The following is a 57,671-nucleotide window of genomic DNA, read 5'->3' on the forward strand; positions in this document are numbered from 1 at the left end:
GATCAGGTAGAGCAAATTGATGTGATGCTTTTTTCTGCTAATAACTTATTGTCTATCGTAAATGATATCTTAAATTATAACCGAATCGAAGCAGGCATCATCACTTTCGAGCATATTGAAATGAATGTATCAAACATCATCCGAAATGTTATTTCGGGATTAAAAAGTTCGGCTGAAGATAAAGGGATTGGGTTAAAATTAAACCTGGATGATAATTTAAAGCACACCGTATTAGGTGATCCCACCCGTACTTCTCAGGTAATTTCCAATCTGGTTCATAATGCGATCAAATTTACACAAACCGGGTATGTAAGAGTAAGTATGGAGGTAGAAGTACAAACTGAAACCCATGTGACCTTAAAAATTATGGTAAAAGATACAGGAATAGGAATTTCGGAAGAAAAGCATAAACTAATCTTTGAAAGATTTACTCAGGCAGATTCATCCACATCGAGAGGATTTGGTGGTACCGGACTTGGTTTAGCTATTAGTAAAAGAATTTTGGAGTTACAAAACTCTTCCCTTGAACTGATTAGTGAAGTAGGAAAAGGGTCTACCTTTTATTTCGTTCAGACATTTGAAAAAAACAAGATTACTCCTGAAGAATTAAACAAAAGGGTATTACCGAAAGAGGAGGATAAGCCCCTTACAGGCATTTGCATTTTACTTGTGGAAGATAATCCAATGAATGTGCTGGTAGCTAAAGCCTATCTGGAGCGATGGGGTGCAACAATTGACATTGCCCTGAATGGACTAGAATCGTTGAAAAAGATAGATGTCGCCAAGCATAGGCTTATTTTAATGGACCTTCACATGCCTGTAATGGACGGATATGAAGCATCAACAAGAATGAGAGAAAATGGGGTGATTGTCCCAATTATTGCACTTACAGCAAACCTGCCGGATGAGATTAGGGAGCAAGTGAAAAATGCAGGTATTAATGACATTGTGTTAAAGCCTTTTTTGCCCGACGAGCTCTATAGCAAAGTGTTACACTATGTTTTCAAGGATTAATCGGGTTGATAATAACATAAAAGGGGGCTGTTTCTTGAAAGAAACAGCCCCCTTTTATGTTTAAAACAGGACTTTGTGTATCATCATAAGATACTTTAATCCTGTAGTATATATTGCTTAGTAAACTATACTTATTAAACTTCTTCGCTTGAAGAATCAGCAGTTACCGGTTTAAAAGTGGAAATGTGAGTGGTTTTAATCGTTAACAAAAATGATTTCCCTACACTTATCTTTACATTTTTTTCCAATAACATTGCTTTAATAGTTTCATCAGATTTTAGTGCTTCGAAAAGGTCACGTGCTACTGCTGATCCACTGATGTTATTAGTTACTTTACCATTTTCTAAAGCTATATTGAATGTATAACCTGATTTTCCACGATCACCTGCCGATTCGAAATCGGTAATGTTCAATTTAAAACTTTGTTCTCCAGTAAGACTTTTTTTCAGATGTAAACGAATAACTGGAATGTATTTTTTCCAAGTCGTTAAATATTTTCTTTCTTCCATGATTATGTTGTAAAGGTATTAATTTAATGATGAGAAATTCACAAATAGCTCATTTTGATTTATTAAAGAATTTCCGCTTGAAGAGTAAAGGTATTGATTTTTTAATGCACGCTCTTCATTTACTCTTTCCAGATGACCACATCGGCCGGTTTAATTGTTTTTTGTCCTAAAAATACTTTTGCATTATTAGGAATCGGAATTTCCTGATTTTGAGAAGAATAATTAAATCCATACCAGAAGCCATTGCTGTATTCGACCAATACTCCTTCTGGCAAATTGAATGTTGGTACGTTTGCCTGATTGAAGATTTTTGTAAAACTGTTTTCTCTAATTGCCCATTGTCTGTATCCGCACCTACATAGGTAATAGTACCTTTGCCCAATTTCCGGTGCAATACAGCTGCTTTACCTTTATAAAACGGATCGCTGTAAGTGGCCCAAACATCAGTTTGCCTGATAGGTTCAATCACGTCTCCCCAATTGCTTTATTCATAATTAGCCTGACCCATGTTTATTTTCCCCATTAAAGACACTGGAATCAAATCAAAATAAATTTCTTTAGCTCCGATTAAATCAAGGATAGGCTGTTGAAATAGGGCTTCCCACAGATGAGCCTCACGATCCTTCTGACCTGTACGACAAGTTAGAACCAGGTTACCTCCATTCTCTACATAGGGTTTCCATCTGGAAACCAGTTGATGATCTAAAAGCTGAAAGGCAGGGGCAATCAAAAAGGGATATGCAGCGAAATCCTTTTTCTCATCAATTCTTCAACGGGGGCACCTAAAGATTTAAGGGCTTTATAATACCAGTTTACCGGTTTTCATAATTCCATAGTGATACTGCTCTCCACCTGATAGAGGCTCACGGAAGCGGTAATTGCACACAAACTTATTTCCACCGGCCGTCACATGGTAAATCCACATGCGGACAGTTCCCGGCATGGTTTGAGGATTAAATATTCCCCAGTTTACTTGTCCTGGTTGTAATTCCATCACACCTGTCACCCCATTTATTGGTCTGAAAAAGTCATTAGAAAAACCGATGCTATTGCTGATCCCATACGAAAACTTTGCTCTCCATGCCCATATCATATCCTTCGGCCAAATACTTCGTATAGGTAAGGAAATCAAGATCTTTCATTCGAAGTGGATAAACGGGAGAGTAAGTTGGCATCAGATTAGTAGTTACCCATTGTGCTGGCGGAGGGTATAACTTTTTTTACTGCACAAATTAAAATGGAGCAGAATGGGGTTAAAATTGAAGACATATGTTTATCTGGGTTAACTATTTGCTAAAATACACTTGTATCAGCAATATATGGCTCTGATTTTATGTTTTTTAGCAAATAGTAAATCATCCAGCACTTATTTCATCCAATAGAATTTTACATTTTCATCATCTTTACCCCCTAAGTAAGAAGATACAGCAGCATCATACGCCTCTTTACTTGAGCTCACTACTTGAGTAAGTGGATAGGTCAACCGCTTGATATAAGTACCTAAAGGTAGAAGCGGATTTTGAGGCGACATGATGTAATATAATTTCGGATAGTCTGTTCTTCGAAATTCAGCCCAAGCCTCTGTTCCTTCAGGAAATACAGCAATCCACTTCTGGGTAATGATTTTCTCTAGCTTCTGTTCGAATGTGGCACTTTCATCCCACTTCACAGTCACATCCGATAAGCGAGCTGAATTATAATCCGGTCGTTTAGGGTCTACATAGGCCAGCTGCATGCTTGTACTATTTAAATAATTACCTTCCGATACACCATTCAGTTTCAAAGAAGCTCGAATCCCTGCTTCATATAATGCTTGTGGTGTTCCTCCCATATTCCAACCCCGTAATGCACCTTCTGCCCTTAGAAAATAACTTTCAGCACCATCGACCTGTTTCATTGGCGTAGTGGCTTGAACATTATACTTTGAATAGTTTTCATATACGGATTTAGTTGGACGTTCTACTCTAGGGCGAATACCCCGATAGCTTCCATTTAATACAGGATCGGTAGCTGGCAACACGTATTTAGGCAAACGCGGATCTCCAAAACCTTGCAGATAAGTAACTACTGCTGCAGAGATCCGGGTATTCAGACCATGCGTTGGTCATCGTATAGTGGCCGTTAGTGCCATCAGGACTGGCTACAGACCATGATCCTTCTACTTCAGTCAGCAGACCTCCACTTGTTTCGACCACTGCCTTTTCTGCTTCAGTTTTAGCTAATGCGGCATCAGCCGTTGCTGAAATACGAATAGCCAGACGTAAACGCAGCGTATTGGCCAGTTTAATCCAGTTGGTATATTCTCCTCCTAAAGTGGATACATCCCATTTCTTAAAGCGAGTCAGATCAGCATCTGGATTTTCAGCTTCTGCTGCTTTTAGTGAGGTGACTGCCTCATCTAGATCTTTAAAAAAGGCTGCATAAGCTTCCTGTGGGGAATCGAATTTAGGTTCAGCTGAACTTCCATAAGTGGTATATGGATAAGGACCGAAAGTGTCAACTAAACGACTTCCTGCAGCTACTTTTATAATTAAAGCAATGGCATACAAATCCGGATATTTGGTTGCAATCCCCCTTTTCTGCATCTGAAGCCAGTTGTTCATTACTCCGTTTGTGGATATAGTCCATGAACTGGCCCAAATTCCCCTGGTCGCATATGTAGTAGTATTGACATTTCCGATGAAATTACTCGGCGCTTCCAGGTAATTGGCATAAGATTCGGCCTGCAAGTTCTGCTCCGTCTGGTTAGATGTGGTAGGACTATTCACGCTGGTCATCATGGTAGAAAGTAAAAATCCTCCCTCATTAGCGTCCTGTATTAAATCATCCGCACTTAAATATTTTTTATCCTCATTCAGTCCATCCAACTTGTCTGTACAGGCTGAAGATACCAGCAATAAGCAACTTAATATAAGTAGTTTATACCTATTTGGAGTTATTGTTTTTTTCATCTTAGTTCAACTTTAGTTTGATTATAAACCTGCTCTTAAAGTAAGGCCCCATGATCGTGCAGATGGAATTTGAAAGGATTCAAAACCCTGGCTTTCAGTTGTTGTTCCAAGAGCAAGCTCCGGATCAAATGGAGCATCTCTCTTAAAGAAGAATAAATTTCTTCCAATTAAGGACAGGCTCAAATTTCGTACTGCCTTTGTGAATTGTGGAAATTTAAAACCTATGGCAAGCTCTCTCAACCTCACATTGGTAGAGCTGAAGAGATATTCATCAGCAGCTGCTCCATAGTCGGCATTGGCTGAAATATATTTGTAATAGGTTTGCGCATCAATTAGCTTTCCGTTCAACATTACCCCACCAGCGTCTCTCGCTTCACCGCTTCTTTTAGATAACCCTTTATAATCCAGCCATTGCTCTGTTGATGAAGCGACCAGTCCACCAAAACGACCGTCAATTAAGAAGGAAAAAGTGAAGTTTTTATAGGTAAACTGGTTATTGAAGTTTAGCAAAAAGTCTGGATTCGCATTACCAACATACTGATCATCCACACCTGATAATACCGGCAAACCGGTAGTTTCATTATAGGTCATATTACCATTATCATCCCGCACATAGGCTTTACCATAGAGATCATAGAAAGAACCGTATTTCCTGCCATTTAACAAGGTACTTCCAGGGCGGATAAGGAATAAATTAGTCAGACGGTTGGTGTTGTTTAATACAAACCGGTCGGTAGTCAACAAGCTGCTTAATTCTTTTATCCGGTTGGTATTTCTCGAAAAGTTTACGCTAGGCGTCCAGCCAACCTCACCAAATTTATTGTTATAACTTAAGGATGCCTCAATACCCCGGTTTTGTATGGTTCCCCCGTTAATCCAGAAGTAGGTAGCACCTAAAGCAGCAATTCAGCAGCAGTTATGGTTATGAATTACCATGATGATAAACTTACAGCTCCTGATGCCGCAGTAGAAATAGCAATAAAGGACCTTCCTGACCATCAAAGGTGATATTAAGTCACTATAGGATAGACGACGAAAACAGCAACTCCTATGAAACCTGGAAGAGAATGGGTTCTCCTAAACAACCATCAGCAGAACAGATTAAACAGCTCGAGAAAGCCGGTCAGCTTCAATTACTTACATCGCCGGAATGGATTAACCCTAAAGATGGTATGACCGCTATAAAAATGCGACTTCCAAGGCATGGTGTATCCTTATTGCAGTTTAATGGAATAACTAAAATTTTCTGATTTCTGTACGGGCATCAAAAGGCCATTCCTTATTTAGTTTGGCCTTAATAAAATAGACCAGGGCACCAATGGTTGTCGTAATTATTCCTCCTAAAACCATTACGAATCCGGTTGAAATGAGGATCCCGAACCACATCATAATAGCCAAATATACCGGCCAGGGAAAGAAAGGCATTTTATAAGGGAAGTTTGTACTGCCGCGTAGCTTTCTTAGCATCAGTAACCCTACTGCCTGAGCAATAAACTGAACCAATATGCGCATGGCAAGAATGGCGTTAATAACATCGCTTAACTTAAACAGTAAGCTAAAGACAAAAGCAATAGAACCGATGAATAACAAAGAAACGTAAGGAAACTTCCCGGTAGGGTGTAGTTTGGCGAACACTTTAAAGAAAGATCCGTCTGCAGCCGCAGCATAAGGAATCCGGCTATATCCAAGAGTTGCAGAAAACACAGATGAAAATGCGACCAGTAATACTAAACACGTAATCACCTGGGCTGCCGCAGGTCCCGCTAGCTGTTGCATAAATTCACTGATTACAAACTTGCTGTCCTTTGCTTGCGCCCAGGGAATCACACTAACCAAACTGACATTCATCATCAGATATAAAACGGCTATTCCGGCAATAGAAAGGAACATGCTTCGCGGGATATTTTTTGAGGGATTAATGATCTCGCCTCCCAAATGGCATATATTGTAATAGCCCAAATAACTGTATACGCTTTTAACACTCGCAAATCCGATCGCAGTAATAAAGGCATAGTTAATCGTTAAACCATCATTGACATGCTTTATGGGTTCCAGGAAATTTCCATGAGCAATTCCACCACCAATGATCCAAAATAAAGTTAGAATTACTGTCACCCAAAGGACTACACTTATTTTCCCAATGTCTTCAATCTTGCGATAAAGTAATACGATAATGAGTATAACTACACCTCCACTTACCATCTTGGATAGAATTGGCGTTAAAGGAATCAGATAAGATAGATAATAAGCAAACCCTATAGATGCGGAGGCGATAACCAAAGGAGCCTGAATCATGGTTTGCCATACAAATAAAAAGCTCATCAATTTACCTACACTATTCTTCCCATACGTTTCTTTTAGAAAGTTATAGGAACCTCCAGCTCTAGGGAATGCAGCCCCTAATTCACTCCAAACCATAGCGTCCACCATGGATAAAAAAGCACCAGCCAGCCATGCATAGAGGAAATACGGTCCGTTCATCATACTGATGACCATAGGTAAGGTTATAAAAGGCCCTATACCTACCATATCGATCATATTGATTGCCGTTGCCTGAACCAGACCAAGGCTTCTTTCTTGTTTGATAGCTGCTGTATTCACAAGGAGTATTGCATGGAACTAAGATAAGATTTTATAGCTGTTTTATGAGATTTAAAGGTCTTTTATCATCCAAATGGTGCATGCATGATGTCCTGAATTCCCTAATGCATTGGGCAGATGATAAAATCCGGATTTCAAATACAAACTAACTGCTTTACCCAAAGAAGGAAACGATTCCAGGTACAATTGGGTATAACCAAGCTCAACAGCAGCAATAAAACATTTTTCCAATAGAAGCTTACCGGTGCCCTTACCTCTTGAATCTTCTGATAAATACAGCTTTACCAGTTCTGCACAGCCATTAGGTAAGCCTTCCGTTGGAAAAACACCACATCCTCCAAGTAAAACGCCATCTTCTTCTACTATGTAATACAGGGAACCAACAGATGTAAATAACGTAAACAAATGGTCGGTAGTAGGATCAGAATAAACAGTACCAATCTTTGGAACATCATGTTCGGTTAATGAATCACGAATGATCTTTGCTAAACCTTTATCATCTGTTTCTTTAATTTGCCTAATTTTTATGGACATTCAAATTGATTTAAAAGCGCTAAGATAAAGGTTAGAAAGGCTTGAGGCAAATTGACAGGTCTATATAAAAATCAAATAAGCCGTTTCTTCAACGGAAAACAGCTTTATTTGATAAACAAGTACAATGGTAAAAAACCATCTATAACCCTATTTTAAATAGGATCTCGTACTACATGTTGTAATTTAACAGTAATAAGATGCGGGATTAACACCAACTCCTGACAGAGGATATAGTGCAAACCCGAGGTTTAGAGGAATGCTTGGGTAATTAATAGACATTGGTTTTAACCCGAGTCTTATTCTAAAATAGTTTGCCGCGAAACTCAACTATCTCTCGCAAACTATGGAGCTCATAAAAAAAATCATCTCCTGCCGAAGGAAAAGAAATAATGAATCGTATAATATAAAAACAACATGCTATGGTTTTTAGAATTTTAATTTTTGCATCAATAATTAGTTTGACGAATGCATGCAAAAAAGACGCTGCCACTTTAACTACCTCTACAGATACAGTCATAAATGTCGATGCAGCAAATTTCCTTACGTCAACTGGATCAGTAACAATAACAACTGAAAACCGCACTCTTTCCAATGGAACTACTGCTACATGCTATAAAATTGTAACAAAAATAACCCGGCAGACCATGCCATGGGTCCATGGTGCCCTACCAATATCTCCGATGATGCCAGCAAGGGTGGTATATGGCTGATTGGTGGCAATGTATATGATGTAGATGGCGCCTTTATAAAAAACCTGGCATTAATTAATAACGATGCAACCTGGCAAATGTACAATAGAAGCACAGGGGCTATCACCAAGACTTTGACCCAGGCGGATTGTGAAGCTGCCGCAAATCCTAATGTAGGTGAAGCTTACAAAAACTACTGTGTGGAATGTTTGCCATCTTATGTTTCTACTTTAACAAGTACCTATTATATCCCGGTTACACCCGTGAAGTTGAGTACTTCCTACACCTTTGCTACCGGCCCAGGCGGCCCAGGAAGTACAGGGGGCCCATCTACCAGGGGCATTGCTTTTGATGGCGTCGTATTTGACGCTCCGGCTCCTCTAAACGTAATATTAGCTGCTTATACTCTAGCCCCTTTTGATGATTATGGTGGTCATATAAATCCTCATGCTGGCTACCATTATCATGCCGCTACGGGCTTAACAAAAAAAATTACTCAAACTGATGGACATGCAGCAATGATCGGTTATGCAATGGATGGATTTGGTATCTACGAGAGATTAAGTGCAGCAGGTACAGAGGATTCAGACTTAGATGCAAACCGCGGACATTCTGATATAACAAGAGGTTACCATTATCATGTGGATAAAGCAGGCAATAATAATTTCATAAATGGTTTAGCTGGTGCTTACGCAAACTAAAATATTTTTCAAACATGAAGGCAGTATATCTTATAGTTTTTTTATTAGGGTTCAAGACAGTTTATGCGCACAATCCCGACTTATCTAGCTTAATGATTTATGAACAAAATGGTAAATCTATTTTGGTTATAAAAAGTTCTCTTACAGCCTTTGAAGGTGAGGTAGATTATACTTTCGGTAAAGCAGCTTACAAGACTCCGGAAGAATTTAATCAGTTGGTCATCAGACATTTTCAGAAGAATTGTTTTGTAATCGCTAATGGCGACACTATAAAATTTTCAAACATCCAGGTTCAGCTTGGACATGAAACTACTTTATTTGCAGAGCTAATTAATATGCCCAAGAAAATAACAACATTTTATGTTAGTTGTGCCTTGTTTAAAGATATGTCTGATAATAGGTGCGAATTAATTTTAACTGACATAGGAGGACAACCTCAAAAACAATATATTTTAAATAACAGCAACCGGCAGACGGTAATGCTAAAAACAGAAAATAAAAAATGGGTGGTAGTTGAAACTGACAGACCGTTCAACCTTAGTATAACTTATATAATAGGAGCAGCTATTTTGCTTATTGCTTCATTAATTGTTTTTATTGCAATAAAAGGAAAGCATTAATTGGCAGTTTTGAAACCTTTTCTTTTAGCATAGCTCAGCCTTTTACTTATTTCACTCTTTTTTATGATGGATTAAATAAACTGTTTTGGAATTTTTCATTGTTCGACACAGTCCCACACTATATTTAACGCGTTGCAAGGCGCACAAAACCCCGACACAAAACTAATCTTACAGAGCTAACAATGCCTCTGAACAAACAAGCAATACCGCGTAACGAATATCTATTGCCATTATTTGACACTTAAACAACATCTCCTTAATTAAATCATAGCCCATCCACCACTCAACTGAAGAAGCTCTATCAACATTAGTCAATCTCTTGAACAATATTTCTTGTCTAAGCAAACCCAAAAGAGTAGTTTTATAAGCAATTGTAAAAAAGCTACAGGCAGCAAGATACCCAAAACTGGAATTTTCATAATTTAAAAAATACATTCTAAGGTTATCTTCATTTTTTTATTAGCATAGGAACGAAAAATCAATGACAAATGAGGCTCATTTTGAAGCAATATACAATGAGCATAAAAATATTGTGTTCAACATGTGCCTGCACTATGTATTGAATGCAGAAGATGCGCAGGATATTACCCAGGAGGTGTTTGTAAAGGTTTACCAGAAATATCACCAGTATGATACAGCTTCTGCCTCCTTAAAAACCTGGATTTGTAGTATTGCTATCAACCAGTGCCTGGATTTTCTGAAAGCAAAAAAACAAAAAAAGATTTGGGTTTCTAAGCCCTTTGTTCCATAAGGAAAGCAATGAACCAATTGATGATGCCGTAGAAGTGGATCATCCAGGCATACAAACAGAAAACAAGGAAGCCATTGAGAACCTGTTGAAAATAATTTACCAACTACCCGAAAACCAAAAAACTGCTATTATTTTAAGCAAAATAGAAGACCGTCCCCAAAAAGAAGTGGCGGACATTATGAAGACAAGTGTGAAAGCTGTGGAATCGTTGTTACAAAGAGCAAAACAAACAATTCAGAAAAAATTAACAGAAAGCGAAGGATTGTAAATGATATCTCGTATAAACTAAATGAAGCACATGAACATGGATGATAAACTTGATTTGTTAAAGCAAATAAAAGAAGTGGATACCCCACCATTTTTATTAACCCGTATCCGGCAGCGGATTGAAACCCTTTACGATGTGGAAGCCCCGGTAAAATGGAAATGGACTTTTGCGGTTGCATCATTTGCTATTCTTGTATTGAATATTTCAATTTTTTTAAACCTGGTAAATACAACCGAAGAAAAAACTGCAGGTATAGAAACAGTGGTCAACAGTATGAACATTGCCAGTACAAATAATATTTACAATGAGTAAAATAAAGATATTATCTATTGCAGTAATTGGCCTCCTGCTCATTAATGCAGCAATTGTTGGCTTTCTTTTGTTGAAAAAGCCACCGCACCTACCTCAGGGAAGGCAGTCAATGGCTAATGAGGGTCCAAAGCAGATCATTACTGAAAGGCTGAACTTTAATGCGCAGCAAGCTGATGATTATGATAAATTAATCACTGCTCACCAGGTTTCAATGAGAGCGTTGGAAGATAGCATGGGCTTGTTAAAAAACAAGCTTTATCAAACACTGAACAATGCATCTTTTGCAGGTAAAGATTCGTTGATAAACGAATTAGGTACTTTGCAAAAGCAAATTGAACAAATAAACTACGATCATTTTGTCGCGTTAAAAAAATTATGCAAACCTGACCAGTTGGATAAATTCAACAAACTCACCAATGAACTGGCGCGCTTTTTCGCCACCGGTAAAAAAGATGCTCTCCCGCCGGCCAGGGATTAAAAGAAACCAGGAAAAATGACCCGAAGGCAAGTTTTTTGCTGCGCATTTGCCAGCTTTTGCTTCTTTATCATTTCTTCTCATACTTTTTTTGTTGTCACCGAAGGATTTATTCAATGTACTCGTATAAGAGTATTAAAAACTTAAAAAGAACTTTTATGAAGAATATAGTTGGCATTGCCGTTATCGGAGCGCTGGTTTTTGCTGTAGTCGCAGCGGGTTGCAAAAAAGGTTCTACTAATGATACCAGTGTAACAGGTACTGTGCCGACTGTATTTTCCAGTAATTACAAATCTGCAGTAACCTTATCTGCAACAAGTACAACAGTAACAATGAAATCAAGCGGCGTGCCCGACCATGTAACGCCTTATTGGGGTGTTGGTAATGCCCTGTATGAAGCACAAACTACAGGACAAACCGTAAACCCTGGAAATCTGCAATCACAAACTTTTGTAATGACCATTCCAACAAATCCTACTTCAGCAACTACAAAAGAGGAAACTTCATTAGGCCCGATTGGGATGGCGCTGAACGGTGTAGCTATTTACAACGACAGAGAGGGCGGAAACGTACCCGTAGATGCAGGAACACTTTTATCTTTTGACAGAGCAGGCGCACATAGTGGCCCCGGTGGATTATATCACTATCACTTTAATGGAGATTTTACTTCTGATGATGATGCCAAATTAATTGGCTGGTTAAGAGATGGATTTCCTATCTACGGAAGAAAATGCAGTTCTACTGGTGCTTATGCTACAGGTTTAGATGCTAATGGCGGACATACCACTTTAACACCCGAATATCCAAGTGGTATTTATCATTATCACTGTTCGAATGTAAATTATATGAATGCAGGCTTTTACGTTTTAAAAGCTGGAAGTTATTATGGCACGAAAGGAACATTTACTTTTTAGATAAGTATTTTCTTGAAACTATATTTTAAATAACAACAATGGCAAGCGGAATAAAACTGAATCTGAAAAACATGACTTTTTTAAATAGTAAAACGATTATTGTCCTGGGAATTTTCACTACTACGGCATTCAATTGTAAAAAGGATAATAATACTGCTACAGCTGCAAGCACTGGAACTGTGGACATAACCAGTGTAATACAAAGCAACTATACAGGCACCACTACTTTTTCGGTTAGTAGCGGCAACATTGTTATTAAAAGTGATGGTTTGCCAAACCATAAAACGCCATACTGGGGAGTTGGTAATGCGTTATATGAAGACTTTCCCACGGGCTATCATGCCAATGTTAATACTTCAATGAGTGCCCATAATTACTCTATGACGATCCCGAGTAAACCAGGCACTGTTACTGCACATGAAGAAACTACACTTGGCCCGATCGGGATGGCGCTCAATGGCGTACCAATCTATAATGACAGGGAAGGTGGTAATGTCGCATTGGATGCTTTAACCATCACAACTTTTGATTACTCAGGTGCTCACCCAGGGCCAGGGCAAGATTACCATTATCATACAACTGGAAGATATACTTCTCAGGATGATGCCAAACTGATTGGTTTTTTAAGAGATGGTTTTCCTATCTACGGTAGAAAAGATACCACGGGAGTTTATCCATCTTTAGATGCTTATGGCGGGCACACCGGCCCAACACAGGATTTCCCAAATGGCATTTATCATTACCATGCGTCAAATGTTAACTATCTAAATACGGGATATTATGTTTTAAAGGCCGGCAGCTACTATGGAACCAAAGGAACTTTCACACAGTAAAATTATTAAACAAAAAAACAATTAATTATGAAAAAGACAATCCTCAATGGTTTTATTGCAACGATGCTTATTGGTTCAATTGTTAGCTGTTCATCTGCGAAGAAAGCAACCGCTAACGGGCAAGCTAATGGTGGCCCTCCTACTACGGCTGCGTTATTTTTACAAATGGATAGCAATAAAGATGGTAAACTAGCCAAGTCGGAGGTGAAGGGCCCGCTGGCAAATGACTTTGCCAAAATAGATACAAATAGTGATGGATTCATTTCCAAGGAAGAACTGAATAAGGCTCCAAATCCAAGTGGGCAACGGCCACCGCAAGGGCAGGCAGGACAACAGGGGCCGCCGCCAAATGAAGGCAAATAAATATCAAATTATGTTTAAGAAACCAATATTGTTTCTAATCGTATTATTTTTTCTAATCAGTTGCCTGGACAACCGAAAAGAAGGGGGAACAACTTCCCTTTCTTTCATCGTGGATACCGTACTTATCCCCAGAGATACTATTTTGGCTAACGCAAAAAATCTAAATCTTAACAATGGTGTTTATTATTGGAATGAAAAACCGTTTTCGGGCTATATAGTGGATTCTTATGAAAACCACCAGGTAAAAATGATTGCCAGTTATTTGAATGGTATGCAGCAGGGCACCACCACTACCTATTACGAAAATGGAAAATTGCGGGATAGCAGAAGCTATAAAGAGAACAAAAGTTTTGGCAAGCATATTGGCTATTGGGAAAACGGAAACCAAAAATTTGAATTTTACTATTTGAATGATAAAAGAGAAGGGCCAAATAAGCAATGGTATTTAAGTGGCCAGCCATACGCTTTCCTTAGTTTTAAAGATGACAAAGAAGATGGCATGCAACAGGCATGGCGGCAAAACGGTAAGGCTTATATCAATTACGAAGCTAAAGATGGTTTCCGTTACGGTCTTCAAAAGTCTAATTTATGTTACACCCTGGAAGACGAAAAATTTAACTCAGCAAAGTGAAGTATATTATATCCCTAATTTGTTTAAGCGTTTTAATTTCCTGTAAGGAAAATCGAAGAAAACTGCCCTATTATGATACCGCAGACTTTACACCTAAATGGGAAATGAAAGATCCAAAAACATTTCATGCCATTAGAAAATTCAATTTAATTAATCAGGAAGGTATGGCTTTTACCGAAAAGAATCTTGATGGTAAAATCTGTGTGGCCGATTTTTTCTTTACCTCTTGTCCCGGCATCTGCCCAAAATTGGCCATAAGTATGTCTGCTTTGCAAAAGGAGTTTTTAGAAGATAAGGATGTATTATTGGTTTCTCATTCGGTAACGCCTGCTACAGACAGTGTGCCGGTTTTAAAACAATACGCGGAAGCGCATGGAGTTAATCCTAAAAAATGGAATCTGCTCACCGGCAATAAAGATGAGATATATGATCTGGGAAGAAAATTTTATTACGTAGAAGAAGACCTTGGCTTAAAAAGCGATGCCAGTATTTTTTTGCATACAGAAAATTTTGTGTTGATAGATAAACAAAGGCATATACGAGGAATTTATAACGGCCTTGATCCCAATAGTATGCTAGCTTTAAAGAATGATATTAAGGAATTGAAGAAAGAAGAATAAAAAAAATCACATCTAAAGAAAATTAATTGCATAAAATCCAGGATGCGAAAGGCATTTCAAAAGTACCCCAAAATAACTTCATCTTCAAATACTGTTGATCCATTTAAAGAATAGCTCAACCTGCCAACGGTGCATTATTGTAATAGCACCTATCTCAGTAGGCGGCACAGTCGGGACGATAGCAGATCCGAAAGTGATCTTTGTCTCAGCACTTAAATGCAACGCTGCTTCAGTGATCTTTGTACACAATCATCCTTCAGGTAATTTAAAGCCAAGTAATGCGGATACAGAGCTTACAAAGAAATTGAAAGCAGCAGGACAATTTTTAGACCTTCCAGTTATCGAGCATATTATATTAAATAAGGAGGACTATCTTAGCTTTGCTGATGAAAGAAGGATGTAATTCCAGTTAAAACGTGTCAGTTAAGGTGTCAATAACGCTTAAAAACACTATAATTACAGTTACAAATATTATTAATCATCGACACATATTAAGCCATCAAATAGCAGATATGAACGTAAAACAGCTCAGAAAGCACTTTAAACAAAAATAGCCTCTCATAAGAGAAGCTATTTTAAGTGCGCCCACCTGGGCTCGAACCAGGGACCAAAAGATTATGAGTCTTCTACTCTAACCAGCTGAGCTATAGGCGCAGCTAAACAATCTTTTCCGATTGCGAGTGCAAATGTACATTTTTGTATTGAAATTTTCAAACAGATATGCAAAACATAAAAAATATAATTTTCGATTATGGTAACGTCATCTTTCTCATTGACTTCCTTAAAACTCAAAACTCTTTTACAGAGCTTGGAATCCAAAATGTGGAGACTTTTTTTGCACATACCGGCCATAATCCAATCTTTGATCAGTTCGAACAAGGCGATATTGCCGCTCCAGAGTTCAGAGATGGGATAAGGAAAATAACCGGTCAGCCTGAACTTTCCGACGAACAGATCGACAAAGCTTGGACCAGCCTTCTTATCGGGGTTCCTCCTATAAACCACGAATTGCTGCTCAAAGCAAAAAGCCAGTACCGCATCTTCCTCTTAAGCAACATCAATGAAATTCATCTGGACTTTATAGAGAAATACTTAAAACGCGAATTTAATATTGATTCTAACGACCAGTTTTTCGAAAAGGTGTACTACTCCCACCTCGTAGGTATCCGAAAACCAAGACCCGAGATCTTTGAATTGGTGATAAAAGAAAATAACCTGAAAGTTGAAGAAACGCTTTTTATAGATGATAGTCCGCAACATCTAAAAACCGCTCAGGCACTCGGATTACAAACACACCTGATCACCAACGAGGAATCCCTTGAAAAATTCTTATATAGTTCCGGACTCTTAAAAAAATAAACAAAGCACAAGAGCCTGTGTTAAACGTCTATGGAAAACTATCAAAGCATGGTCGATGCACTCAACGACTTAAAAAAACGAGGTTTCACCCTGGACTTTAACCTTGCAAATGGAGTGCTTCATAACAGCGAACAAAACATCACGTTAAGTCCTGAAGATTTCAGTATTGCTGAATTTCATCGGTTTGAAGGACCATCCGATCCTGCAGATAATTCGATTGTTTATGGAATACAATCCGATAAATACAACGTAAAAGGCGTCTTTGTGAATGGCTATGGTGTGTATTCCGATGACCTGTCTGAAGAACTGCTTAAAAAACTAAACACACCAGGTTAATAAATCCGGAATGATCAGGCTTTACTACGTCTTGACTTCTCCTTCATAATTAAACTAAGCTCTCTGCCTGTCTGACCGGCTAATGAGGTATTCTCTTCTGCCCTGCGAAATAAGTAGGGCAGAACAGCTTTAACAGGTCCATAAGGGACATATTTAGCCACATTGTATGCGGAGTCTGCCAAATTGAAACTCAAGTGATCACTCATTCCTAAGAGCTGAGCAAAATAAACAGCAGGATCATTTCTTTCAATCCGGTAGGTATTCATTAAATCAATCAACGAACTGCAGCTTTCCTCATTATGAGTTCCTGCAATAATAGAGACCTGCGTAATATGTTCCATACAAAATCGGATGGCCTCATCGTAATCGAAGTCTGTAGCTTCCTTATCCTTATGGATAGGTGACTCATAGCCCATTTCAGCTGCCCTTTCGCGTTCTTTTTCCATATAGGCACCCCTTACAATTTTAGCACCCAGCTTAAATTCATCTGTTGCAGCCAGGTAAACTACGGCTTTTAAGGAAGCCAGTTTATCCGTACGATATAACTGATACGTATTATAAACAATTGTTTTATCCCGGTTATACATCCGCATCATATCCAGCGCAATGTCATCCACAGCAGTTTGAATCCACGATTCCTCTGCGTCAATCATGACGGGAACATCCAGATCATGCGCAAATTTACAGATCTGATTAAAACGCGCCTTTACTTTAAAGTACTCCGCATGTTCGGCAACACTCAGCGTCTCTTTGTTATTAACCTTTACATAAAGATCAAAACGACCTACACCCGTTGGCTTAAATACAGCAAGAGGAATTCTCAAGTCATTCTTTGATTTCCTAAGCACAGTCAAAATCTCTTCGGTGGTCTCTATAAAACTCCGCTCCTCCTGTTCTCCCTCCACCGAATAATCCAATATCGTCCCAACTCCCCCAATTGCCAGTTTATCAATTGCTTTTTCGCAACCGACAATAGTTTCTCCACCACAAAACTGAGCGTAGATCGTACTCTTTATTAACGGAACGATAGGCGCACCAATGCGAAGAAAAAAGTTGGTAGCACTAGCTCCTAATTTGGTTATAAGCTGACTATTGATAGCCTTAAACAACCAGTATGCCTTATTTAATTCGGTATTTGTTTTACCCTTAAATGCAATCTCCGTATTACTGAAATCAGGAATACTTTTATTTATCTTAAGTGAATTATCAGACTGATTAATCATGGGCTCAAAAATAATGCTAAATAACTAAACTGGAAAAATAATAATTTTAACTTTGTTCATGATAGAATTTGAACTTGAAGGTGAGTTTATACCCCTGATTCAATTACTTAAAGCAACCCATCTGGTAGTAACAGGTGGAGAGGCTCAAATAGTTGTATTTGAAGGAAAGGTAAAATATAATGGCGAGGTCGATTACAGAAAACGGCTCAAAGTGAAACGTGGCGATATAGTAGAATTTAACGGTAACAAGATCTTAGTGAAGTAATTATGACGCCAATACAAAGTAACGGATACGCTGTTTTCTTCGACAATGAACTAAAAGAACTCCAAATTTTTCTGGATAATTCAAATTATTCCAAGGTGTTTTTCCTGACCGACATGAATACTTCAGAACATTGTTTACCCTTGATCAACCAATTTTTACCACTGCTTGACAACTACGACATCATTGAAGTAGATCCCGGAGAGGAAAATAAAAACATAGATTATTGTATCGGCGTATGGCAAAACCTGCTCGATTTTGATGCGGATAGGAATAGCCTGCTCATCAATCTGGGCGGTGGAGTGATTACCGATATGGGTGGTTTCGCTGCTTCTACCTACAAACGCGGAATTGATTTTATCCAGGTTCCAACTACACTTCTTTCTCAGGTAGATGCCTCTGTTGGTGGAAAAACAGGGATCGATATGGGCAACATTAAAAACATCATTGGTACTTTTACACAACCCAAAGCTGTTTTTATTTCTGCTGAATTTCTAAATAGTCTGGATGAACGTCAAATTCAATCCGGTTTTGCTGAAATAGTAAAACATGGTTTAATTGCGGACAAGGCTTATTTCAGCCAGCTTAAGGAAATCAAACCTAAAAGCGTTACCTCAGAGATCATCTACCATTCTGTTGAAATTAAAAATAAGGTGGTACTTGAAGACCCTTTTGAAAAGGGAATTCGTAAAACATTGAATTTCGGACATACAATAGGTCATGCTGTGGAGACGTATTCTTTAAAGAATGACAAAAAGCCACTTCTTCATGGTGAAGCCCTTGCCCTGGGTATGATTTGCGAAGCTTATCTTTCCAATCAGCATAATGGCCTTTCGGAAGAGGAGCTTACCGAAATCATTCAATACATCAGTTCTATTTTCTCGCCGTATAAGATCAAATCCGGCTCTTATCCCGACATCATGAACTTCATGAAGAACGATAAAAAGAACAACAACGGCGAAATAGGATTTGCTTTGCTTACTGAAATAGGAAAGTGTGACTTCAACATCTACCTCGAAGAAAAACAAATTCTGGATAGTCTGAGTTTTTACACAGAGTTAAACAGTTAATTCGTTTAAACTGAGTATTGACTATTTGAATAATTGCACTACGATAAACCTTTAACTATTTCATTTTGTCTATAAATACTTTGAATTAATACCTCGAATTAAACTTTAATTATTTCATTTTGCCTATTGACACTTTGAATTAATACTGTATATTTGGCTTAACAAAAAGAAATGAGAAATATTAACACATATCTGTTCGGTTATTTTTACTATTATCAGTAAGAAACGGGACGAATATGTTATAAGTTTAAGAACTATATAAAGTCCCGGCCAAACAGCCGGGACTTTTTTTTTGATCATGAACAGAAAAAGAGTAGCAATACAAGGAATTAAAGCTTCATTTCACGAAGAAGCCGCATTTAAGTTTTTCGGAGAGAATATTGACACCATTGAGTGCAGTTCTTTTAAGAAAACTTGTGAAGTACTAAAAAACAAGGAAGCTGATTTCGTAGTTATGGCTATTGAAAATTCCATTGCAGGAAGTTTATTGCCTAATTACACCCTGCTTCGCGATTACCATTTATGTATTATCGGTGAGGTCTACCTTTCCATTCAACTCCACCTGATGGCTTTACCCGGTGTGAAATTTGAACAGATTAAAAATGTAGAATCGCACCCTATTGCCATCCGTCAGTGTATCGATTTTATTGACGAATACCCGCACCTCAACATTGTGGAGAGCTCAGATACAGCTGCATGTGCCAAACGGATCCGCGACGAACAACTTACAGATACAGTTGCCATTGCCAATCAACTCGCAGCAAAATTATATGGCTTAGAAATTCTGGAACGCCGTATCGAATCAAATAAGAAAAACTTTACCCGTTTCCTGATTCTCTCTGAGCATAATGGATGGGATATCCCTAATCCGAATAAGGCTTCGCTTTCTTTTGAAACGAATGATGAAGTAGGATCTCTGGCTAAAGTGCTTAATATCTTTGCAGAGCACAATGTAAACCTAAGCAAGATTCAGTCGATGCCCGTTTTAGGCAAACGCAATGAGTATAACTTTTACGTCGATATTGAATGGGAAGATACTGCCGCCTACAAAGAGGCGTTGAGTAAAATACTGCGATACACGATTAACTTCACCCTAATGGGCGAATACATCAAAAACGAAAACGTCAAATAAAAACATAAAGCAAACAAATAGTACGATGAAACTTAACTTAAACATAGAACCATTAGAAAATTGGTTACCTACAAAAAGCCAGCCTTTAGTTATTGCAGGTCCTTGTAGCGCAGAAACAGAAGAACAATTAATTGCTACGGCACACCTTCTGGCTAAAACAGGTAAAATCTCTGCTCTTCGTGCAGGAATCTGGAAACCACGTACTCGTCCCGGAGAATTTGAAGGTATCGGAAGTATTGGTCTCGAATGGCTAAACCGTGCTAAAAAGGAAACAGGTTTACCTATCACGGTTGAGGTTGCTAATGCAAAACACGTTGAAGAAGCTTTGGCTGCTGGTGTAGATATTCTTTGGATTGGCGCACGCTCTACTGCAAACCCTTTCACAGTTCAGGAAATTGCTGATGCTTTACGTGGTGTAGACATTCCGGTAATGATTAAAAACCCGGTTAACCCCGATCTTTCTTTGTGGATTGGTGCCCTCGAACGTATCAACCAAGCCGGTATCACCAAGTTGGCTGCTATTTCACGTGGTTTTTCATCTTACGAAAAATCTCCTTTCAGAAATGAACCAATGTGGGAACTTGCTATTCAGTTGAAGACACTTTGTCCTGAATTACCGATCATTTGCGACCCTAGTCATATCTGTGGAAACCGTGAGTTAATTCCTTACATCTCTCAAAAAGCACTGGATTTAGAAATGAATGGCCTGATGATTGAGTCACATATTGACCCTTCTGTAGCCTGGACTGATGCGAAACAACAATTAACACCTTCCGCATTATCTGATCTGATAGACAATCTTACTGTACGTCATCATGAGCCTAAAAGTCAGGTTGTATCCGATAAATTAGCTGAACTCCGTAAAGACATTGACAAAATCGATGATCTTCTTATTCAAAAGATAGCCGAAAGAATGGGTATCGTAGAGAAAATAGGTGAGTTCAAAAGAGATAACGACATCACTATTCTTCAGATTAACCGTTGGGATGAAATCATCAACAAACGCGCTGAATTTGCGAAAGCTCTAAAACTAGATATTGAATTTACTACTAAATTACTTGAATTGATCCATGCTGAATCTATTAAGAGACAAACTAAGATCATGAATGTAAAAACAGTTGAAGAACACTAATGGCTGAAAAAAGCAACATACTTTCAAAATCAGAACCTGATACTTTTTGCAAAATCCAACTTACCGGATCAAAAAGCGAAAGCAACAGAGCACTGATTTTAAAAGCATTAAGTAAGGGAAAGGTTGCTATAAACAACCTTTCCTCTGCTGATGATACCGTTATACTGAATGGGGTACTCGAAGCATTTGAAAAGGGCATTAATGAAGCCTCTTTTGGTACTGGAAGTTTGAAACACTTAGATGGTCAGCTAACCGCCAATATAGGTCCTGCAGGTACCGCTATGCGTTTTCTAAGTGCCTACCTGGCCGTTACGGGTACAGAAGCTCAGCTAACTGGATCTGATCGGATGAAACAACGCCCCATTGGGATCCTTGTTGACGCACTTTCTACATTAGGTGCAAACATCAATTACGACGGAGAGGAAGGTTATCCTCCCCTGAAATTTAGCCCAGACTTTAAGCAGAAAGCTAATGTTATTCATATACAGGGAAATGTAAGTTCCCAGTATCTCTCTGCCTTACTACTGGTTTCTCCTTATCTGCGAAACGGTCTTGAACTTCATATTGATGGTGAGTTAACCTCCCGTCCTTATGTGGAAATGACGCTGTCGATGCTCAAAGAAGTAGGAATTGAACATTCCTGGACCGGCTCTATTATTACTATTGCGCATCAGCCTTTTATAAATGCCCAAATTACTATTGAGCCTGATTGGAGTGCAGCTTCCTATTGGTATGCCATTGCAGCTTTGTCTGACAATGCCACCATTACCCTCCCCTATTTAAAGAAAAATAGCTTACAGGGCGATAGTCGCATTGCTTCTATTATGCAAAGTTTCGGCATCAAATCGACCTTTACGGAAAGTGGTTTAATGATAGAAAAGACAAAAGGTCGTCTGGATGATTCGATCATCTTTGATTTAAGAGACTGTCCTGATTTAGCACAAACCATTATTGTATGCAGTGCGGCATTAGGAAATGATGCCACATTTACCGGACTTGAAACACTTAAAATCAAGGAAACCGACCGCATCCTTGCGCTACAGACCGAACTTGCTAAAATCGGTGTAACGCTTTCGGAGGAATATTCTTTTTATCATCTGGATTGTTCCAAGCTTCATTTTCCGGAAAAGCTTACTATCAAAACATACGAAGACCATCGGATGGCAATGGCTTTTGCTCCCCTGGCTTTAAAAATACCACAGCTCGAAATTGAAGATCCACAGGTAGTGGGCAAATCATACCCGACTTTCTGGGATGACCTCCTGAAGGCCGGCTTCCACATCAATACCAATTAAAACATGGCAGGAAATACATTTGGACAATTGTTCCGCATCAGTACATTTGGAGAATCTCATGGTAAAGCCATTGGAGTGATCATAGATGGCTGTCCCCCTAATATTGAAATTGACTTGGATTTCATCCAGGGAGAGCTCGATAAACGCAAACCCGGACAGTCCAAAATCACTACACAAAGGAAAGAAAGTGATACAGCAAGTATCCTATCGGGAGTTTTTGAAGGCAAAAGTACAGGTACTGCCCTGGCATTACTTATCCCGAATGAAGACCAGCGTTCAAAGGACTACGACCATAATAAAGATATTTTCAGGCCCTCTCATGCCGATTATACTTACCAGGAAAAATATGGGATCCGTGATTATCGGGGAGGCGGACGTTCATCGGCACGCGAAACCGCTGCCCGCGTAGCAGCAGGAGCAGTAGCTAAACTCTACCTGAAGCAAAAGGGGGTAGAGATATTTGCACATGTTTCCTCTGCCGGCACTATTAATTCGCCAAATCTACCTGTACAGGCTTTGTCAGCATTGCTGGTAATCCGTGAAAGTAATATTGTGCGTTGTGCTGATCAGGCAACAGCAAATGAAATGATTGAAATGATCGACGGTGTCCGCAAGGATGGCGATACGGTTGGCGGGAAGATCTCCTGTATCATTCGCAATTGTCCGGTTGGTTTAGGTGAACCGGTATTTGACAAACTACATGCCGACCTTGGAAAAGCGATGCTAAGCATTAATGCCGTACATGGATTCGAATACGGATCAGGGTTTGCAGGATCTGAAATGAAGGGATCTGAACACAATGACATTTTCCATGTTGCAGAAGGTGGAAAACCAATCAGCACCAGCACTAACTTCTCCGGAGGGATTCAAGGTGGCATTTCTAATGGCATGGATATCACCTTCAGGGTAGCCTTTAAACCGGTAGCCACCATAATGCACAATCAGCAAACGGTTGATAAATCTGGAAACGCTGCTGAGATTAAAGGCAAAGGTCGCCATGACCCTTGTGTGGTACCTCGGGCAGTAGCTATTGTGGAAGCGATGGCGGCTTTGGTAATAGCTGATCATTACCTGAGGCAAGCTGCTTATCAGTAAAGATTTTTTCTATAAAAATATTTGAGAAGACCGTTTTTTCTATAAAAAGCGAAACCAGGTATTCTTGTTCATGAAATTGATGAACAAGAATACCTGGTTTCGCTTTATTATTTAAGAACCCTATAATCGATCTCTTAATATATTGATGGATATAATGAGGGATTAGTTTCACTCATCATTTCATAAACAACTTCAATAATGTCATCCGTAGACGGTTTACTAAAATAATCACCATCTGTACCATATGGAGGACGGTGTTCCTTAGCAGTTATAGTTCGTGGCGCACTGTCCAGATGATAATATCCATCTTGTTTCTCCAGTATTTGCTGCAAAATATAAGCAGAAGCACCACCGGGAACATCCTCATCAACAATCAATAATTTATTTGTTTTCTTTAGTGATTGTGCGCACAGATGATCCAGATCAAAAGGATGTAAGGTTTGCAGATCTATAATTTCAATAGAAATGCCCATGTGTTCCAGCTCTTCTGCCACTTCCTGAACCACACGAAGTGTAGAACCGTATGAAACAATCGTGATGTCCTTACCTTCCCGCATCAGTTCTGCTTTTCCAAGAGCAACAGTAAAATCACCAACATTAGAAGGGAGACGCTCTTTTAAACGGTAACCATTTAAACATTCGACAACCAAAGCAGGCTCATCAGCACGAAGTAAGGTATTATACATCCCTGCCGCCTGAGTCATATTTCGGGGTACACAAATATGCACACCGCGCATAATACCTAAAATAGCTGCCATTGGCGAACCTGAATGCCATACACCTTCAAGACGATGTCCACGGGTACGGATAATCAAAGGAGCCTTCTGACCACCTTTGGTACGGTAACTTAAACTTGCCAGATCATCACTGATCACATTTATAGCATATAAAATGTAGTCTATATATTGAATCTCAGCGATAGGTTTCAAGCCACGTAGACCTAACCCAATGCCTTGTCCGATAATGGTACTTTCTCTAATTCCGGTATCAGCTACTCTAAGTTTGCCGAATTTGTCTTGCAAACCCGCAAAACCCTGATTCACGTCACCTATACTTCCAACATCTTCACCAAATGCAATAATCCGTGCATCCCGGGCAAAGTTCTCATCGAAACAGCCATTTAAAATTTCCCTTCCATCAATAAGCTTAGAGTCTGCGTCATATATAGGAGCAACAACGGGAACGTGCACATGCGAATCAAAAGAATCGGTAAAGAGTTTTGAATTATAGCGTTCATTGTTATCTATCATCTGTGCCTGGTACCAATTCTGTAAATTTTGCTTTTGTACAGAATCCTTTCCTATCAAGGTACGCATTGTTTTACGAACATGTACCATAATCTCTCTTCGGGTCACTTCTACAGAAGAATGAATAGACTTTGCCATTTCATTAAATACCGGAAGATCAAACGCTTTCAATAGTGCTTCAGCTTCATCAGCTTCCTTGCGTAATTCCTTTTGGAAGTTATCCCAGGCATTCTTACGGCATACCCGAACGTATTCAATAGCCTTTGTTTCCAGTTCAGCCAGTTCTTCTTCATTAATAATGGCACTTTCAACCATCCAGGTGCGCATTTTCAACAAACAGTCAAACTGCATCTCCCAGGCTAATCTTTCTTTTGATTTATACCGCTCATGTGAACCTGAAGTGGAATGTCCCTGCGGTTGAGTCAGTTCGTACACATGAATCATCACCGGAATTTGTTTTTCCCTGCAAATCGCTATAGCCTTTTCATAGGTTTCACAAAGACCTGCATAATCCCAGCCCTTTACTTTGAAGATCTCAAAGCCTTCGCCCTTTTCATCACGTTGAAATCCCTTTAGGACCTCTGAAATATCCTGTTTGGTAGTTTGCAATTCTGAAGGTACTGATATGGCGAAACCATCATCCCAGATAGACACAGCCATCGGAATCTGTAGTACTCCGGCAGCATTTATGGCTTCAAAAAACACACCCTCAGATGTTGAACCATTACCTATGGTACCAAATGCGACTTCATTACCTCCTGCCGAAAAATGCGAAAGGTAACTCAGGTCCGGGTTATTTCTATATAATTTAGAAGCTTGTGCTAGTCCTACTAAACGAGCCATTTGCCCCCCGGTAGTAGATATATCCGCAGATGTATTTTTAGTAAGCATTTGATTTTTCCAACTGCCGTCCTCATTGAGTACGCGCGATGAAAAATGACAGTTCATTTGCCTGCCTCCCGAAAAAGGCTCTGCCTTAACGTCAGTATTCGCATATAACTGCGAAAAGAATTCCGTAATAGTGGCCATTCCAGTAGCGAACATAAACGTCTGGTCACGATAATAACCAGACCGCCAGTCTCCCTTTTGGAAAACTTTAGCCATCGCTATTTGGGCAACTTCCTTTCCGTCGCCAAAGATGCCAAACTTGGCCTTACCTGTTAACACTTCACGACGGCCAATTAAACTGGCCTGCCGGCTTTCGAAGCATATTCGATAGTCTTTAATTACAATATTTTTAAAGTCCTCAAAGCTCAATTCAGGAACCTCAAACTGATTACTTAGTTTAGAATGTTTTTCTGACATATGTATGAGAGTCAATTCCTCAAAAATAACATAAAATAAAACCGTTATGCTGTTTAATCAGAAGAAAATTACAAAGAGTGATCAGGATATAATTTGGCTGTGCGCTAAAAAACAGTAAAAATCACCTTATTCGATACATCTTTACACTACGATGTGTTTCAGTATAAGACCTGTAGCGGTTTTGGATACCTCGGTTTTATATAATTCATTTCATTCTTTTTTAAGGGATACATGTGGTAATCGTATTTATAACTAAAAGGGATTTAAGTCTGATCTGAAACGCAGTTTGTTTTCTTCCAGAGCGGAGAAGGTGCGGACAAGGTGCGGAGAAGGTGCAAGTAATGTGCGATTTAATTATGATGGAGAGATATACTGTCTCGTCCTAATATAGCTAGACTCTTGTAATTGATGGTCCTGAATTAATTATACACCTGGTGTTGATAATCCTACAATAACTATACATGTGATTTTATAGTCCTGCAATTGTCTCGTCCTCAAATTTTATACATTTATTACTTTGTTTGTACAAATAAACGACTTAGATAAAGGCACATAATGTACTACAATCCTAAAAATATTGTTACTTAAGGGCATAGTTTTTGAATAGTTAATTACTTGAGTTACCTTTACAAAAAGTTTATATTATAACACACATGAAAAAGCTTATAGCCTTTTGTTTAATACTATTAGGATTTATTACGGTTTCTGCAATGCGTGCAGATCAACAACCTGATTTCAAGTTTGAGAAAGAAACGAATGACTTTGGTAAAATCCCTCAGGGAAAGCCAGTTAGTTACGAATTCAAGTTTACCAACACAGGGGATCAGCCTTTAATCATCAGCAATGTAGAATCTACTTGCGGTTGTACAGTACCTAAATACACCAGTACCCCTATTAAAAAAGGCGATACCGGCATTATTACTGTAACCTATAATGCAGCTGCTCCTGGAGCTTTCAACAAAGCATTGACTATTAAATCAAATGCAAAAACTCCTGTAAAATACATTTACATCAAGGGAAGCGTTTCAACAAGTTAATAAATATTAATAAATTTAGCTTCAAGCATAAAAAAACCTCTCTTTAACAGGGAGGTTTTTTATGTTTGTATATATTATGCCACATATTTCAAATAAGGGGAAAGGAATGCCTGCTTCACCGATACGCAAATTAACACCATTTGCAGAGCAGGCAAGACTACAGGGAAAGACTGTTTATCATTTAAACATAGGCCAGCCAGATATTGAAACTCCGGAAGTCATGATGAATGCGATCAGGAATGTCGATTTCAAAGTATTGGCATATACGCAATCTGAGGGAACAATATCCTATCGGTCCAAGCTGGCAGATTATTATAACCATGCAGGATATAATATTACTGCTGAGGATATTCTGGTTACCACTGGAGCCTCTGAAGCGATTGTTATAGCTATGCAAACCTGTCTGGATCCCGGAGATGAAATCATTATCCCAGAGCCTTTTTATGCCAACTACAATGCATTTGCATGGATGAGCAGTGCGGTAATCAGACCTGTACTATCTCTTATGGAGAATGGATTTGCGCTACCTCCGGTTAGCGAATTTGAAAAACTGATTACTCCAAAATCAAAAGCAATCTTCATTTGTAACCCCAATAATCCTACCGGATATTTATACTCGTATGATGAATTGGTCGAATTGAAGAAACTGTGCTTAAAATATGATCTTTACTTCTTTGTTGATGAAGCTTACCGCGAATTTTGCTACGATGGAAATACGTTTCATTCGCCTATGCATTTAGATGGTCTTGATGAGCATGTAATCGTTTTTGATAGTGTTTCAAAACGGTATAGTGCTTGTGGAGCTCGTATAGGCTGCTTTGTTACAAAAAACAAACAGGTTTTGGCTACTGCATTGAAATTTGCACAATCACGTTTAAGTCCGGGTATGGTCGATCAGATAGCGGCAGAAGCGGCTTTAGATACACCAGATTCTTATTTTGAACTTATAAACAAGGAATATACCGAAAGACGCGATTTTCTAGTAAATTCGCTAAATAAAATGCAAGGCGTTTATTGTCCGAATCCTAAAGGTGCTTTTTATGTTGTTGCCCGCTTCCCGGTTGATGACTCAGAAAAGTTCTGCCAATGGATGCTGAAAGAATTTGAATATGACAATCAGACAGTCATGCTGGCACCAGCAGCTGGTTTTTACAGCACAGAAGGTGCTGGAGCAGACGAAATAAGATTGGCATACGTTTTGAACAAGGAAGACTTAGCGAAAGCTATGATTTGTTTGGATAAGGGTTTAAGAGCTTATCCCGGCAGAAAATTAAGAGTCAGCCCGGCTAATGCTGCTGGAACTGTCTTTATTTAAAAATTTTATATACGGGGCCGACCGGAATTGACAGGATGGTAGCAGGTATGTAAGCATGCAGCGCGTTGTGAGACTAGCGCTTAAATCTGAACTCTCAAAACCACAATTGGCGAAAATAACTACGCCTTAGCTGCCTAATTTAGAATTAGCTTAGCTTTTGTCCCGCTGGTATTCTGTTCTGTTTAATCAGCATATGGGGCATCGTTCAACAGAACTGGTCTGATAAGAGGTGTGATTACCGGACAAGATAAAACACCTAAGGAAGACGGTACAGGCACTCGGTCAGCCTTCCCCTTCTCTACAATTAAATGACAGATACGCATGTAGAAAGCATAATTTGTTCCATGTTTGGACGAGGGTTCGAATCCCTCCGGCTCCACGAGTTATGTTTTAAAGAACATCAAAAAACGCTGTAAATGAACAATTTACAGCGTTTTTGTTTATAGTCCTATGCAAATAAAACCAAATAATCGCATTCTTCTGGTGACCTATTGGTAACCTGCACGATTTCAAATGATAATCCTTTATAATTAAGAATTAAATTTTTTACATAGTATAACAAACAGAAATTAGCATCTCGAAACTCCAGGAGCTAAAGAAACAGGTAGAAAAGTATTTAATATTAAATCTAAAGCATATAGGTGAGGTGTACCACTATATATATGCAGTTGACTATGATAGAAAAGGAACCAACATCAGGTTGTTTGAAATCCTTAATCCGAAGATAATAATCAATCTATCAGTTTCGGCTCATATACCATCAAAATGATGATATACAGTTGATAGAGCGTAGAACTTGCTGGATATAATGAGGTATTTAGAGCAAATGTTTTTGATTTATAACAAATATTACCGTAATTCGTTAAACCGATTTAGTTACCCTTTGCAAAACCTGATTTATTCTTAATAATAGAATTTATAATACCTTCTTTCTTGTTTTTTGATAAAAAATTAAATTCTTAAATTCATTTTGGTGGTTTATTGGGATAAAAAATAAGATTAAAAATATACGGTATAAATTCCTAATGAAATAGGGCTTAGCCGGAAATTAAATTTTAAATGATGATACCTATTCCACGACACTCCCAAAAGGATCAGAAGGAGAACAAATGGGAAAGACCTTAAAAGTACTGAAGAATAAACATACAGGTTAATTTAAGATGTGCAATTTTTAATAAAAAAAATAAATGAAAATACTATTCGTTATTGTTGGCCTCATACTGAGTAACATGGTTCAGGCACAATTTAAGTTTCCGGAAAAGATTGAGCGCAGTCATCCACGGTTAATGTCTCCCGATATTACCAAAGAACAGATTCTTCAGGAAATTAAAAATTCTCCAGAAGTTAAAAATGCGTATGGAAAATTTAAAAGTCGGATAGCTGGATATGTGAAGCAATATGAAACCGATCCGGAGTGGATGGCTTCACGTTTGCAAATGTATTGGAAAAGCCATGCCACTGATGTTTTTATAAAAGGCGAATTTTATTCACATGCAGAAGGAAAGGCTCCAGTTCCAACAGTGCGTTTTACGGGAAGCAGGGATAATATTTGCAACTATAATATGCCAAGTACTGAAGATGTTTTACCTTATATGGACGACGAAAGAGGTTTGTGGGTACAAAACAAAACAACGAAAAAATGGGAGTGGGCGGAACAATCAAAAACCGGTAGAGTTGTAGAAAATATCAACCAAAGGATAATGGAGTATGCAAGGGATGCCGCATTGGTTTATTTTATTGAAGGAGATACCCGATATGCTAAATTTGCTACCCACCTATTTGATGTGTACATGCATGGCATCTATTATCGAAATGTCCCTTATGATATAGAGCATGGAAATATACAGAACTTGGTCGGATATACCTCATTTCAGGTAATAAAAGAAGGAGTAGTAGATCCTTTAGCCAGTTGTTACGATTATTTATATGGTTATTTAAAAGAAAATGCCAAGGATGAAATACCTATTTATAGTACATCTTTTAAAAAGATGGCTGAACAGATTATTAAAAATGGGGTGCCAGATAACAATTGGAATTTAATACAGGCAAACATCGTTCTTCAGGTGGCATTTATTTTGGAAGATGATAGTAAATATGAAGATGGAAGAGGTTGCCAGTATTACTTGGATAGGATATTTAATAAAACGGAAGCGCGGCAGTGGGGAATTACAAAGCTTTTAAATCAAGGCTATGATCCACATAATGGTATTTGGGAAGAATGTGCTGGATACAGTATGGGAGTAACAAAAGATTTTACAAGTCTTATGATTACAATTCAAGATGCGGTGAACATTGATATTTTACCTGATATGCCTGTGCTTCCTAAAGCAGTTAATGTATTGCCTCAATATATGTTCCCCAATAAATATGTTGTTGCTTTTGGTGATACACATTATGGTAAAGTAAGTCCCGAGGCGATATTTAATATGGTGAGAAATGCCCGGAAATTTGGTAAAGCAGATCAGGAGAAGAAATATACCGCTATGGCACTCATGATAAATAATGCCAATGGTGATTCAATAGACCAGAATAGAAGGTCAAGAAATGCTTTCATGTCTCTTTTGACAGGTAATGGGACTGTTCTGGATAGAAATATACAGCCCGCAAATATTAACGATTATGTAACCCCCACTTTTTATGCACCAAATGTTAGCTGGTTGGCATTGCGTAACGGTTTCGACTCAAAACATGGTTTAATGATTTCACAGGCAGGCTCATTGGGTAATCACATGCATTCCAATGGCATTGCAATGGAATTATATGGTAAAAATTATGTTTTGGGAGTGGAGGGAGGTCGTGGTTCAAGTTATTTTCAACCGGATTATCTCGAGTATTATTCCCAGTTTCCGGCACACAATACCGTATCTGTTAATGGGATATCACAATATAAGGCAATGAAAAGTGAGCAGCCTTTTAAGATGAATGCGGTATATCCTCAGTCTGAGCGAAAAACAGGATATTATCCTGGAATTTCATTTTCAGATCTTTATTTCCTGGAACCCAAAACAAATGCCGATCAAACCCGCTTAATGGGTGTTGTTAGAACGGGTAAAACATCGGGTTACTATATTGATATATTCCGTTCAAAATGTAAGGCTGGAAATGACAAATACCATGATTATTTTTACCATAACATAGGTCAGAAACTTACCTTATCCGACACAAAAAATGAACTGCTAGCTTTAAGCCCAAGCAAACAATTATCATCTGCTGAAGGAGATATTAAGGCATACGATTATATATCGGATAAAGAATCGGTAAAGACGGATCAGGATTTTAGGGCCACCTTTGAATTGAACATACCTGGCGAAGAAAGGGTAAGCATGAATATGTGGATGAGAGGTGATGTTAACCGCGAAATATTTAAAGTCAAAACACCTCACTCTGAAGCTATGCGTGACGCAATGATTCCAAATGATATTGCAAAAATGCCTCTTTTAACAACCATAGTGCGTAACAATGGTGAAGCATGGAAACATCCATTTGTTGCAGTATATGAACCGACAACCGAAAGTGAACCAGCAACCATAAAAAACATCACATCATTTAAGGCAAATGGAGCTTCCGATGCTTTTGTTGGACTCAAAATTGAAAGTTTATCTAATCGGACGGATTACATCTTTTCTTCCGACACTTTTACACCCTGTACCTTTCAGAATATTTCATTTAGCGGAACTTTTGGTATAGTAACAAAAGAGCTGGATAAAACCACGCTATTTCTTGGATCAGGCAACGCGATTAAAAATGAAGGCTATTCAATTAAAGTAAAGGAAAATGGCTCAAGTTCGGCAACGCTAGAATATAATAGTAATACGATACACCTTACCACTGATTCAACCATTGTTTTAACAATTCCAGATAAATATAAAAAAGGAGAAATTGTTCTTTGTTATGGATCAAGCGAGATAAAAGGAGAACGCCAAAAAGACCAGGGGATTGAAAGTGTTAGATTTACCGTACCAGCCATTCCCTATCAAGAGGTAAAAGTGAAAATAAAAAAATAGGTAATATTTGTCGAACAGGGTTTCCCCGCTCTGCTTGAATGCTACCCGGTCAATCTGGCCCATCTTTTTAGAGTGCTCCGCATTCTTGCCCCGCGAAGTATTCATCGGGCTCAGTTTGATCTTGTTCGTGGCATTCTTAAGGCTGACAATGACCTGTCTGGAATTACTAAATTTGACTGGAGGAAATTTGAAAGACAGATTTAAATAAATTAAATTTGATATTTTGAATAAACAAATGTTTGATGACTCCTTTAAAACGATGGCTGTAGAATTAACGCATGCCAAGGGATCAGTTAAAGAGGTAGCCGATGATGAATTAGCTAAAGACAATGAGATCAAAAGTGAGGGTGTTGGAATTGCTGGAGCACGAACAACACAATGGGATAGATTCGAGAAACTTTGAAAGATGGCTACTAACAATGAATTACAAAGACTTACAAAATATCCTACAGATACTACAAAACGACTTTTTGAAAGAACATTGCAAGGCTCTGATTAATTTCGCCACAATACTTTAGGCAAATACATGTTCATAGCCTTAACCCGGTATCCTAACCCTACTTTTGCTTATATTAAAATTAAAATCAAATTGACGGAATATGATAAAAGTGATGTTAAGGATGAAATGTATACTGAAAAGTAAAGGCCTTTGAGATAATCTCAAAAGCCTTTTTATGCTTATTGTCTAATAATTATATATTATGTAAAATCATAAGTTGCAAAAGCTAGAATTAGACTAGCTTATTACCAACAATCTACTTTAAATCAAACCTATCCAGGTTCATCACTTTACTCCACACAGCCACAAAGTCTTTTACGAATTTATCCTGACTTCCTGCGCTATCGTACACTTCAGCCACAGCTCTTAATTCTGAATTAGATCCAAAAACAAGATCTGCACGCGTGCCTGTCCATTTTATTTCTCCGGTGACACGGTTGGTACCTACATAAAGTTCTTTATCCCCGGACATTGATTTCCATGCAGTACTCATATCGAGCAGGTTTACAAAGAAATCGTTACTTAGTAACCCGGGACGTGATGTAAAAACACCATGCTGAGACCCATCAAAATTAGTGTTCAATACCCGCATACCTCCCAGTAATACCGTTAGCTCAGGTGCTGTGAGTGTAAGCAAATGAGCCTTATCGATCAGCATTTCTTCGGTGGATACAGGAATCTTAGAATTGCGGTAATTACGGAAACCGTCAGCAGCGGGTTCAAGGAAGCCGAATGATTCTGCATCGGTTTGTTCCTGTGAAGCATCCATACGACCAGGTGTAAAAGGAACAGTAATTGCATTCCCTGCATCCTGAGCTGCTTTTTCGACTCCTGCAGTACCGGCCAGTACGATTAAATCGGCCAGGGAAACTTTTTTACCATCTGTTTGGGCTCCATTAAATTCTTTTTGAATGCCTTCCAGGATGTTTAATACTTTTTGCAATTGCACCGGATTATTCACCTGCCAGTATTTTTGTGGAGCAAGGCGAATGCGGGCACCATTGGCACCACCTCGCTTATCCGATCCGCGGAAGGTAGAAGCCGAAGCCCATGCTGTGGAAACTAACTCAGATACGCTTAACCCTGATTCCAAGACCTTTGCTTTCAATGTAGCAATATCGCTTTCAGCGATGAGTATGTGGTCAACGGCTGGAATAGGATCCTGCCAAAGCAATTCCTCCTGTGGTACTTCAGGACCTAAATAACGTGCACGTGGACCCATGTCGCGGTGTGTTAACTTAAACCATGCACGAGCAAAAGCATCTGCAAATTCATCAGGGTTTTCAAAGAAGCGCCTTGATATTTTTTCATACGCTGGATCAGACCTTAAAGCTATGTCGGTAGTAAGCATGGTAGGTAGATGCTTTTTCGAGCTATCGTATGCATCAGGAATAAAAGCTTCTGCGTTTATAGCTACCCATTGATGTGCACCGGCAGGACTCTTAGACAGTTCCCATTCAAAACCAAACAAGTTTTCAAAATAGTTATTGCTCCATTGGGTGGGTGTTTTGGTCCATATTACTTCCAGCCCACTGGTAATCGTGTCGGCACCTTTGCCAGAACCATAACTGTTGTTCCATCCAAAACCTTGCATTTCGATATCATTGGCTTCAGGCTCTTTGCCTACATGATCAGCAGAGGCAGCTCCATGAGTTTTGCCAAAGCTGTGACCACCGGCTATTAATGCAACCGTCTCCTCATCGTTCATGGCCATCCGACCAAATGTATCTCTGATATCTTTGGCTGAAGCAATTGGGTCTGGGTTACCATCTGGACCTTCAGGATTCACATAAATCAACCCCATTTGTACCGCTGCAAGTGGATTTTCCAAATCGCGGGTGTGGATATTACCGTCGGCGTCATCGTCTGATACCAATACACCATGATCCTCTTGAACGCCTGGTGATCCATGTGCATAACGCAGGTCACCACCCAACCAGGTAGTTTCAGATCCCCAGTAGACAGATTCGTCCGCTTCCCATACATCTTCACGACCACCGGCAAATCCAAAGGTCTGAAATCCCATTGACTCCAGTGCGACATTCCCAGTAAGAATAATCAGATCAGCCCATGAAATTTTGTTGCCATATTTTTGTTTAATTGGCCAAAGTAATCTGCGGGCTTTATCAAGACTTACGTTGTCGGGCCAACTATTAAGTGGGGCAAAACGTTGTAGTCCTGCACCGGCACCACCACGTCCATCACCTACACGGTAAGTTCCGGCACTATGCCATGCCATACGGATAAATAAACCACCATAGTGTCCAAAGTCTGCAGGCCACCAGTCCTGGGAGTCAGTCATAAGTGCATTAAGGTCCGTTTTCACAGCCGCAAGGTCTAGACTTTTAAAAGCTTCAGCATAATTAAAATCATCACCCATAGGATCAGACAAAGAGGAGTGCTGTCGCAGAATACTTAATTTTAACTGGTTGGGCCACCAATCACGGTTGCGGGTACCGCCACCGCCAATATTACTCTTCATGCTACCATTAATAAATGGGCACTTGCTGATATCATTTGATTCATTTTCCATATTTTACAAGTTTATTTATTGACCACTTTATATGTTTTGGCAATTATAAAGCACTATAAAATTATGCTATTGAATGAAATAATCACAATCATTTATTTCTATGTTAAATAGATAATGTCTATTAGGCAAAAACCTCTATCAAAAGATATCGACTCAGTTTTTGCACCATTTCATATCTCTATTAAAAAAAATATTTATTAGCAAAAAATTAATACGTAGCTTTAAATAACTAATAATGAAACTACTGACTTAAATTCTAGCCTACACTATTTTGATATGAAAGAAATTAAAACATCATACTTTGATTTTTTAAAAAAATCAAGAAATAGAAACGGAACTGAATTACCTGAAGTGAACGATTTAATTGAGCAATTTAATCGTGAATCAATCAGCAATCATTTTTTTCCTCATGTTTTTTATTTCAGCGATTATATACAGAATACCAACTATTTCAGACCGTTTTCAAGCAGGTATTTCCTTGGCTATACTTCTGAATTCTTATTAAAAACAGATGCCTTGTTTTTTAATAGAATGAGGGACCAAAAGGATATGGAAATTTTCGATGAGCAAATATTTCCTGATCAAATGGCTTTTTTAGCCAATCATAAAGGTGATAAAAATGTAGAGTATACATTTATCACGAATTTCCGATTAAAAAACTATAGTGATACGTGGTCGTCACTAGTGCAACGCACCCATTATCTTTTTAATGATCATTCCATAATGCCTGTTGCATCCATCAATTCGTTAACAGATTTTACTTATCTTAAAAATGATTTAACAATTAATCATTTAATAGAAAAATGTGAAGAATGCCACGAGAAAACTGTAATAGAAAGCAAATGTTATTACCCAAATAACAAGAGCGACATTTTCAGTAAACGTGAGGTAGATGTATTGAAACTGGCGAGTCAGGGAATGGGGAGTAAACAAATAGCAGATCAGTTAAATATCAGTATTCACACCATCAATAACCACAGAAGAAATATGCTGGTAAGATCTAACTGCAAAAACTTCTTACAACTAGTAGATATTGCCGTTAAATCCGGGGTTCTTTAGCCGGTCTACAATTCATCCCTCATTCCAAATTTAACCTGTACTATTTCTTTCCATGAATTGGCATTTTGGAACATCAATTCTAAATTGTCAGCATCAAGGGCTTTTAGCCAGTTTTCTGCTTGTGCTTTTTCTTCAATGTGATCCAGACTAATGCGCCGTTCCTGATTGGTAACATTTCCTCTGGTAGTAGCCTCTTTACCTTGCGGACCAAGTACAGCAAGTGGAGCTCCATCACCTTCCATTTCAAAACCATTCTTTTTCAAGAATTCTACCGCAGCAGGATCTCGTTTTACATTTTCCCAAAATTTACGTCTTGCGGTATGATACATTTCAATTACGGTTTCTTTTTTATAATCGGTAACTTGCTTGCCTTTCAGAACATCCTTACGTGCTGACTCCCAGTGCGCTTTAAGCTCATCAATATCCGAAATCTTTCTTCCCATTACCTTATTAATCCGATCCATTGCTTTTTTAAATCCACCTTTACCCAGTTCTTTAATTTCAGCATCAGTCATTAGGTCAGTAGCATCGATCTGCCTTCTTTGGCGTTTAGGTATTTTGGTATCATCAATTCTATAGCCAGACTTAGCGCCCCCGGTTACATTAGCTGCATCCATAGCTTCAAGCGCATTGTCCACTTCTTTATCCGTCATTCCGAACAGATGTTTTCTTAAATCATCAGCTTCTTTCAATTTACTTTCAAATACAGCTGCATCGTTCGCCACCCTTTTTGCCTCATCTTTATTTCCTTTTGCAGCCGCGTCTTTCGCTCTTGCTTCAAGATCAGTCATTTCTTTGTTAATCCAAGGATCTTTTTCAAGAACCTCATTGTATTTCATACGCAAATCCGAACAGAAATCTGAACAACGAATAATACGTCCTTTTTCCGTAACCGTTAAATTATGCTGTTTATCTACTGTTTGACTTTTGCCCATTTCAAACACAGTGGATTCTTTCCAGGCAAGTTCACCTTGTTGTGCTAATGGAGCTACTTTTCCAGGTTCAGTGTTACTGCTTTTATTTCTAATAAATGGAGGTGCCTGATCGGTTGGTTTTCCATGTTCATCAACCCATCCCCTTTCATGGAATGACTGGTACTTGCTTTTTTCGATACGTGCGGTTAAATGTTCTCCAATATCTTTTACTTTACTGAAAGATGCAAATGCAAGCATTGCTCCTTGCTGTATGGCTTCCATGGTAATTTGTTGCAGCATTTCGTCTTCTTCAGCTTTTGAGAGACCTAGCGATTTAACTGCCGCAATATCATCCTGAACTTTTAACCCGACGAGCACTGCATTGCCTGTTAACTCTACTCCATCGTAAATGAGTAAAAGTTTATCTAGTCTTTGGATAGTTACTGCCCTTTGAATGGCACCTACTGATCTGCTTAAGGTAGCTGTTAATCTACCTACAGTGCCAAATACTTGTACAACAGCTCCAATAATACTGACCACATCTATCGCAAACTCTGCATCAAGCTCAAAGGTTCCCTGGTCGACATGCTTATAAATGTTCCGTGCTGCCAATGCCGCTCCTGCCACAGCGGTACCAATTCCTAAGGCCATGACGATACCACCAATTGCGGCTGCAGATGCCGGAGCAAGAGTTCCCATTGATAAAACAGCTCCAGCAATTAATAGCACAATACCTATAACAGCCAATGCCTGAGCAAGATATTCAGTAGCTGTAGTTACAGAATCAACTTCTCCTCTATATGATGTTCCAGCTACACGGTATATAATTTTACCGTTTCCATATTTATTGTCTTCACCAAATTTGATAAATGCACTGTTTATAGCATCCTTTTCTGTTGAAGACTCTTCGCCAACATAGGTCATATCCTTTTTAGAGGAATCGAAAGTTACATCCAATAGCATCATTTTATAGTTTCCGTCTTTGGGGTCGCTATCTTCGTGATGACCTATAATTAAAATCAACGGAACCAAATTACCGTCTTCTTGCTTAACCAATGCGGCTACGCACCTTTGTGTTGGGAGATCTTTTCTGAGCTTTTCATTGCCCGTCATCCGAACGATACGTTTGTCAAGTTTTATAAGATCATCGTATTGTTTTTGAATAAGTTTGGTATACTCATCAACGGCGGTTATATCTCCGGTTTTATAATCAAAAATCTGACGAATTAATATATATAGATGGAACAGGTCCGGATCAAGAGCCTTAAGTCTTAACATGAAAGGATCATGGGTCTTATCACCTGAAAAACCGATACTCCTGGCTCGATCGTCTAATATGAATTTTTTAAGTTCGCCAGCTTTTTTAATCAGATCCTGTGTTTCAGCGGCATCTTTTTTGGTGAGTTTACGCAGATCAGATTCTTTCTCTCTGGCTTCCATTTCCTTGATCTGATCAAGAAGGAGTTTCTTCTTTATCGGATCTTTTTCTGCTTCGGCTTGTTTCTTGAGCTCTTCAATGGCATTTGGATCTGCCAGCGCAAATGCTGATGCAAGATCCTTCGCATTTTTAATTGTAAATGGATAAGCTGCCAAACTTGCCTGCCTTTTCACTTTCCAATCGTCGGGAAATGAAACATAGGCTTTAGATGTCAATAAAAATTCCCCCTCGCCCAGATCACTCATTTTTACTTCCTGTTCCCAATCCCTATCTACTTCATAACTTTTTTTAGAACTTCCAAATGATGATCCATTTTTAAGTACATACTCCTTACTAAAGGAAACAAATTGATCTGGAGTGACCTGCGGATTGTTTTTTAAAACGTTTAAATCATCAGGCAATGGATAAATATTCCATGAATAGAAATTATTCATTGCCATGTGAAGTAAAGTAAGATTTAGCAAATTGTTGCCGTGTACGGATGCTGTGTCAAGCACCATTCTGAAATTATTACTCGCTACTGTAGCTGTGTTTCTATCGGCACTTAGGTTGCGGGGGAAGATGTTAGCAGGATAAGGCGGAAGAATAGTTGGATCACCTTTTTGGTCTTTATCGCCAACTTTTACATCCATATTATCCGTAGTAATATTACCACTTCTAATGGCTCCAGCAGCTTTCCGAACCATTGGAGCCCAATCTGCCGCTTTATCTGTTTCTTTTAAAGCGATCGGAATTGTGCCTCCTATAAGTTCAGGCAGTTCAGTTATCGATGCCTCTTTTTTAATTTTATATATCCAAACCCTTAGATAAACGTTTTCCGTTTCAGCTTCCTTCTGGATGCTTATGCTTAGTTTATCTGGAAAATCAGTAGCTTCCTTTTCACTTTTCCTCTGTTTAGAAAGTATTTCTTCTATTTGTTGTCTTAGTTTTATTGCCCAGGCAAATTTATTGCCTTTAGTTTGCGGAGTGCTGTCAATGTCTGTAATTTCTTTCTGTTCGTCTTTCTTAATATCTGCCTCATCAATCATCAATTTAACCTTCGTGTACAGTTTCTGTACTACCTCTACTGTATAAATATCTTTATCATTCGCAGCATCCCATTCAGACTTTAATACAGTGAGATAGCTTTCACTTTTCCCTTTTTCGACTTCAATTGTCCAGGCATCGGCACCTTTTGTGATCTGTACTTTATCTGACCCGTAAAAGAATATCCGATCTGGCAAATTAGGATTATCTTTATTTGCGGCACGATCCTCCGCTATTTTAGCTTCAATTCTCTTTTTTAAATCTTTAAACCAATCCGGATAGTTTGTACTTAAAACAGGACCTTCTTTTTTATCCTTATCTCTTTTATCCGTCGTTGAAAAACTACCTGCGGGAATAAAGGCGACAGCGAAACCTATTCCTTCAGCTTTAGAATGAAAATCTTTCCTCTCTGCATCTATGGAAAACCAAGTATCAAGCTGCAGCTCTTTATCATCAAGATCTGCAGCTTTTTTATCCTCGGGGGTTTCACCCTTCCAACCCATGAGTGCATATTTTAAAATTTTATCTCCATCTGCCTGTTCTACCTCAACCATTCCAAGTAATGCAAATTTGTTACCCACAGTTTGGATGAGATAATGATTTCCAAAGGCTATGGAACGGAATGTGTAAGTAGCTTGTATGGTTTTTTCAAACCCAGTTACATCACCCTTTATGGAGTACAACACTGCGGTAGTACCACTTATAATCAGGACATGATGTAAACTTCCAATACCTTGAATTTCATCATACGCTCCTAATAAAGTATAAACAATGACATCCGCCTCGTTGCCTGTAGACTGTAAATAACTTTCGCCCAGGTCTCCAGGTTTACGTTGAATTTCTTCCTCTGCTTCACAATGCGCACATTTCCGTTGTATTGACAAATCATTTAAGCCTGTATTAGGATCATCTGGTGGTGGAGCAAAACTTTGTTTTTGAATCCCAATACTGTTTTTTTGTAGAACTTCTGGTTTAATCTCGGGAACAGGTGTAGAAACAGCCTCATAATTTACCTGCGAATTCAATTCGTGTTTTCGCTGTAAGAAAGAGTGCTCCCTATCCGGGGTTAAACTTTCGGATTTCATATTTATATGATTCCCTCCTTGTTGTATAGTATGCGTTAATTCGTGAGCTAATAATTGTTTCCCTTCTGATGATTGGGGTTGATATTGACTTTGATTGAAATAGATATCATTGCCAACAGTAAATGCTTTAGCGTTAAGCTCTCTACTTAATTGAACAGCATTTGAATCAGTATGGATATTTACATTGCTAAAATCGCTACCAAAACGACTTGACATAAAGGTTTGAGTGGTATCATCTAAAGATGATCCATTTCCCCTTGAATTGTGAATATTTTGAGAGACCTGATCTGAAGCTGAAGTAGGATTTCCTATACTTTTTCGCTGAATAAAAGTCGTTACAGTATCAGATAATGGCTTTTTATGGATAGATTCTTCTTTCTTTTCTTCCGCTTCACACTCGTTACATTTGCGTTGCAGAAAATTTGATTCGGGCATACGCATTACATGGTCTGCTACCTCATCCGCCTCTTTTTCCAACGGATCATCCGGAGCACCAACATTTAGCTTTGTCTGAAAAAAGAATCCAGGTTGCCCATCTACTTTAAGTACATCAGATTGCAAATTTTCCTGCACTGCAGATTGTGCAGGTAAGTTTACTGGTTCCGGAACAGATACTTCTTTCATGCGAATTATTACATGTGGATTATTTATTTTCCGAAAGATGAGCCAACTGGAGCAGGGATAATTTTACCCCATATTTGCAGGTAGTGGTACAGTTCAAAAGCGGGCTGATCTGCAAAGATCTCTGTATCTATTTTGCCGGGATCAGCAGTAAGATCAAAAAGATGATCACCTGAAGTGGTTATTTCAGGCTCGTACATCTTGATATGACTATCGGTTAAGTCTTTATAAATAAGCATTTGATGACCACCTTTATGATCTCTGTTTAGGTCAATTTGACTAGCGGTAGGTTTTTTAGACGCATCTATTCTCCTTATAAATACACTTCGGCTATGTTTGCCTTCCTCATCTGTAATGTTTAGACGAGTGGATTTTCGGTTGGAAGGAATATCAGCCAAATCAAATGTAGAGTTAAAGCTTACCCCCCAGGTATTCAACATCAACTGTTCCCCAGGATTTAATGCGTTAGCTTGTTTTAATAACTCATCTTTGTTATTGCACCAAACATCCATATTTACCATACTTTGAGCACTGTCAAAAGAGGGCACGATCTGGCTCCTTACGGTATCTGGTGTAGCTGCCGGAGTTCCTCTCCTATCTGAATAAAACAGATCATGAACCGCTTCCATTGCCCAGTACATGTGGCCGTAAGTTGCTTGCTTTGCTTTAATCTTTGCTTTTACAAAATCTATTACTTTCATGGCTGACTTTTCACGTTGCCCTGGCACTCCGGATTGTAAAAAACCCTGGAAAGAAATGGATACTAAATAATTGATTGCTGCATCAGGTCCATTAAGAATATGACTCATTAGCGCAACTGCCTGCACGCAACGAACGGCGTCACTATCTGTACCCGGAATGCGATCATACTGCCCGAGCTTGTTGGCAATTTCAGTACCGTTCCATCCGGTTTCAGTAAATGGCAAAGTTGTTTCTGGGAGCTGACTGTTTGCTTCGATTGTTGCAGTGTCTCTTCCAGCCGACATTTCCCCCGGCGCTAGTGGGGTACTAAGTGAGCTTGTATCTGGAAAACCTGAAGTTACGGTAAGCGGAGGCATATTTACCGTATCGGGTTCCCTTTGCACTTTCGGAGCAATGTTGTTTTGCTGAATGGTGTGAGTTAGTTCATGTGAAAGCAAACGTTTCCCATCTGCAGAAGCAGGATTATATTTACCTTCATTGAAATAGATGTCTTTTCCAATGGTAAAAGCCTGAGCGTTTAAGGATTTTGAGAGTTGGTTCGAAACGGGATCAGTATGTATTTTGATATCAGAAAAAGTAGATCCAAAACGACTTTCCATAAAGTCCTGCGTTCCTGAATCCATTTTGTTTCCACTCCCTCTTGTTGATTCTATCTGTTTACCAGTATCTCCAGATATGGCAGTACCGCCTAAATCATTTTTCTTTTGAATAAAAGTTACTTTTGGCTTACGCTGTAATTCTTCTTCTTGACAATGGGCACATTTCCGTTGAATAAAAGAACTTTCGGACATTCGCATAACCTGATCGGTTACTGCATCGGCTTCATGTTCAAGGGGATCATTGGGAGATCCTACAGATAGTTTGGTTTGAACATATAAATTAGAAACAACTGGATTTAGTAAGACTTCAGTATGCTGTATTTCTGGCTGCTGCGTAATTGCAGCAGGCATTGCTTCAGGGTCTGATACCACAGCTTGTTTCATTTCCTCTTCTATTGCCTCATTATAATTAAATGACTTTTATCAAATTACCATCTGCTTTTGGTTTTCTCCGGAGTGGTTGTTACACCACTAGTTCCAGTCCAGGTAATTTCTTCATCCCAATTCCACCACATATATTGTGGTTCCATTCCACTCAAAGTAAATGCCGGATGACTTGCAAATGCTCCAAATGATGCCTGGTCCATGGTATTGTACATCCACACGCGTAGAGTAGCGGTATGTGCTGCACAATCAATTGTATCAACAGTTACATACAAACCAAAAGAACCTATCGAACAGGTATACAGATCCGTTGTTTGCATGGCTGGTCCAGGAAACATTGTTCCTACATACAAAATAAAAGCATTCCTGCAGGTATCAGGATCGGTTCCCGGCGGACTATTCACCCAAAGCGGGTAAGCATTTGGATCGGTTACTGGTGGTTTCGTCATGCCTGCATGCCAGCTTGCGTCGGTTCTGTGGCTAGCAGCCCAAGTAGCACAATCTGCTGCTGCATCTGCTTTAATTGTATTCAAACCATCTATTACAGGTTGCCAGGCCCTTACCAGGTTTGTATAACTATCACTTTCGGGCATATCCCACTGTGTAGGACTAGAGAAAGGAGAGAAAAATTCATTTAATATAGAGCCGATAGCTGTGCGTTGTACCCATTCTTTATTCTGAATAGCTGCACCTTGTCCCTGTTGAATCGTATGTGTAAGTTCATGTGCCAATAGCTTTTTCCCCTCGCTTGAATTTGGTTGATACTGTCCATGATTAAAATAAATATCTTTACCTACTGTGAAGGCTTTAGCGTTAAGGCTTTGGCTTAATTGAGATGAACGGTCATCAGTATGGATGTTAACATGACTTAAATCAGTTCCGAAGCGGCTACTCATAAAACTGTTAGTCTGGCTATCCATACTACTTCCACCCCCGCGTGAAGAGGCTATTTCGCTAGAAACTCCATCGCTCACTTTTGAGGTATCGGCACCCTGAGCTTGAATTTGTGTTATAGTAGAACTTAATGGTTTACGCTGTGCCTTTTCTTCTTCTTCCTGGCAATGTGCACATTTCCGTTGTATAAATGAATTTTCGGGCATCCGCATTATTTGATCGGAAACAGCATCTGCTTCCCGTTCAAGTGGGTCATCGGGTGCCCCAACCGTTAACTTAGTCTGAAAAAATAAATTGCTTCCATTCTCAGCAGGCAACACATCTGTCTGCTGTATTTCTTGCTGTTGTGCAATTGCAGCTGGAATTGCTACTGGTTCTGATGCGACAGCCTCTTTCATAATACGTGTCGGTTTAAAGAATATTAGTTAATTCGGGATAGCATTTTTGCCATCTGAATGATTGTTAAACTGTCTTTCCTTCTTTCCTGAACTCTTTCTTAATGCCTTCCATAATATCCCGGGCACGAATGATATTTTCATTCCGGTGCAAGGCCATTAATGAAGCATACTGCACAATATTGATGATGGATCCACCTGCAAGCTCATACTTGTCTGCTATACTATCAATGTCCAGATCTGCTTCAAGCTCTATTTTATCACTAAATGTTTGGCGCCACAAGATGGAGCGTTCATAACTTTTGGGAATAGGGAAATGAATAATTGATTGTAATCTGCGTCCAAAGGCCTCATCTACATTTCCCCTCATATTGGAACTCAAAATCACCAAACCGTTATAGTCTTCAAGGCGTTGCAACAGGTATGCAATTTCCTGATTTGCATATTTATCATGGGCGTCTGAAATGGAGGTTCTTTTACCAAAGAGCGAATCGGCTTCATCAAAAAACAAGATCCAGCTTTTATGTTCTGCTTTGGAAAAGACCTTTTCCAGATTCTTTTCTGTCTCGCCAATATACTTAGATATCACCATTGATAGGTCTACACGATACACATCAACACCAGCAAGCTTACCAAACAGCCCTGCAGTAAGGGTTTTGCCTGTTCCCGGAGGGCCATGAAATAAAGCTTTATAACCTGGTTTAAGCGTTTTTTTCATCCCCCAGTCATTCATCAATTTATTGCCATATTCCAACCATATTCTTATTTCATTTAGCTGCTGCATAGTATGCCTATCCAGTACTAAGTCTTGCCAATCCAATGTTGTACTGATTCTCTTGGCAGGGAAATCCATACTAAAAGATGGTTTACGAAGTTTACCTCCAGTAAATAAATCTATATATTCATCGTTGATTAACAACTGACCACTTAAGATAGGTTCGTTTGATGGCGATGACCCCAGCCATAAGATATTATGTACTCTGAAAAGATGATCGGTATCAAAAAATTGTTGCACTTTAAACCTTTTACTTAAATCATTTCCTGATAGTAAAAATGAAGCAGTTTCTCCGGTAGGAAGAAAACCACTGTGTGCTGTTCCCTTTAATCCGCCGAACTCGGTATTACCTCTATCCTTCAAAGTTATTTTGTTAAAAAACACATCCAGCAACTGGGGGGAAATATGAGGAAGCAGGGCGAGAATTAAAATAAGCCTTTCAGAAAACGATAATTTATAGAAACGAACAAATTCGCTGAATACTGATTCTTTGTTGGTTAATTCGGGTGGCGTAATTGCATAAATATATTCAAAATCAGCTTCTTCTCCATAGTGATTTTTCAAGCGTGCCTGCATTACTTTTTCAAACCAGTTAATTTCATCCAGCAGATCAAGTGCATTCAAATAATATGCATCCTTTTGTACTATTTGGCGATTTATTACCATTCGGTATGTATCAAATCTTTAAGCCATGGTAATTTTATGGTTCCGATGCTCCATGGTAAACGGTCAAGCAGGATGTCAAACCCATTTCGTTCGACCTGTAGAAGCCAGTGGTCTTGTTTATAAGTTATCTTTCCTTCACGTAAAAAAAACGTATTGAGCATTGATTCTACACTCGATCCTTTCAAAGCAACCCAATAACCAACCACTGTTTGAAGCAATAATTCAGATTCATTTATTTCCTTTTCGGACAATTCAATATCTCCGTCAATCACCTCATTGCTGTTCATTCCACACAAAATCTTATTCAATGGCATCTCCCATTCTTTGTAATCCTGATCCCGCTGTTGTAAATAATAAAGCAGAACGGTGGCTTTCATTTGCGCTTTGACGGAGACAAACTGGTTTTTATCGTTAATTAGGTCTAAACCTCTGAAATAAATTGGCAGAAAAGGATGAACCACTATTAACCCTGCATTATGAATATACAAACCTTTTTCACTTTGAGTAGTTTTAGTCCTCTTTATGTTTTGAATCGTATCCTTTGCCGAATTAATATTTTGATCCTTTTTCTCGGTAAACCCAAATATACTGGCTTCAATATCCGCTTTTCCAATCCTCTCTTTCAATTCTTCTGTTGAAATTGGAAAGGTATTTTTGAGCTTTAAGAAAAAGATTTTAAGAAAATCAGGTTCATTAGCATGGAGAAAAATAAAACTGAACAATTGTGTGTAAAAAGATTTCAGGGCGATATTAAACAGTTTAATAAGCTGATCTCTTTGACTTAAAAGCATATTTATATTAATTTCAAGAGTGTTATCATTGTATAGCTTGATCGTATAGTTAATGTAAATTTCGCAATCGGCGACATCAAGACAATTTACGAAACGTGTCAGCAGTCCTTCTATCTCGGGTATGGCTATACTTCTGCTTCTAGCTACTATCTTAAATAAAAAGCTACGCTGTTCCTCACTATCAAAAGCATATAAAATTTCAGATGGGGATTTTATTGTTTCATTATTATACCACCATGGGTAATTCCCATGTTCCAAATAAAACAGTAGTGCAGCACTTTTCTGTTCTTTCTCTGTGGAATATTGAACTGAGGAATGTTGAACCGAGGAATATTGAACCGAAGAGGTTTGGTCATCGAAAGGCGAATCATCGTGGCCACTACCACCAATATTTTGAGGGCTCTCGGCAGTATATGCAGGACTCTCTTCGAACAGTGTTTTAAGTTCCAGGATAAGTTTTTGTTCAACAATAGCTATAAAATTTTTCTTAAAATCATCCTCTTGTAAAACACCTAAATTAACATGAACAGCACCAATGTTAATGTAACTATCCGGATGAATGTTTTGATGAAAGATCCTTTCATACATTTTTGGTAGCTCTACATGAATAATATCATTTATATACTGCCTGCAGTCGAACGCAAGCTTTTCATTACCGACTTGCAGTTTATTTTTTGTCTGCGGATAATAACATCAGCAATCATTTTTACCTATTAAATCGCAGATTTCTATTGATTACGTTAGCACGATCGGCAATGGTTATGGCCTGGCCTTTTAGTTCAGCATTTTGCACCAGGCTGGTACCAGAGTGTAAATCAGCCAGCAACCCTTTAACTTCTACAGCACTATTAACATCATTGGTTACTGCAGCATTATTTAGCTTTTCAGTTAAAATATTGGCTGAGTCTAACAATTCGGCTTCTTTTTCCTTACGATCAGGAGCATCTACAGGCAGATCTTGTAATAAAAGCTGATTATCTTTATACTTTTTTATTTCAGCAGTTAAATCAACGCCTCCAAAATTAGTTAAATCTCTGCCTGGGATTGTAGTTTTAGGAGAGGTAAAAACAGTTGTGAATAGGTTAGAACTTTCTTTTAACCGTTGATCAAATCCCTGCAATCTTATATCCAATCCTGATGTTGCCTCCTTTATGCCCTTTTCAACTTTAATATTCACCCGATCATCAAGATCCACATCTTTAAGGTAAGGAATAAGTTTAAGGTCCAGATTTTTAGTGTAACTGGGAATAATTTCGAAGACATTTCCTATTGGGAATCTTGGTATTATTGGTGTGTCAGGTGGAAGCGGTAATGGTAGTGGCGTATAAATTGGTGGATCGGCAACTACATCTTTATCAATACTTGCATAGGGAAGCATAAAATCTCCAACTACAACCATATCATCAGCAGTGTAAACGAGTACAAAAGTTCCACCTCTGAGTACGCCTCCGGCATGTTCTAAACCAGGGTTATCTTTCATAAAGTTTCCAAGCATTAAGCCAGTTTTCTTTTTGATTACTGTATTTTGATAAATACTCGAGATAACGTCTGTTTTTCGAAGCACATCAGAGTTAAGAATAAAGTCGTGAGGTATTGCCGTATTGGAAAAGGTAAATTGTTTAGTTTGAGCTTTAACATTACTCGCAGCTGTAATTACGTTTGATACTGCAGATCGGTAGCTCATGTAATTAAACTGCGAATCGCCAATATCTTTTGCATTATCATATACATTTTGCCTTGCTGTTTTAAATTCAGTTGCAGGGATTGTAGTCGTAGCAACATCAGTTCTTTTAACTAAATCATCATTAACTGAATCTGCATCATCTATACGATCAAAGAATGTACTTTTAATCGATTTTTCATACATGTACAGATGTGGGAAAAACCATGATCTTGGTGGAATTGTATCTAACCTTTTCTCTACCTGTACCGATATGAAATTTATGGGAAGGTTATTATCCAGTATAAGTTTATTTAAAGAAGCTTCAACATCAGTAAGTTTAAAACCAATATGTCCTTCAATTCTGAAAAAAGTATATTTTAAAATATTGAAGTTAAGTGGTGTACGTGCTGCAGCACTACTGGCGTATTGTGTTGCGTTATAGGAAAGAATTTGATTTTCTCTTTTACGATTATTCGCATTGAAATTCCAATATAGGTTCATCGGGAGCTTTTCATCGTAACGATAGTAAAAAGGAATACTGCGTTCGCCCAATGGAACATCTTCATAAAGACTTGGGATGATTTTTAAACCCTGATCTAATGATTGTAAATCTGTGGCGGTAGGTATATAAAAATTGGTAATCATGCTATGAAGGCGCATGAAATTAAACCTTGTCAATTCATCCGATTCGTTATTACTATTTAATATCGGGGATTCGTAAAAATGATGGCGATACTCCAGATCAATATGAACCGGATGAAACCTTTTGATCAAAACTCCAAAGTTAAAACGAATACTGCTTGTTGAAAAAAGATTGCTTCGTAACAACAAATTGCGTCTTTCTTCTAGTACTGGAATTCCTGTGGGTTGAGGGAACCTGATATCGGGAAACACTACAGGTATTGGCCTTTTCAATGTTGCATCTCTTACTAAGCCAATCAATACATGTTTAGGAAATAATTCAACATCCGGAGAGGCAAGCATATCATCAGAGAACAGACTTTCGCGTAGTTCAGTATACGCGTAACTGATATCCCTGGCATAGTCATATACATATTGACTGTAGAAGGGAGCTTGCGGATTGAATTGATCACTGAGCAGGCTTTTCCATTTTTCAGTTGGATCGCCTCCTTCAAAATCATCTTCCACTATTAATTTACACGTTTGGTAAGCCTTAGTTATTTTATCTATGATATCATCTTTAACGGTTAATGCATTGGCAAATGCAGAACTCAGTTCTGCATATTTATCGATACCGGTATTTACAACCACTCTCGGAATATCTAAATCTGCAAGTGCAAAATAATCTTTATTCATTGCAGGCATACTCTGAAGTAGTGCGCCGATGTTGTTTTTATGAATGAGCAAAACTTTTAACTCCTTCATTGCTGTTGCACCTTTATTGTCGCAATCAGCACCTGTACAAAGGTCTGGATCGTTGTTGTAGTCTTCGAGGTATAGAACGCCTGCATAATCTTTAAATGTAGTACCTGTGGAAGCTTCCAGAGCCCCTAAATCATTGCCTGGTATTGACCCTGTAATACGACTGTCTCTTAGTTCGAACATCGGCATAGGTTGTTCGGTATCCGTTAGAAAATAAGCGTATTTAGCGTTTAAATCTTCAAAGACAGCATACTGATCAAATTCCTGATCGTAATCAAAATGAAGGAGATCGCCATCTGTTGTGATCGCAGCCCCTCTAGAAATTACCAGATGTTTGCTATCAATTACACCGATTTCCAAGCCATAAATAATACCTACACCAATGGCTTTGGTTCTGGTCAGTTTATTTTGTACTTCCAGATAATTGAATAAGTCATTTAACTGGTCAGCTGTTAATACCTGATCATTTTCAAAAATAGTAAAGCGGGTATTGTCTTTACTAATGTTGTCGAGCACATTACCCATGATTTTTATGTTTTAAGTGTTCCCAATGCATTTTGATTTAACAGGAAAAGTGTTCTTTCTTCGCTGCTACTGCAATCTTCGAGTCTGGCTACCGGATAAATGGATTTCAATGCGGTTAGTATGATTACAAACCGGTACAATTTTTCATTTCCGGGATCATTCAATTTACCTGATTTTACTTCAAGCCAATTTTTATAAGCATTTTCAAACTGCACCAATTGTTCATTACTAACCCAGCAAATTTTCACAAATATGTGTGCGGGCGATTCCATTCTTATTGTTCTTTCGCAATACTGCCTAAACCCCATGTTTAAAAACCTCGGGGCATATGCTGGCAAAACAATACTGATCCGGAATGAATAAGGATCCTTATCCTCGCAATCTTTACAGCTTTCATCTACACAGATTGGCAGAAGACCATCGAAATTCTCTTCCGCTGGCAGCTCATCAGGTACTGCATTTACTGAAGGTAAAAGCAACATATGTTCTATTAAAAACAGTCCTTCTTCTGCTCTGTTTTGCGTTACAAAAAGAACGAATTGCTGAAGTGCTACATTTGCTTCTATATTAGACGAATAAAGCTTACTACTGGTGCCCAACACCTTATCTCCGGTTAAAACCTGGTACTGAAAGGTGTTATCGCCATTATCTATGATTTTTAAATTTATAGGATTATAAATCATTGACAATGAATCGTCGAGTGCAAATTTTGCGGCTTCTTCTTCCGGGAATTTCTCGTTTCCTTCCAACAGCGTTTCCCTGTTTCTAAAGTCAATTATCCTAAACCAAAATTCATCGTTATTTGCAGGATTTAAACCGTGCTGAATTTCAGTGAATATATTCACCAGGTTACGCCTTTTTAAGTTATCAAAACCGAGTAAGCGTTCTAATCGTTTTTCTAAACCACTAATATTCTGGCTATCCCAAGTGTCATCCATCGCAGTATAATTATACGCTGAGAATCGCTTGGCACTATATTCAGGATAGTTTTTAAGGAAATTAGCTTTATCCTGAACGATATCCTCCTGATTTATAATGGTTGGGCTTATTACATCTTTAGGGTTCGAAGTAAAACCCGAATAAAGCACGTTTACATATTCAGAAAAAGATTCTGAATAGCGCGAAAGTAAATGATCCAAAAACAAATTGCGCCTTTTATAATAGGTTGTTTTATCCTCTACCGCTTCTAAGACCGCATCATCAATGGTACTGCTATTGACAAATATCTTATCAAAATCTTTAAAGCTTTTTACCGCCTTTGCAAAATAGGTATTGGCTTGCGTTTCTGTAGAAAACAGGTTGTTCAGATTTGAAAGCTGTGAGAATGAGTTAGCCAATTGCTGATCAAAGAAATAAAGATATCCTTGCAATTGATTTTTCTGTGCAACTCTTTCTGCTGTTGCATCATCTGATAAACCCCAATGGCTTATGCCATAGTTTTTAGGGAAATGATTCTGGAAAGAATAGTAACTGCCAGTATCTTCAAATGTACCTGTGTCAAAAGTAATATCATCTGTTCGAACCAAATCATTTCCTCTAATGTAATCATTCATCAATAGCTCAAACTTGCTTTTAATAATATGCATGTCAGGTCTAAGCGGAATACCATTTTTATAAAGCAAAACGTTAGATTCTACTATATTAATGATGGCTTGTCTGCCTCTTTTCACTGGAATAATCCATTTATTCGCCAGTTCTTTTACCTGATCAGTAGGGTTAAATAGGATATCAAGAATATTGGTTACACCAGAAACGTTCAGCATTTGCTGCATGATATCAGATAGGTGAATTTCTCTCTTCAAATCGGAAGCAGTAAGTTCTTCTTCTTTTATAAAACCATGAATTAGCAAGGGGCCCTCGAATATTACATCGGAAGTATACCCCTGATCTTGCAGGTCTTTTAATGAATAAAATTTTATAAGTGGTGTGAGGTATAATTGAATATTAAAAAACAGTTTTGCCAAACAATCAAAAGGATCTGCATCGGTTTTTAATTCAATTTCACTACAGAGGCGAAATTCTTGTTGACTTACTTCATTGATGCTTAAAAAATCTTCGCAGAGATTTCTGTTTTGCATCAGCAATTCTTTCGTTTCTGTTTTTATTTGTTCTTTGCCAGCTGATGATACATTGGTATCGAACTCGATGAGCACATCATAATAGCCTAAAACATCAACAGGCTCCCATTTACCACTATCAGGTTGAGTGAATTGAAGTCTTTTATTTCGGATATCAGCAAAAATACCAATGCTTCTTTTTTGTAACCAAACGTTTTTTACACCTAAAATATCAATGACCAATTTGCGGTAGTCATTAATGGTTACCGCAGTATTTGGAAATATTTGTGCTGCTGTAAAAAAGTGCTTTAAAATATTTGCTTTTGTATCTGTGTGCGTTGCAAGTAAATCTGGAATGGTATTGTTGGCACGATAACTTAAATCGGTGAGTACGTAACATAGCAACTCAAGTATAGTAATCCCAGGATCATGTACATTGTAATCCGTCCAGATTTCAGAACCTGTCTTCTCAATATAAGCTATACCAGATTTTCGCAGCTCTTCGTAATCAAAAGCTGAATTTTGTGGTTTTTGCGACGAAATGCTCAGTGTTTCACTCATGTACCTTTTATTATTTGCTGGTTTAGCTTTTGATGCTTCTTTCGAAAGCTATAAAGTCAGTTGTTACCGTAGTATCATTTGTTATCGAATGTTGAGTATGTGATACTAAAATAGATGCCGGATTAGAAGCTTCTGCAACCTCCACATTGCGGCCAAAACCTCTTAACCTTGATGAGTATTTGTACAGAGATAAATCTGTCAAATAATCAATAAATTCAATATCTTCTAAAAATTTAATGATCATTGATTTAGTAATTTTTCCACCGAAATGAATATCGTTTCCCGAAGTTTTAATCCATGGGGATAGAAAATCCTGAAGTTTTTGGTCTATTATTTTTTGATAATAATTAAACTCGTAACCTTTTCTTAGTTTAAGGCTAACCACCACTTTAACGGGCTCGTAGAATGGATTAACCACTTGATAAGTTACCCAGGCCGATGAATGCTTGCTTAAAAATGTGTCAATCTCATCCAACGTATTTTTATCAACTTTTGGTTTATAGGGATCAACGGCGTTGCGATTTGTAAGATCAGGAACAACAACTATTAATGTGTTGCCTGGCGCATAAAATGAATTGGGTGTAGCATGATTGATGCATTTAACTTTATGTACGGTTGGAAAATGTTGTAGAATTAAACGTTCGTAATCCCAGATTGCAATTGACCTTTCCTTATGCCTTAACCTTTCGCTTACCCTGGTGTAATAGGCAGAATCATTCTCTTGAACAGCACCTCCAAATGAAGAATAGGGTTGGTTGATTTTTTTTATTGCTGCATTTTCATTCTTCAGTTTGGTAATGGTACCAACAGGCAATGCGGTTGCTAAATGCTGAGGGTCATTATTTTGATCATCAAAAATAACAATAACTGCGTTTGACTGAACATCAATAAGATTACAGACGCCATCCGTATCTTGGCTTATCGACACTTTTAGCCAAAGTAAATTACCAGGTAAAATTGTATTCGTTGTGGTTGCTTCTTTCGGTATCACTATCTTGATTACACCGCTTGTAAGCAGATCATTTGTTGTATCAAAAATAAAATCATCTTTTGTCAAGGTTTTCCAGTAATTATCACAAAGGACACTCCAATTCACATCAATTTTTGACTTATCGGGATTAGCGCTTCCCTCTGCAACCTGGAATAATAAACTTGCAGAATCTTCCGCATATAAATCACTTAACCCAATTAGCAATTCGCCCTCTGCTGTATATTCGGGCAGCAATTTTATCAAAGTGTTGTTTAAAAATGTATGCTTAGTTTTGGTGTATGCATGTTCACGTGCTTGTCCAAATGCGCCATATTGGAAAAATTCTATCTCCTCATCTACGTAATCATTTAGAGATGTACCACTAAAATTAATCTTAGCTGTAGTTGCCGTATAATTTAAATTGATCGATAAAATCTCAGGCGCAAATGGTTCTGCCGGAAGTTTCAGTTCTCCACCATTAAGGCTATATCTTAAAATTTCGGCTGTATATTTTTCCCGGTAATCTTTAAATAAAAAGCTATTATTTAGCTGAAGGTGTAACTGCCCTTTGCGAATTTCTTTATATAAACTTAGAATTAATTGAAGTGCAGGTTTATACACTTGCAGCGTACTGGATGATTTTGCTTTTACAAAGTTTACCTTGTTTTGTAAAGCGGAAAAGCCTGGTACAAGATATGACATTTTACTGGTTACCGTTTGCAATACCGATTGACCAGGATTGAAATAGTAAGGTATAAATAGTTGAGGAAGAATATAAAATGGAAATAGTATAGCAAAATCAGGATTGGTAAACTTCCATATAGATTTTGATTTTGCATCACCTTCCTGAAATAGCTTGATAGTTTGCGCACTTTTCTTCCATGTATAACCGTCTTTGAAAGAGGCATTGGCACTGAAGTAACCGTTATCAATTTTTGTATTTTTATAATTGGTAAAATATGTTTTCAGATTTGATTGAGGGACATTTTTCCATAACACTTCTACATAAAATTCTCTAAGGCGTTTAGAAAAAGTCTCTTCATGAAGGATATAGAAGTTAGAATTTTCTTCTGCTAATGGCCCGAATGGATTAAAGGGCTTTTTAGGGTTTAGTGTTCCAAAATCGTTTTCCAGTTCTAAAGAGGTAATTCCTTTTACATCCACTTCTATTGTTGCATCAACCAGTTCGGCTTTCATTAAATCTTTATAACCGAAATCCGTTTTTTCGTTATTGATAAATACCTGAAGTATCGGATGAAGTGTATCAAAATCTCCTCCATGATTGGCTTTGTTATATTCAACTACCGCTGGTTCATCCTTTCCTAGACTCAACGTAAATTTTAGGTTAAACAGGAGGTTATCAGCAGAAGTGACGGTTGCAGATGTCAATTTGGGACCTAGCCATCCTTTCTCACCTGTTATACTAACTTTAAAAAGGTTAGCTGTTAATACAGTGTTTTTTGCAGCTATATCTAGGCTTTTCAAGGTAAGGTTCACTGTAATTAACCTCGTGCCCTCTTTCATTTTTAATATGCTGCTTGATAAACAGAAACCAACTTGCGCTAAGGGCATCGAAATACTGCCAAACCCATTCCATTTTGGATTCGCAGAATCAAGTGCAGCTCCCAATCCATCTTTAGAGTTGGCAATAGGGGCATGAAATAGAAAATTTTTATTTACAGGATTAACAAAAAGGGATTTGAGTTGGCTCACTTTTGAAGGATTAACCACTATATCATGTTCCAGTTTGTAATTAAGGTCCTTCTTGATACTATCTTTTCCGGCCAAAAGGAAACCTCCTGATTTAAGAAGAGTATTCTCAGTATTCTTTTTAAGCTCAAAAACTACATGTGCCCTATCAGGTACCGGAAGTGATTTATCGAGTTTTAAAACGTCGTGGTAATAAAAATCAAGATGGCGTTGAGTAAGCGTATTGAGCAGTGCTTTTGGTTTTTCGAACAGCTCTATAAAACTGTTCCATAAAGCCAGATGTGGTGGAAGGGAATTACTACTGCCAAGGGCATTAACTTCTTCCATACTCAGATTAAAAAAACTATCCCAGGTACCATTTTCTATAATATTTTTACCAGCAGGGTTCAGCTCATAAAATTTAATCTGTTTTGATATTTCCTGAATATACTTATAGAAATCTTCCTTTGTGCGTTGATCTACAGGTGCAAGTTTAGGATCTAAGAGCTGAGGTGTTCGCTGTTGTTGCGTTTGCCCATCGCGCTTCAGAATAACTTTGTAATCTATTGCTTTAGCAGTCATGCTGATTTATTATTTGCTTCGTTTAAGTAAAACGGATATACCAGATTATATCGGGTATTGGTATTGATTACCTCGTAATTAACCGAAATATCGATTCTACCTTCAGTAATAAAATCATCCAGAAGGGTAACAACCAATAATTTGATCCTTGGTTCAAACATTAAGATGGCATTTTTAACGGTGATTTTTATTTGCGTTTCTGTTGATGCGCTCATGGCTTCGAACACATAGTTTTCCAGATTGCAACCATAAAGAGGTTGGAGGAATCTTTCACCAATGGTTGTTGACAATAATATTTCAAGGCTTTTATTAATGTCCTCTTCATCAGAAGTCATTAAAACCTCATTCGTTTTCTTTGAAAAAGTTGGGGGAAAACTCCAGCCTCTGCCTAGAAATGATAGCTCTGAAACATCTTTTGACCTGTCCATAATTTAAATGTATTTGTGCGACTGGCTATGCAAGGTTTATTTAATTTCAACAATAGCATCATACAGAGTCGAATCAGAAAACTTCGTTTTAATAACAAAAGCCTCTGGGTGTGCTTTTAAATGATTAATTACACCCTCTGCTACAGCCACACATAAAAGCGTCATCTGTTTGTTCGCATCAGGATGATCTTTGCCCATTACCTCTTTATAATGGTTGTTAAAAGCAATTTGAATCGCATCAGCCATGCTATTAGCTAAGTTTGTTGGTGATCCTGGTATTAAAGCCATAGTTATCCTGTTTTTACTTTTACCGATAATAAACTTGGAGTTGCTGGTGGCATTGGTGGTACTGGTGGTGCCGGACTTACAGGCAGACCTAATGCCGTTTCGCCAGGGTGCATATGTGTGGCATATATATTCACAATCTGGTTGAGATAGGTTAATAATTCATCGCCAAAAACAAGTGGATGTGCAGCACCATCAACCAATTCTATCTGTGGTGCATCAACCACTACCTTGGTATTAGCATGTACTTTGATTAATCCACCGTTGATATTTATGTTAATTTCATTCCCCTTATCATCTTTAATTGTAATAGCAGATGGTTCAGTAATGATTTTATTCTTGCTTTGATCTTCGACACTGAAGCCTTTTTTATCGTCACTAATAAACACCCTATTTTCGCCTGGAGTTTCAATTGATATTTCTTTAATTTGATCGTCAAAAGTCAATTTCATTTTCTCTCTCGAGGTATACCCTTTTTTATGATTATCATTTGTAGGTTGGATTGGTGGTACTTTGTTTGAGCTATGCAACATCCCTAAAATTACAGGC

General features: G+C 38.3%; 49 protein-coding genes, 1 tRNA gene, 1 other RNA gene and 2 pseudogenes (1 of these 53 running past the window's edge). 28 read left to right on the plus strand and 25 right to left on the minus strand.

The features are described from left to right. Nucleotides 1–1,014 (plus strand): ATP-binding protein (locus tag ADIARSV_RS10710; RefSeq protein ID WP_040299786.1); only part of this gene is annotated, 1,014 nt, incomplete at its 5' end. Nucleotides 1,015–1,148: 134 nt separating this feature from the next. On the opposite strand, the gene ADIARSV_RS10715 is transcribed toward ADIARSV_RS10710, so the two are convergent. The 7 genes and pseudogenes from ADIARSV_RS10715 to ADIARSV_RS10735 all read right to left on the minus strand — a co-directional run bounded on the left by ADIARSV_RS10715 (nt 1,149) and on the right by ADIARSV_RS10735 (nt 5,218). Further along, complete coding sequence (locus tag ADIARSV_RS10715; RefSeq protein ID WP_016195530.1) at nt 1,149–1,523, minus strand: hypothetical protein; 375 nt, start codon at nt 1,521–1,523, stop codon at nt 1,149–1,151. A 119-nt stretch (nt 1,524–1,642) separates the two neighbouring features. Beyond that, entirely contained in the window at nt 1,643–1,798 is a 156-nt protein-coding gene (locus tag ADIARSV_RS23210) for a Beta-galactosidase C-terminal domain (protein WP_394331152.1), read from the minus strand. 59 nt (nt 1,799–1,857) lie between these two features. Continuing rightward, a pseudogene (locus tag ADIARSV_RS22545) lies at nt 1,858–2,289 on the minus strand (beta-galactosidase trimerization domain-containing protein); the annotation flags it as partial. Nucleotides 2,290–2,322: 33 nt separating this feature from the next. Next, a complete protein-coding gene (locus ADIARSV_RS10725) occupies nt 2,323–2,616 on the minus strand; it encodes a beta-galactosidase (protein ID WP_016195533.1) in 294 nt (97 codons plus the stop codon). Between the two features lie 273 nt (nt 2,617–2,889). After that, entirely contained in the window at nt 2,890–3,555 is a 666-nt protein-coding gene (locus ADIARSV_RS22855) for a SusD/RagB family nutrient-binding outer membrane lipoprotein (RefSeq protein WP_262482238.1), read from the minus strand. Further along, complete coding sequence (locus ADIARSV_RS22860; RefSeq protein WP_016195536.1) at nt 3,548–4,474, minus strand: SusD/RagB family nutrient-binding outer membrane lipoprotein; 927 nt, start codon at nt 4,472–4,474, stop codon at nt 3,548–3,550. The genes ADIARSV_RS22855 and ADIARSV_RS22860 overlap by 8 nt, the downstream gene beginning before the upstream one ends. Nucleotides 4,475–4,495: 21 nt before the next feature. Continuing rightward, nucleotides 4,496–5,218, minus strand: a complete 723-nt coding sequence (locus ADIARSV_RS10735; protein WP_040299789.1) for a hypothetical protein — start codon at nt 5,216–5,218, stop codon at nt 4,496–4,498. A 260-nt stretch (nt 5,219–5,478) separates the two neighbouring features. Between ADIARSV_RS10735 and ADIARSV_RS10740 the strand changes: the two genes are divergently transcribed. Further along, nucleotides 5,479–5,724, plus strand: a complete 246-nt coding sequence (locus ADIARSV_RS10740) for a GH39 family glycosyl hydrolase (RefSeq protein ID WP_152439846.1) — start codon at nt 5,479–5,481, stop codon at nt 5,722–5,724. On the opposite strand, the gene ADIARSV_RS10745 is transcribed toward ADIARSV_RS10740, so the two are convergent. Further along, nucleotides 5,711–7,075: an APC family permease gene (locus ADIARSV_RS10745; RefSeq protein WP_016195539.1), complete on the minus strand. Its 1,365-nt coding sequence runs from the start codon at nt 7,073–7,075 to the stop codon at nt 5,711–5,713. The two genes, ADIARSV_RS10740 and ADIARSV_RS10745, sit on opposite strands and share 14 nt — an antisense overlap. Before the next feature lie 51 nt (nt 7,076–7,126). After that, nucleotides 7,127–7,609: a GNAT family N-acetyltransferase gene (locus ADIARSV_RS10750; protein WP_016195540.1), complete on the minus strand. Its 483-nt coding sequence runs from the start codon at nt 7,607–7,609 to the stop codon at nt 7,127–7,129. Nucleotides 7,610–8,258: 649 nt separating this feature from the next. Here ADIARSV_RS10750 and ADIARSV_RS10755 point away from each other — a divergent pair. From ADIARSV_RS10755 to ADIARSV_RS21140, 12 genes are all read left to right on the plus strand, one after another. After that, the gene (locus tag ADIARSV_RS10755) at nt 8,259–8,999 is read left to right on the plus strand and encodes a YHYH protein (RefSeq protein ID WP_016195541.1); all 741 of its coding nucleotides are present in this window, start codon (nt 8,259–8,261) and stop codon (nt 8,997–8,999) included. Nucleotides 9,000–9,091: 92 nt separating this feature from the next. Beyond that, nucleotides 9,092–9,619, plus strand: coding sequence for a hypothetical protein (locus tag ADIARSV_RS10760; RefSeq protein ID WP_235048401.1), 528 nt, complete (start codon nt 9,092–9,094; stop codon nt 9,617–9,619). Between the two features lie 481 nt (nt 9,620–10,100). After that, on the plus strand, nt 10,101–10,370 hold the full coding sequence (locus ADIARSV_RS22865; protein ID WP_016195543.1) for an RNA polymerase sigma factor: 270 nt from the start codon (nt 10,101–10,103) through the stop codon (nt 10,368–10,370). Further along, a complete protein-coding gene (locus ADIARSV_RS22870) occupies nt 10,360–10,638 on the plus strand; it encodes an RNA polymerase sigma factor (RefSeq protein WP_016195544.1) in 279 nt (92 codons plus the stop codon). The genes ADIARSV_RS22865 and ADIARSV_RS22870 overlap by 11 nt, the downstream gene beginning before the upstream one ends. Nucleotides 10,639–10,674: 36 nt before the next feature. Beyond that, entirely contained in the window at nt 10,675–10,950 is a 276-nt protein-coding gene (locus tag ADIARSV_RS10780; protein WP_152439847.1) for a hypothetical protein, read from the plus strand. Further along, nucleotides 10,943–11,428, plus strand: coding sequence for a periplasmic heavy metal sensor (locus ADIARSV_RS10785; RefSeq protein WP_016195546.1), 486 nt, complete (start codon nt 10,943–10,945; stop codon nt 11,426–11,428). Before ADIARSV_RS10780 ends, ADIARSV_RS10785 begins: the two co-directional genes overlap by 8 nt. Before the next feature lie 155 nt (nt 11,429–11,583). Further along, the gene (locus tag ADIARSV_RS10790) at nt 11,584–12,339 is read left to right on the plus strand and encodes a YHYH protein (protein ID WP_016195547.1); all 756 of its coding nucleotides are present in this window, start codon (nt 11,584–11,586) and stop codon (nt 12,337–12,339) included. 38 nt (nt 12,340–12,377) lie between these two features. Then, nucleotides 12,378–13,172, plus strand: coding sequence for a YHYH protein (locus ADIARSV_RS10795; protein ID WP_016195548.1), 795 nt, complete (start codon nt 12,378–12,380; stop codon nt 13,170–13,172). Between the two features lie 63 nt (nt 13,173–13,235). Next, entirely contained in the window at nt 13,236–13,535 is a 300-nt protein-coding gene (locus ADIARSV_RS10800; RefSeq protein WP_016195549.1) for an EF-hand domain-containing protein, read from the plus strand. Nucleotides 13,536–13,545: 10 nt separating this feature from the next. Next, the gene (locus ADIARSV_RS10805; RefSeq protein WP_200864743.1) at nt 13,546–14,166 is read left to right on the plus strand and encodes a toxin-antitoxin system YwqK family antitoxin; all 621 of its coding nucleotides are present in this window, start codon (nt 13,546–13,548) and stop codon (nt 14,164–14,166) included. Next, the gene (locus ADIARSV_RS10810; protein WP_040299799.1) at nt 14,163–14,786 is read left to right on the plus strand and encodes an SCO family protein; all 624 of its coding nucleotides are present in this window, start codon (nt 14,163–14,165) and stop codon (nt 14,784–14,786) included. Before ADIARSV_RS10805 ends, ADIARSV_RS10810 begins: the two co-directional genes overlap by 4 nt. Before the next feature lie 94 nt (nt 14,787–14,880). Then, nucleotides 14,881–15,189: a JAB domain-containing protein gene (locus ADIARSV_RS21140; protein ID WP_235048402.1), complete on the plus strand. Its 309-nt coding sequence runs from the start codon at nt 14,881–14,883 to the stop codon at nt 15,187–15,189. Nucleotides 15,190–15,366: 177 nt separating this feature from the next. Here the strand turns inward: ADIARSV_RS21140 and ADIARSV_RS10820 are convergent. After that, nucleotides 15,367–15,440, minus strand: a tRNA-Ile gene (locus ADIARSV_RS10820). Between the two features lie 66 nt (nt 15,441–15,506). Here ADIARSV_RS10820 and ADIARSV_RS10825 point away from each other — a divergent pair. Continuing rightward, nucleotides 15,507–16,145: an HAD family hydrolase gene (locus tag ADIARSV_RS10825; RefSeq protein WP_016195553.1), complete on the plus strand. Its 639-nt coding sequence runs from the start codon at nt 15,507–15,509 to the stop codon at nt 16,143–16,145. 30 nt (nt 16,146–16,175) lie between these two features. Continuing rightward, complete coding sequence (locus ADIARSV_RS10830) at nt 16,176–16,481, plus strand: hypothetical protein (RefSeq protein WP_016195554.1); 306 nt, start codon at nt 16,176–16,178, stop codon at nt 16,479–16,481. A gap of 14 nt (nt 16,482–16,495) precedes the next feature. Here the strand turns inward: ADIARSV_RS10830 and ADIARSV_RS10835 are convergent, their stop codons facing one another. Further along, nucleotides 16,496–17,704 (minus strand): proline dehydrogenase family protein, encoded by a 1,209-nt coding sequence (locus tag ADIARSV_RS10835; protein ID WP_016195555.1) that lies wholly within the window; start codon nt 17,702–17,704, stop codon nt 16,496–16,498. Nucleotides 17,705–17,762: 58 nt separating this feature from the next. Here ADIARSV_RS10835 and ADIARSV_RS10840 point away from each other — a divergent pair, with 58 nt between their 5' ends. The 6 genes from ADIARSV_RS10840 (at nt 17,763) to aroC (ending at nt 23,690) form a co-directional block, all read left to right on the plus strand. Then, nucleotides 17,763–17,969 (plus strand): RNA-binding S4 domain-containing protein, encoded by a 207-nt coding sequence (locus tag ADIARSV_RS10840; protein ID WP_016195556.1) that lies wholly within the window; start codon nt 17,763–17,765, stop codon nt 17,967–17,969. Nucleotides 17,970–17,971: 2 nt separating this feature from the next. Further along, nucleotides 17,972–19,036: a 3-dehydroquinate synthase gene (gene aroB, locus ADIARSV_RS10845; protein ID WP_016195557.1), complete on the plus strand. Its 1,065-nt coding sequence runs from the start codon at nt 17,972–17,974 to the stop codon at nt 19,034–19,036. Nucleotides 19,037–19,334: 298 nt separating this feature from the next. Continuing rightward, nucleotides 19,335–20,168 (plus strand): prephenate dehydratase, encoded by an 834-nt coding sequence (locus ADIARSV_RS10850; protein WP_016195558.1) that lies wholly within the window; start codon nt 19,335–19,337, stop codon nt 20,166–20,168. Between the two features lie 25 nt (nt 20,169–20,193). Then, nucleotides 20,194–21,300 carry a chorismate mutase gene (locus ADIARSV_RS10855; protein WP_016195559.1) on the plus strand — a complete coding sequence of 369 codons (1,107 nt, stop codon included), beginning with the start codon at nt 20,194–20,196 and terminating at the stop codon, nt 21,298–21,300. Then, complete coding sequence (aroA, locus tag ADIARSV_RS10860) at nt 21,300–22,595, plus strand: 3-phosphoshikimate 1-carboxyvinyltransferase (RefSeq protein WP_016195560.1); 1,296 nt, start codon at nt 21,300–21,302, stop codon at nt 22,593–22,595. Before ADIARSV_RS10855 ends, aroA begins: the two co-directional genes overlap by 1 nt. A gap of 3 nt (nt 22,596–22,598) precedes the next feature. After that, nucleotides 22,599–23,690, plus strand: coding sequence for a chorismate synthase (gene aroC / locus ADIARSV_RS10865; protein WP_016195561.1), 1,092 nt, complete (start codon nt 22,599–22,601; stop codon nt 23,688–23,690). A 134-nt stretch (nt 23,691–23,824) separates the two neighbouring features. On the opposite strand, the gene ADIARSV_RS10870 is transcribed toward aroC, so the two are convergent. Then, a complete protein-coding gene (locus ADIARSV_RS10870) occupies nt 23,825–26,242 on the minus strand; it encodes an alpha-ketoacid dehydrogenase subunit alpha/beta (RefSeq protein ID WP_016195562.1) in 2,418 nt (805 codons plus the stop codon). A gap of 653 nt (nt 26,243–26,895) precedes the next feature. On the opposite strand from ADIARSV_RS10870, the gene ADIARSV_RS10875 reads away from it, so the two are divergent. The 4 genes from ADIARSV_RS10875 (at nt 26,896) to ADIARSV_RS23045 (ending at nt 32,598) form a co-directional block, all read left to right on the plus strand. Next, complete coding sequence (locus tag ADIARSV_RS10875; RefSeq protein WP_016195563.1) at nt 26,896–27,279, plus strand: DUF1573 domain-containing protein; 384 nt, start codon at nt 26,896–26,898, stop codon at nt 27,277–27,279. Between the two features lie 76 nt (nt 27,280–27,355). Continuing rightward, nucleotides 27,356–28,594, plus strand: coding sequence for a pyridoxal phosphate-dependent aminotransferase (locus ADIARSV_RS10880; RefSeq protein WP_016195564.1), 1,239 nt, complete (start codon nt 27,356–27,358; stop codon nt 28,592–28,594). 13 nt (nt 28,595–28,607) lie between these two features. Then, nucleotides 28,608–28,976: a transfer-messenger RNA gene (gene ssrA, locus ADIARSV_RS21145) on the plus strand. Between the two features lie 805 nt (nt 28,977–29,781). Then, complete coding sequence (locus tag ADIARSV_RS23045; protein ID WP_016195565.1) at nt 29,782–32,598, plus strand: heparinase II/III family protein; 2,817 nt, start codon at nt 29,782–29,784, stop codon at nt 32,596–32,598. On the opposite strand, the pseudogene ADIARSV_RS22565 reads toward ADIARSV_RS23045, so the two are convergent. Continuing rightward, nucleotides 32,593–32,754: pseudogene (locus tag ADIARSV_RS22565) on the minus strand (DUF5712 family protein); the annotation flags it as partial. The gene ADIARSV_RS23045 and the pseudogene ADIARSV_RS22565 overlap by 6 nt on opposite strands. A 67-nt stretch (nt 32,755–32,821) precedes the next feature. On the opposite strand from ADIARSV_RS22565, the gene ADIARSV_RS21890 reads away from it, so the two are divergent. Next, nucleotides 32,822–33,001 (plus strand): hypothetical protein, encoded by a 180-nt coding sequence (locus tag ADIARSV_RS21890; RefSeq protein ID WP_160166656.1) that lies wholly within the window; start codon nt 32,822–32,824, stop codon nt 32,999–33,001. 352 nt (nt 33,002–33,353) lie between these two features. Here ADIARSV_RS21890 and katG read toward each other — a convergent pair whose 3' ends face one another. Continuing rightward, on the minus strand, nt 33,354–35,630 hold the full coding sequence (gene katG, locus ADIARSV_RS10890; RefSeq protein ID WP_040299801.1) for a catalase/peroxidase HPI: 2,277 nt from the start codon (nt 35,628–35,630) through the stop codon (nt 33,354–33,356). 276 nt (nt 35,631–35,906) lie between these two features. Here katG and ADIARSV_RS10895 point away from each other — a divergent pair, with 276 nt between their 5' ends. Beyond that, nucleotides 35,907–36,689, plus strand: coding sequence for a response regulator transcription factor (locus ADIARSV_RS10895; RefSeq protein ID WP_016195569.1), 783 nt, complete (start codon nt 35,907–35,909; stop codon nt 36,687–36,689). Nucleotides 36,690–36,694: 5 nt separating this feature from the next. On the opposite strand, the gene ADIARSV_RS20615 is transcribed toward ADIARSV_RS10895, so the two are convergent. The 11 genes from ADIARSV_RS20615 to vgrG form a co-directional block, all read right to left on the minus strand. Beyond that, nucleotides 36,695–41,776, minus strand: a complete 5,082-nt coding sequence (locus tag ADIARSV_RS20615) for an eCIS core domain-containing protein (protein ID WP_016195570.1) — start codon at nt 41,774–41,776, stop codon at nt 36,695–36,697. Nucleotides 41,777–41,799: 23 nt separating this feature from the next. Next, on the minus strand, nt 41,800–43,458 hold the full coding sequence (locus ADIARSV_RS20620; protein WP_016195571.1) for an eCIS core domain-containing protein: 1,659 nt from the start codon (nt 43,456–43,458) through the stop codon (nt 41,800–41,802). Nucleotides 43,459–43,502: 44 nt separating this feature from the next. Further along, complete coding sequence (locus ADIARSV_RS20625) at nt 43,503–44,750, minus strand: eCIS core domain-containing protein (RefSeq protein WP_016195572.1); 1,248 nt, start codon at nt 44,748–44,750, stop codon at nt 43,503–43,505. Between the two features lie 64 nt (nt 44,751–44,814). Then, on the minus strand, nt 44,815–46,188 hold the full coding sequence (locus tag ADIARSV_RS10915) for an ATP-binding protein (protein WP_016195573.1): 1,374 nt from the start codon (nt 46,186–46,188) through the stop codon (nt 44,815–44,817). Next, nucleotides 46,182–47,645 carry a contractile injection system tape measure protein gene (locus ADIARSV_RS10920; protein ID WP_316929508.1) on the minus strand — a complete coding sequence of 488 codons (1,464 nt, stop codon included), beginning with the start codon at nt 47,643–47,645 and terminating at the stop codon, nt 46,182–46,184. Before ADIARSV_RS10920 ends, ADIARSV_RS10915 begins: the two co-directional genes overlap by 7 nt. 40 nt (nt 47,646–47,685) lie before the next feature. Next, nucleotides 47,686–50,550 (minus strand): hypothetical protein, encoded by a 2,865-nt coding sequence (locus ADIARSV_RS10925; RefSeq protein WP_016195576.1) that lies wholly within the window; start codon nt 50,548–50,550, stop codon nt 47,686–47,688. A 5-nt stretch (nt 50,551–50,555) separates the two neighbouring features. Beyond that, nucleotides 50,556–53,168, minus strand: coding sequence for a hypothetical protein (locus tag ADIARSV_RS10930; RefSeq protein WP_016195577.1), 2,613 nt, complete (start codon nt 53,166–53,168; stop codon nt 50,556–50,558). Between the two features lie 22 nt (nt 53,169–53,190). Then, the gene (locus ADIARSV_RS20630; RefSeq protein ID WP_016195578.1) at nt 53,191–56,409 is read right to left on the minus strand and encodes a baseplate J/gp47 family protein; all 3,219 of its coding nucleotides are present in this window, start codon (nt 56,407–56,409) and stop codon (nt 53,191–53,193) included. Continuing rightward, entirely contained in the window at nt 56,406–56,837 is a 432-nt protein-coding gene (locus ADIARSV_RS10940; RefSeq protein ID WP_016195579.1) for a GPW/gp25 family protein, read from the minus strand. The genes ADIARSV_RS20630 and ADIARSV_RS10940 overlap by 4 nt, the downstream gene beginning before the upstream one ends. Nucleotides 56,838–56,873: 36 nt before the next feature. Further along, on the minus strand, nt 56,874–57,125 hold the full coding sequence (locus ADIARSV_RS10945) for a hypothetical protein (protein ID WP_016195580.1): 252 nt from the start codon (nt 57,123–57,125) through the stop codon (nt 56,874–56,876). 2 nt (nt 57,126–57,127) lie between these two features. After that, nucleotides 57,128–57,671, minus strand: partial view of a type VI secretion system tip protein VgrG gene (gene vgrG, locus ADIARSV_RS10950; RefSeq protein WP_016195581.1) — the 3' end only. The gene runs 1,334 nt beyond the window's last position; only the last 544 of its 1,878 coding nucleotides appear in the window; the start codon falls outside the window, past its right edge; it ends in the stop codon at nt 57,128–57,130.

It is taken from the genome of Arcticibacter svalbardensis MN12-7 (genome assembly GCF_000403135.1).
GTDB classification, from domain to species: Bacteria; Bacteroidota; Bacteroidia; order Sphingobacteriales; family Sphingobacteriaceae; genus Arcticibacter; species Arcticibacter svalbardensis.

What these genes read in the sequence shown, in the direction of transcription:
- ADIARSV_RS10715 (WP_016195530.1), bottom strand. Translation starts at nt 1,523, where the DNA reads ATGGAAGAAAGAAAATATTTAACGACTTGGAAAAAATACATTCCAGTT.
- ADIARSV_RS10725 (WP_016195533.1), bottom strand. Translation starts at nt 2,616, where the DNA reads ATGATATGGGCATGGAGAGCAAAGTTTTCGTATGGGATCAGCAATAGC.
- ADIARSV_RS22860 (WP_016195536.1), bottom strand. Translation starts at nt 4,474, where the DNA reads ATGAAAAAAACAATAACTCCAAATAGGTATAAACTACTTATATTAAGT.
- ADIARSV_RS10750 (WP_016195540.1), bottom strand. Translation starts at nt 7,609, where the DNA reads ATGTCCATAAAAATTAGGCAAATTAAAGAAACAGATGATAAAGGTTTA.
- ADIARSV_RS10755 (WP_016195541.1), top strand. Translation starts at nt 8,259, where the DNA reads ATGGGTCCATGGTGCCCTACCAATATCTCCGATGATGCCAGCAAGGGT.
- ADIARSV_RS10760 (WP_235048401.1), top strand. Translation starts at nt 9,092, where the DNA reads ATGATTTATGAACAAAATGGTAAATCTATTTTGGTTATAAAAAGTTCT.
- ADIARSV_RS22865 (WP_016195543.1), top strand. Translation starts at nt 10,101, where the DNA reads ATGACAAATGAGGCTCATTTTGAAGCAATATACAATGAGCATAAAAAT.
- ADIARSV_RS10780 (WP_152439847.1), top strand. Translation starts at nt 10,675, where the DNA reads ATGGATGATAAACTTGATTTGTTAAAGCAAATAAAAGAAGTGGATACC.
- ADIARSV_RS10785 (WP_016195546.1), top strand. Translation starts at nt 10,943, where the DNA reads ATGAGTAAAATAAAGATATTATCTATTGCAGTAATTGGCCTCCTGCTC.
- ADIARSV_RS10790 (WP_016195547.1), top strand. Translation starts at nt 11,584, where the DNA reads ATGAAGAATATAGTTGGCATTGCCGTTATCGGAGCGCTGGTTTTTGCT.
- ADIARSV_RS10795 (WP_016195548.1), top strand. Translation starts at nt 12,378, where the DNA reads ATGGCAAGCGGAATAAAACTGAATCTGAAAAACATGACTTTTTTAAAT.
- ADIARSV_RS10800 (WP_016195549.1), top strand. Translation starts at nt 13,236, where the DNA reads ATGCTTATTGGTTCAATTGTTAGCTGTTCATCTGCGAAGAAAGCAACC.
- ADIARSV_RS10805 (WP_200864743.1), top strand. Translation starts at nt 13,546, where the DNA reads ATGTTTAAGAAACCAATATTGTTTCTAATCGTATTATTTTTTCTAATC.
- ADIARSV_RS10825 (WP_016195553.1), top strand. Translation starts at nt 15,507, where the DNA reads ATGCAAAACATAAAAAATATAATTTTCGATTATGGTAACGTCATCTTT.
- ADIARSV_RS10830 (WP_016195554.1), top strand. Translation starts at nt 16,176, where the DNA reads ATGGAAAACTATCAAAGCATGGTCGATGCACTCAACGACTTAAAAAAA.
- ADIARSV_RS10835 (WP_016195555.1), bottom strand. Translation starts at nt 17,704, where the DNA reads ATGATTAATCAGTCTGATAATTCACTTAAGATAAATAAAAGTATTCCT.
- ADIARSV_RS10840 (WP_016195556.1), top strand. Translation starts at nt 17,763, where the DNA reads ATGATAGAATTTGAACTTGAAGGTGAGTTTATACCCCTGATTCAATTA.
- aroB (WP_016195557.1), top strand. Translation starts at nt 17,972, where the DNA reads ATGACGCCAATACAAAGTAACGGATACGCTGTTTTCTTCGACAATGAA.
- ADIARSV_RS10850 (WP_016195558.1), top strand. Translation starts at nt 19,335, where the DNA reads ATGAACAGAAAAAGAGTAGCAATACAAGGAATTAAAGCTTCATTTCAC.
- ADIARSV_RS10855 (WP_016195559.1), top strand. Translation starts at nt 20,194, where the DNA reads ATGAAACTTAACTTAAACATAGAACCATTAGAAAATTGGTTACCTACA.
- aroA (WP_016195560.1), top strand. Translation starts at nt 21,300, where the DNA reads ATGGCTGAAAAAAGCAACATACTTTCAAAATCAGAACCTGATACTTTT.
- aroC (WP_016195561.1), top strand. Translation starts at nt 22,599, where the DNA reads ATGGCAGGAAATACATTTGGACAATTGTTCCGCATCAGTACATTTGGA.
- ADIARSV_RS10870 (WP_016195562.1), bottom strand. Translation starts at nt 26,242, where the DNA reads ATGTCAGAAAAACATTCTAAACTAAGTAATCAGTTTGAGGTTCCTGAA.
- ADIARSV_RS10875 (WP_016195563.1), top strand. Translation starts at nt 26,896, where the DNA reads ATGAAAAAGCTTATAGCCTTTTGTTTAATACTATTAGGATTTATTACG.
- ADIARSV_RS10880 (WP_016195564.1), top strand. Translation starts at nt 27,356, where the DNA reads ATGCCACATATTTCAAATAAGGGGAAAGGAATGCCTGCTTCACCGATA.
- ADIARSV_RS23045 (WP_016195565.1), top strand. Translation starts at nt 29,782, where the DNA reads ATGAAAATACTATTCGTTATTGTTGGCCTCATACTGAGTAACATGGTT.
- katG (WP_040299801.1), bottom strand. Translation starts at nt 35,630, where the DNA reads ATGGAAAATGAATCAAATGATATCAGCAAGTGCCCATTTATTAATGGT.
- ADIARSV_RS10895 (WP_016195569.1), top strand. Translation starts at nt 35,907, where the DNA reads ATGAAAGAAATTAAAACATCATACTTTGATTTTTTAAAAAAATCAAGA.
- ADIARSV_RS20615 (WP_016195570.1), bottom strand. Translation starts at nt 41,776, where the DNA reads ATGAAAGAAGTATCTGTTCCGGAACCAGTAAACTTACCTGCACAATCT.
- ADIARSV_RS20620 (WP_016195571.1), bottom strand. Translation starts at nt 43,458, where the DNA reads ATGAAACAAGCTGTGGTATCAGACCCTGAAGCAATGCCTGCTGCAATT.
- ADIARSV_RS20625 (WP_016195572.1), bottom strand. Translation starts at nt 44,750, where the DNA reads ATGAAAGAGGCTGTCGCATCAGAACCAGTAGCAATTCCAGCTGCAATT.
- ADIARSV_RS10915 (WP_016195573.1), bottom strand. Translation starts at nt 46,188, where the DNA reads ATGGTAATAAATCGCCAAATAGTACAAAAGGATGCATATTATTTGAAT.
- ADIARSV_RS10925 (WP_016195576.1), bottom strand. Translation starts at nt 50,550, where the DNA reads ATGGGTAATGTGCTCGACAACATTAGTAAAGACAATACCCGCTTTACT.
- ADIARSV_RS10930 (WP_016195577.1), bottom strand. Translation starts at nt 53,168, where the DNA reads ATGAGTGAAACACTGAGCATTTCGTCGCAAAAACCACAAAATTCAGCT.
- ADIARSV_RS20630 (WP_016195578.1), bottom strand. Translation starts at nt 56,409, where the DNA reads ATGACTGCTAAAGCAATAGATTACAAAGTTATTCTGAAGCGCGATGGG.
- ADIARSV_RS10940 (WP_016195579.1), bottom strand. Translation starts at nt 56,837, where the DNA reads ATGGACAGGTCAAAAGATGTTTCAGAGCTATCATTTCTAGGCAGAGGC.
- ADIARSV_RS10945 (WP_016195580.1), bottom strand. Translation starts at nt 57,125, where the DNA reads ATGGCTTTAATACCAGGATCACCAACAAACTTAGCTAATAGCATGGCT.